Annotated in this window: 46 protein-coding genes and 1 tRNA gene (2 of these 47 only partly in view); 24 read left to right on the top strand and 23 right to left on the bottom strand. The window is 66.2% G+C overall.

The window, feature by feature from the left end; all coding sequences use genetic code 11:
• On the bottom strand, positions 1–1,279 hold the 5' portion of the coding sequence (locus LE190_RS16795; protein ID WP_225239773.1) for an aminotransferase-like domain-containing protein. It extends 215 nt beyond the left edge of the window; only the first 1,279 of its 1,494 coding nucleotides appear in the window; its start codon is at positions 1,277–1,279; its stop codon lies beyond the left edge, outside the window.
• 164 nt (positions 1,280–1,443) lie between these two features.
• Between LE190_RS16795 and aptA the strand changes: the two genes are divergently transcribed.
• The 8 genes from aptA to LE190_RS16755 all read left to right on the top strand — a co-directional run bounded on the left by aptA (position 1,444) and on the right by LE190_RS16755 (position 11,770).
• Positions 1,444–2,760: an omega-aminotransferase AptA gene (aptA, locus tag LE190_RS16790; RefSeq protein WP_225239772.1), complete on the top strand. Its 1,317-nt coding sequence runs from the start codon at positions 1,444–1,446 to the stop codon at positions 2,758–2,760.
• A gap of 4 nt (positions 2,761–2,764) precedes the next feature.
• Entirely contained in the window at positions 2,765–4,270 is a 1,506-nt protein-coding gene (locus LE190_RS16785; protein WP_225239771.1) for a CoA-acylating methylmalonate-semialdehyde dehydrogenase, read from the top strand.
• A 23-nt stretch (positions 4,271–4,293) separates the two neighbouring features.
• A complete protein-coding gene (locus LE190_RS16780) occupies positions 4,294–5,670 on the top strand; it encodes an NAD(P)-dependent oxidoreductase (RefSeq protein WP_225239770.1) in 1,377 nt (458 codons plus the stop codon).
• Positions 5,658–6,932 carry an NAD-dependent dihydropyrimidine dehydrogenase subunit PreA gene (gene preA / locus LE190_RS16775; protein ID WP_225239769.1) on the top strand — a complete coding sequence of 425 codons (1,275 nt, stop codon included), beginning with the start codon at positions 5,658–5,660 and terminating at the stop codon, positions 6,930–6,932. The genes LE190_RS16780 and preA overlap by 13 nt, the downstream gene beginning before the upstream one ends.
• Positions 6,933–7,056: 124 nt before the next feature.
• On the top strand, positions 7,057–8,571 hold the full coding sequence (locus LE190_RS16770) for an NCS1 family nucleobase:cation symporter-1 (RefSeq protein ID WP_225239768.1): 1,515 nt from the start codon (positions 7,057–7,059) through the stop codon (positions 8,569–8,571).
• A gap of 11 nt (positions 8,572–8,582) precedes the next feature.
• Positions 8,583–9,974, top strand: coding sequence for a dihydropyrimidinase (gene hydA / locus LE190_RS16765; RefSeq protein ID WP_225239767.1), 1,392 nt, complete (start codon positions 8,583–8,585; stop codon positions 9,972–9,974).
• A gap of 11 nt (positions 9,975–9,985) precedes the next feature.
• Positions 9,986–11,224 (top strand): Zn-dependent hydrolase, encoded by a 1,239-nt coding sequence (locus LE190_RS16760; protein WP_225239766.1) that lies wholly within the window; start codon positions 9,986–9,988, stop codon positions 11,222–11,224.
• A 75-nt stretch (positions 11,225–11,299) separates the two neighbouring features.
• Complete coding sequence (locus LE190_RS16755) at positions 11,300–11,770, top strand: MgtC/SapB family protein (protein ID WP_225239765.1); 471 nt, start codon at positions 11,300–11,302, stop codon at positions 11,768–11,770.
• A gap of 14 nt (positions 11,771–11,784) precedes the next feature.
• Here the strand turns inward: LE190_RS16755 and LE190_RS16750 are convergent, their stop codons facing one another.
• The 5 genes from LE190_RS16750 to LE190_RS16730 form a co-directional block, all read right to left on the bottom strand.
• Positions 11,785–12,429, bottom strand: a complete 645-nt coding sequence (locus LE190_RS16750) for a response regulator (RefSeq protein WP_225239764.1) — start codon at positions 12,427–12,429, stop codon at positions 11,785–11,787.
• Positions 12,426–13,682, bottom strand: coding sequence for a sensor histidine kinase (locus tag LE190_RS16745; protein WP_225239763.1), 1,257 nt, complete (start codon positions 13,680–13,682; stop codon positions 12,426–12,428). The genes LE190_RS16750 and LE190_RS16745 overlap by 4 nt, the downstream gene beginning before the upstream one ends.
• Positions 13,683–13,750: 68 nt before the next feature.
• The gene (locus LE190_RS16740) at positions 13,751–14,341 is read right to left on the bottom strand and encodes a porin family protein (protein ID WP_225239762.1); all 591 of its coding nucleotides are present in this window, start codon (positions 14,339–14,341) and stop codon (positions 13,751–13,753) included.
• A gap of 93 nt (positions 14,342–14,434) precedes the next feature.
• On the bottom strand, positions 14,435–16,186 hold the full coding sequence (locus LE190_RS16735) for an allantoate amidohydrolase (RefSeq protein ID WP_225239790.1): 1,752 nt from the start codon (positions 16,184–16,186) through the stop codon (positions 14,435–14,437).
• Positions 16,187–16,271: 85 nt separating this feature from the next.
• Positions 16,272–17,207 (bottom strand): LysR substrate-binding domain-containing protein, encoded by a 936-nt coding sequence (locus LE190_RS16730; protein ID WP_224945185.1) that lies wholly within the window; start codon positions 17,205–17,207, stop codon positions 16,272–16,274.
• Between the two features lie 110 nt (positions 17,208–17,317).
• Between LE190_RS16730 and LE190_RS16725 the strand changes: the two genes are divergently transcribed.
• Together LE190_RS16725 and LE190_RS16720 are read left to right on the top strand one after the other, a co-directional pair.
• Positions 17,318–18,571: a urate hydroxylase PuuD gene (locus LE190_RS16725; RefSeq protein WP_225239761.1), complete on the top strand. Its 1,254-nt coding sequence runs from the start codon at positions 17,318–17,320 to the stop codon at positions 18,569–18,571.
• On the top strand, positions 18,568–19,839 hold the full coding sequence (locus LE190_RS16720) for a M20/M25/M40 family metallo-hydrolase (RefSeq protein ID WP_225239760.1): 1,272 nt from the start codon (positions 18,568–18,570) through the stop codon (positions 19,837–19,839). Before LE190_RS16725 ends, LE190_RS16720 begins: the two co-directional genes overlap by 4 nt.
• On the opposite strand, the gene LE190_RS16715 is transcribed toward LE190_RS16720, so the two are convergent.
• The 4 genes from LE190_RS16715 to LE190_RS16700 all read right to left on the bottom strand — a co-directional run bounded on the left by LE190_RS16715 (position 19,836) and on the right by LE190_RS16700 (position 30,094).
• Positions 19,836–22,160, bottom strand: a complete 2,325-nt coding sequence (locus LE190_RS16715; protein ID WP_225239759.1) for an RIFT barrel domain-containing protein — start codon at positions 22,158–22,160, stop codon at positions 19,836–19,838. The genes LE190_RS16720 and LE190_RS16715 overlap by 4 nt on opposite strands.
• A gap of 108 nt (positions 22,161–22,268) precedes the next feature.
• Entirely contained in the window at positions 22,269–24,626 is a 2,358-nt protein-coding gene (locus tag LE190_RS16710) for a S9 family peptidase (RefSeq protein WP_225239758.1), read from the bottom strand.
• A 599-nt stretch (positions 24,627–25,225) separates the two neighbouring features.
• A complete protein-coding gene (locus tag LE190_RS16705) occupies positions 25,226–25,459 on the bottom strand; it encodes a hypothetical protein (RefSeq protein WP_225239757.1) in 234 nt (77 codons plus the stop codon).
• A gap of 9 nt (positions 25,460–25,468) precedes the next feature.
• The gene (locus tag LE190_RS16700) at positions 25,469–30,094 is read right to left on the bottom strand and encodes a DUF6861 domain-containing protein (protein WP_225239756.1); all 4,626 of its coding nucleotides are present in this window, start codon (positions 30,092–30,094) and stop codon (positions 25,469–25,471) included.
• A 201-nt stretch (positions 30,095–30,295) separates the two neighbouring features.
• Between LE190_RS16700 and LE190_RS16695 the strand changes: the two genes are divergently transcribed.
• From LE190_RS16695 to LE190_RS16680, 4 genes are all read left to right on the top strand, one after another.
• Positions 30,296–30,598, top strand: a complete 303-nt coding sequence (locus LE190_RS16695) for a hypothetical protein (protein WP_225239755.1) — start codon at positions 30,296–30,298, stop codon at positions 30,596–30,598.
• Between the two features lie 54 nt (positions 30,599–30,652).
• Positions 30,653–33,277, top strand: coding sequence for a type VI secretion system Vgr family protein (locus LE190_RS16690; RefSeq protein ID WP_225239754.1), 2,625 nt, complete (start codon positions 30,653–30,655; stop codon positions 33,275–33,277).
• Between the two features lie 227 nt (positions 33,278–33,504).
• The gene (locus LE190_RS16685) at positions 33,505–34,167 is read left to right on the top strand and encodes an ankyrin repeat domain-containing protein (protein ID WP_225239753.1); all 663 of its coding nucleotides are present in this window, start codon (positions 33,505–33,507) and stop codon (positions 34,165–34,167) included.
• A 1,142-nt stretch (positions 34,168–35,309) separates the two neighbouring features.
• Positions 35,310–37,589, top strand: coding sequence for an ATP-binding protein (locus LE190_RS16680; RefSeq protein ID WP_225239752.1), 2,280 nt, complete (start codon positions 35,310–35,312; stop codon positions 37,587–37,589).
• An 11-nt stretch (positions 37,590–37,600) separates the two neighbouring features.
• On the opposite strand, the gene LE190_RS16675 is transcribed toward LE190_RS16680, so the two are convergent.
• Genes LE190_RS16675 through LE190_RS16655 form a run of 5 tightly spaced genes read right to left on the bottom strand, consistent with a single transcriptional unit; the run spans position 37,601 to position 42,954 of the window.
• On the bottom strand, positions 37,601–39,313 hold the full coding sequence (locus tag LE190_RS16675) for a hypothetical protein (RefSeq protein WP_225239751.1): 1,713 nt from the start codon (positions 39,311–39,313) through the stop codon (positions 37,601–37,603).
• 36 nt (positions 39,314–39,349) lie between these two features.
• On the bottom strand, positions 39,350–40,768 hold the full coding sequence (locus tag LE190_RS16670; RefSeq protein ID WP_225239750.1) for a glycosyltransferase family 2 protein: 1,419 nt from the start codon (positions 40,766–40,768) through the stop codon (positions 39,350–39,352).
• Positions 40,765–41,787, bottom strand: a complete 1,023-nt coding sequence (locus tag LE190_RS16665; protein WP_225239749.1) for a HEAT repeat domain-containing protein — start codon at positions 41,785–41,787, stop codon at positions 40,765–40,767. Before LE190_RS16665 ends, LE190_RS16670 begins: the two co-directional genes overlap by 4 nt.
• A 19-nt stretch (positions 41,788–41,806) precedes the next feature.
• A complete protein-coding gene (locus tag LE190_RS16660) occupies positions 41,807–42,565 on the bottom strand; it encodes a YaiO family outer membrane beta-barrel protein (protein ID WP_225239748.1) in 759 nt (252 codons plus the stop codon).
• Positions 42,562–42,954 carry a response regulator transcription factor gene (locus tag LE190_RS16655; protein ID WP_225239747.1) on the bottom strand — a complete coding sequence of 131 codons (393 nt, stop codon included), beginning with the start codon at positions 42,952–42,954 and terminating at the stop codon, positions 42,562–42,564. Before LE190_RS16655 ends, LE190_RS16660 begins: the two co-directional genes overlap by 4 nt.
• A 192-nt stretch (positions 42,955–43,146) precedes the next feature.
• Between LE190_RS16655 and LE190_RS16650 the strand changes: the two genes are divergently transcribed.
• Together LE190_RS16650 and LE190_RS16645 are read left to right on the top strand one after the other, a co-directional pair.
• Entirely contained in the window at positions 43,147–43,728 is a 582-nt protein-coding gene (locus LE190_RS16650) for a hypothetical protein (protein ID WP_225239746.1), read from the top strand.
• A 58-nt stretch (positions 43,729–43,786) separates the two neighbouring features.
• A complete protein-coding gene (locus tag LE190_RS16645; RefSeq protein WP_224945158.1) occupies positions 43,787–44,155 on the top strand; it encodes a winged helix-turn-helix domain-containing protein in 369 nt (122 codons plus the stop codon).
• 96 nt (positions 44,156–44,251) lie between these two features.
• Here LE190_RS16645 and LE190_RS16640 read toward each other — a convergent pair.
• Both LE190_RS16640 and ispB read right to left on the bottom strand, forming a co-directional pair.
• A tRNA-Pro gene (locus LE190_RS16640) sits at positions 44,252–44,328 on the bottom strand.
• A 51-nt stretch (positions 44,329–44,379) separates the two neighbouring features.
• Positions 44,380–45,366, bottom strand: a complete 987-nt coding sequence (gene ispB, locus LE190_RS16635; protein WP_225239745.1) for an octaprenyl diphosphate synthase — start codon at positions 45,364–45,366, stop codon at positions 44,380–44,382.
• A gap of 280 nt (positions 45,367–45,646) precedes the next feature.
• Here ispB and rplU point away from each other — a divergent pair, with 280 nt between their 5' ends.
• The 7 genes from rplU to LE190_RS16600 all read left to right on the top strand — a co-directional run bounded on the left by rplU (position 45,647) and on the right by LE190_RS16600 (position 51,192).
• On the top strand, positions 45,647–45,958 hold the full coding sequence (rplU, locus tag LE190_RS16630; protein WP_027865917.1) for a 50S ribosomal protein L21: 312 nt from the start codon (positions 45,647–45,649) through the stop codon (positions 45,956–45,958).
• Positions 45,959–46,001: 43 nt separating this feature from the next.
• Positions 46,002–46,274, top strand: coding sequence for a 50S ribosomal protein L27 (gene rpmA / locus LE190_RS16625; RefSeq protein ID WP_027865916.1), 273 nt, complete (start codon positions 46,002–46,004; stop codon positions 46,272–46,274).
• Between the two features lie 115 nt (positions 46,275–46,389).
• A complete protein-coding gene (gene obgE, locus LE190_RS16620) occupies positions 46,390–47,502 on the top strand; it encodes an Obg family GTPase CgtA (RefSeq protein ID WP_225239744.1) in 1,113 nt (370 codons plus the stop codon).
• A gap of 1 nt (position 47,503) precedes the next feature.
• Entirely contained in the window at positions 47,504–47,914 is a 411-nt protein-coding gene (locus LE190_RS16615; RefSeq protein ID WP_225239743.1) for a hypothetical protein, read from the top strand.
• A complete protein-coding gene (gene proB, locus LE190_RS16610) occupies positions 47,911–49,041 on the top strand; it encodes a glutamate 5-kinase (protein ID WP_225239742.1) in 1,131 nt (376 codons plus the stop codon). The genes LE190_RS16615 and proB overlap by 4 nt, the downstream gene beginning before the upstream one ends.
• A 156-nt stretch (positions 49,042–49,197) precedes the next feature.
• A complete protein-coding gene (locus LE190_RS21940; RefSeq protein WP_307734718.1) occupies positions 49,198–50,775 on the top strand; it encodes a methyl-accepting chemotaxis protein in 1,578 nt (525 codons plus the stop codon).
• A 54-nt stretch (positions 50,776–50,829) separates the two neighbouring features.
• A complete protein-coding gene (locus tag LE190_RS16600; RefSeq protein WP_225239741.1) occupies positions 50,830–51,192 on the top strand; it encodes a nuclear transport factor 2 family protein in 363 nt (120 codons plus the stop codon).
• Here the strand turns inward: LE190_RS16600 and nth are convergent.
• Both nth and rsxB read right to left on the bottom strand, forming a co-directional pair.
• Positions 51,189–51,881, bottom strand: a complete 693-nt coding sequence (gene nth / locus LE190_RS16595) for an endonuclease III (RefSeq protein ID WP_225239740.1) — start codon at positions 51,879–51,881, stop codon at positions 51,189–51,191. The two genes, LE190_RS16600 and nth, sit on opposite strands and share 4 nt — an antisense overlap.
• Positions 51,881–52,621: an electron transport complex subunit RsxB gene (rsxB, locus tag LE190_RS16590; protein ID WP_225239739.1), complete on the bottom strand. Its 741-nt coding sequence runs from the start codon at positions 52,619–52,621 to the stop codon at positions 51,881–51,883. Before rsxB ends, nth begins: the two co-directional genes overlap by 1 nt.
• Positions 52,622–52,750: 129 nt before the next feature.
• On the opposite strand from rsxB, the gene LE190_RS16585 reads away from it, so the two are divergent.
• Positions 52,751–53,086: an RcnB family protein gene (locus tag LE190_RS16585; protein ID WP_225239738.1), complete on the top strand. Its 336-nt coding sequence runs from the start codon at positions 52,751–52,753 to the stop codon at positions 53,084–53,086.
• A 69-nt stretch (positions 53,087–53,155) separates the two neighbouring features.
• On the opposite strand, the gene LE190_RS16580 is transcribed toward LE190_RS16585, so the two are convergent.
• The 4 genes from LE190_RS16580 to LE190_RS16565 form a co-directional block, all read right to left on the bottom strand.
• Positions 53,156–54,391: a polyhydroxyalkanoate depolymerase gene (locus tag LE190_RS16580; RefSeq protein WP_225239737.1), complete on the bottom strand. Its 1,236-nt coding sequence runs from the start codon at positions 54,389–54,391 to the stop codon at positions 53,156–53,158.
• 255 nt (positions 54,392–54,646) lie between these two features.
• The gene (locus LE190_RS16575) at positions 54,647–55,744 is read right to left on the bottom strand and encodes an NAD(P)/FAD-dependent oxidoreductase (protein ID WP_224945141.1); all 1,098 of its coding nucleotides are present in this window, start codon (positions 55,742–55,744) and stop codon (positions 54,647–54,649) included.
• Positions 55,745–55,899: 155 nt separating this feature from the next.
• Positions 55,900–56,223, bottom strand: coding sequence for a ferredoxin FdxA (gene fdxA, locus LE190_RS16570; protein WP_224945139.1), 324 nt, complete (start codon positions 56,221–56,223; stop codon positions 55,900–55,902).
• Positions 56,224–56,456: 233 nt separating this feature from the next.
• Positions 56,457–57,671: the 3' portion of a gluzincin family metallopeptidase gene (locus LE190_RS16565; protein ID WP_225239736.1), read on the bottom strand. 231 nt of this gene lie beyond the right edge of the window; the window shows 1,215 of its 1,446 coding nt (coding positions 232–1,446); the start codon falls outside the window, past its right edge — the gene reads right to left on this strand; its stop codon occupies positions 56,457–56,459.

Genomic DNA, 57,671 nt, shown 5'->3' with positions numbered 1-57,671 from the left:
CGCCGCGCGGCGCCGCCAGCGGCCGCATGCCGACTTGGCGCAGGGCGTCCAGGGTGCGTTCGCGCGCGTCGTCCAGCTGCGCGGCGAGGCGCTCGACCATGCGCCGGTAGCCGCGCGTGCCGGTGGCGTGCAGCACCGCGCGCTCGTTGATCTCCGAAGTCGTCAGGCCGGTCAGCATCTTCACCCGCAGCAGTTCCGGCAACAGCGAGCGCGAGGCGCACAGCGAGCCCACGCGCAGCACCGGCGACAGGGTCTTGGAAAAGCTGCCGACCCGGATCACGCGCCGCAGCCCGTCCATCGCCGCCAGCGAGGCGTCGCCCGGCTGCGCCAGTTCGCGGTAGATGTCGTCCTCCACCAGCCAGAAGTCGAACTGCTCGGCCAGGGCCAGCAGCCGGTGCGCCTGCGCCTGCGACAGCGAGGTGCCCAGGGGATTCTGCAGCACCGTGTTGACGAACATGAGCTTGGGATGCAGCAGCGCGGCCTGGCGCGCCAGCTCCTCCATGTCCAGGCCCGCTTCGCCGCGCGCGATGCCGACCGGGATGCAGCCGTGGTGGCGCACCAGCGACAGCAAATTGCCGTAGCCGGGATCTTCGACCAGCACCACGTCGCCCGGCCGGGTCAGGGTGCGTAGTACCAGGTCGAAAGCATGGGTGGCGCCGTTGGTGAGCAGGAGCTGGTCCGGCTCGACCGCGAACAGCTCGCTGGTCAGGCTGGCGGCCAGCTGCTGGCGCAGCGCCGGAAAACCGAGCGGATGGCCGTAGCCGCGCAGCCGGCTGGCCGGGATCTTCATCGCATGCCGCACGGCGTCGAGGATCGTGCTTTCGCCATACCATTCCGGCGGCAGCCAGCCGGCGCCGACCGCCAGGGTGTCGCCCTGGCCGCTGTACAGGTCGGGCGCCAGGGCGTCGATCTCGGACTGCAGGCTGGGCTGGGAGGGCAGGGGGGAACAGGCCTGGGGCAGGCTGCGCGCAACGAAGAAGCCTGACCCACGGCGCGAGGACAGCAGGCCGAGCTGGTGCAGGCGCTCGTAGGCCTCGACCACCGTGAAGGTGCTCACGCCGTTGCATTTTGCGAATTGTCTAACCGATGGCATCCTGGTGCCGGCGCCGAGCTGGCGCTCGCTTACCATCGCCGAGATGGCCGCGACGATCTGGTCCACCAGGCTGCCGCGCTTGCTGCGCTCGATGGCGAGCAGCGGCCATGCCGCCGCCGGCGCTGGATCCGGCGCCGGCCGCAAGGAATCGGAAGGAAGGACCTCTGCAAGAACAGCTGCTTTCATCGCCACCACTCCACGCCTGGGTTGAAACTGTACAGGCAGGCTTGCCTGTACGGTTGGTCGCTTTTGCCCTTGGTGTATCTGTGCCAGTGTTGCCTTGCTGACTATTATTGATCAATATTTTGCCAACTGGTAAAAATTTTTCGCCTCCATGGCGGGGAGAAGTCATGAACGAATCCAGGCCCGCATCGATGTCGGCATTTTGGATGCCATTTACGAACAACCGCGATTTCAAGGCCAGCCCGCGCCTGCTCGTGTCCGCCGAAGGCATGTATTACCAGGATGTGGACGGCAACCGGGTGCTGGACGGCACCGCCGGCCTGTGGTGCGTCCCCTGTGGCCACGCCCAGCCGCGCATCACCCAGCGCGTCAGCGAGATGGTCGGCCAGCTCGACTTCGCCCCCACCTTCCAGATGGGCCACCCGGCCGCGTTCGACTTGGCGGAACAATTGATGGAGTACACCGGCCACAAGTTCGGCCACGTGTTCTATACCAATTCCGGCTCCGAGGCGGTGGACACGGCGCTGAAGATCGCGCTGGCCTACCACCGGGCGCGCGGGGAGGGCAGCCGCACCCGCCTGATCGGCCGCGAGCGCGGCTACCACGGGGTCGGCTTCGGCGGCCTGTCGGTGGGCGGCATCGGCAACAACCGCAAGAGCTTCGGCCCGCTGCTGCCGGGCGTGGACCACCTGCCGCACACGCACAACCTGCAGAAGAACGCTTTCTCGCGCGGCGAACCGGACTTCGGCGCCGAGCTGGCCGACGAACTCGAACGCCTCGTCACGCTGCACGACGCCTCCACCATCGCGGCGGTGATCATCGAACCGGTGTCCGGCTCCACCGGCGTGCTGGTGCCGCCCAAGGGCTACCTCAAGCGCCTGCGCGAGATCTGCGACCGGCACGGCATCCTGTTGATCTTCGACGAAGTGATCACCGGCTTCGGCCGCCTGTGCACGCCGTTTGCCAGCGACTACTTCGGCGTCGAGCCCGACATGATGACCACCGCCAAGGGTCTGACCAATGGCGTGGTGCCGATGGGCGCCGTGTTCTCCAAGCGCTTCATCCACGACGCCTTCATGGAAGCCCCGCCCGGCATCGAGCTGTTCCACGGCTACACCTATTCCGGCCACCCGCTGGCCTGCGCCGCCGGCCTGGCTACGCTGGAAGTGCTGCGCGAACAGGGCATCGTCGAGAACGCGGCCGCGCAGCAAGCCTATTTCGAGGATGCGCTGCACACGCTGCGCGGCCTGCCGCACGTGATCGACCTGCGCTCGATCGGCCTGGTGGCCGGCATCGAACTCGCGCCGATTCCCGGCAAGCCCGGCGCGCGCGCCTTCAGCGCCTTCAAGAAGGCTTTTGCTGATGGCATCCTGATCCGCGTGACGGGCGACATCATCGCGCTGTCGCCGCCGCTCATCCTGGACAAGCAGCACATCGACGAATTGTTCGGCAAACTGGCCAACGTACTCCAACACCTGGACTGAACCCATGAACCTGATTTCCCATTTCATCGACGGCCAGCTGACGCATGCGGAAGGCACGCGCCAGGCCGACGTCTTCAACCCGGCGCGCGGCGAGCCCTGCGCGCGCGTCGCTCTGGCCGAGCCGCGCGACGTCGATGCGGCCGTCGGCGCCGCCCTCAAGGCCTTCCCGGCCTGGGCCGCCACCCCGCCGCTGGCGCGTGCCCGCATTCTCTTCAAGTACCTGCAGCTGTGCCAGCAGCACGTCGACGAGTTCGCGGCCATGGTGGTGCGCGAGCATGGCAAGACCTTCGCCGATGCGCAGGGCGAGGTGGCGCGCGGCATCGAAGTGGTCGAGTTCGCGGTCGGCATTCCGCAACTGCTCAAGGGCGAATTCACCGACCAGGTGGCGCGCGGCATCGATGCCTGGTCGATGCGCCAGCCGCTGGGCGTGGTGGCAGGCATCACGCCCTTCAATTTTCCCGTGATGGTGCCGATGTGGATGTTCCCGGTCGCCCTCGCATGCGGCAATACCTTCGTGCTGAAACCCTCCGAGCGCGACCCGTCTGCTTCGCTGCTGCATGCGCGCCTGCTGAAGGAAGCGGGCTTGCCGGACGGCGTGTTCAACGTGGTGCAGGGCGACAAGGTGGCGGTCGATGCGCTGCTCGACCATCCGGACGTGCAGGCCATCAGCTTCGTCGGTTCGACCCCGATCGCCGAAACCATCTATGCGCGCGGCTCGGCCGCCGGCAAGCGGGTGCAGGCCCTGGGCGGCGCCAAGAACCACATGGTGGTGATGCCGGACGCCGACATGGCGATGGCGGTCGATGCCCTGGTCGGCGCCGCCTACGGCTCGGCCGGCGAGCGCTGCATGGCGATCTCGGTGGCGGTGGCGGTGGGCGACGCCGGCGACCGGCTGGTCGCCGCCCTGGCCGAGCGCACGGCAAGCCTCAAGATCGGCGACGGCATGGCCGAGGGCGCCGAAATGGGACCGGTGATCACGGCCGCCGCGAGGGAGCGCATCGAGCGCCTGATCGGCCAGGGCGTGGAGCAGGGCGCCACGCTGGTGGTGGACGGCCGCGGCCACCGGGTGGACGCCTGCCCGAACGGCTTCTTTGTCGGCGGCACCCTGTTCGACCAGGTCACGCCGGACATGACGATCTACCAGGAAGAAATCTTCGGTCCGGTGCTGTGCGTGGTGCGCCTGCCGGACGTGGGCAGCGCGGTGGAACTCATCAACGCCAACGAATACGGCAATGGCGTGGCCATCTTCACCCGCGACGGCGGCGTGGCGCGCGAATTCGTGCGCCAGATCGAGGTCGGCATGGTGGGCGTGAACGTGCCGCTGCCGGTGCCGATGGCCTTCAACAGCTTCGGCGGATGGAAGCGCAGCCTGTTCGGCGACCACCATGCCTACGGTCCCGAAGGGGTGCGCTTCTATACCCGCCACAAGGCGGTGATGGAGCGCTGGCCGGCGCCGGGCAACAGCGGTGCCGGCGGCGGAGCGCAGTTCGCCTTCCCGCAGATGAAGTAGGGCCTACCAGGAAAGGGATGTCCATGATCGACTCACTCCAGCACCTGCCGCCCGCTGCAGGCTCGAACGGCGAGCTGGCCGCGCAGTTCACCGACCTGGCGCCGCCGCTCACCGCGCGCCAGGCGGCTGTCGAGGCGGCGCGCTGCCTGTACTGCTACGACGCGCCCTGCATGAATGCCTGCCCGACCGGCATTGACGTCGCCGGGTTCATCAAGAACGTCCACGACGGGAACATCGATGGCGCCGCGTACGGCATCCTGCAGGCCAACATCTTCGGCGGCAGCTGCGCCCGGGTCTGCCCCACCGAGATCCTGTGCGAGGCTGCCTGCGTGCGCAACAACCCGGCCGAGCGCGAGCCGGTGCGCATCGGCCTGCTGCAGCGCCATGCGCTCGACAACGCGCGCTTTGCCGGCCATCCCTTCCAGCGCGCGCCGGCGACCGGCAAGGTGATCGCGGTTGTGGGCGCCGGCCCGGCCGGCCTGTCCTGCGCGCACCGCCTGGCCATGCTGGGCAACGAGGTGGTGGTCTACGAGGCGCGTCCGAAGGCGGGCGGCCTGAACGAATACGGCATCGCCAAGTACAAGCTGCCCGGCGACTTCGCCCAGCAGGAGGTGGACTTCCTGCTGGCGATCGGCGGCATCCGCATCGAGCATGGCCGGCGCCTGGGGGAGAACCTAGGTCTGGCCGAGCTGCACACCCGCTACGACGCGGTCTTCCTCGGCATCGGTTTGCAGGCCAGCCGCGCCCTTGGCCTGGCGGGAGAAGACGCGCCCGGCCTGCTGGCGGCGATCGACTACATCGCCGCGCTGCGCCAGGCCGGCGACCTGGCGCGGCTGCCGGTACCGCGGCGCGCGATCGTGATCGGGGCCGGCAACACGGCCATCGACATGGCGGTGCAGATCAAGCGCCTCGGCGCCGAAGACGTGACCCTGGTCTACCGCCGCGGCCTGGAATCGATGAGCGCCACCGGCCACGAGATCGAGATCGCCAAGGCGCACTACGTGCGCATCCGCACCTGGGCCGCACCGCTCGAGGTGCTGCTCGACGAGGCGGGGCGGGTGGCCGGCATGCGCTTCGAGCAGACCCGCATGGAAGAAGGACGGCTGGTGCGTACCGGAGGAATCATCGAGATCGCGGCGGACGCCGTGTTCAAGGCCATCGGCCAAGGCATGAGCGGGGAAGGCTTCCAGGAACCCTTGGCGCGTGAACTATCGCGTGAGGGCGAGCGGATCTGGGTGGACGAGCGCTTCCGCACCGCGCTGCCCGGCATCTACGCCGGCGGCGACTGCATCGCCCCGGGCCAGGACCTGACCGTGCAGGCGGTCCAGCACGGCAAGCTGGCCGCCATCAGCATCCACCAGGACATCCAGCAACGAGCGGAGGCAGCATGGCCGACCTGAGCATCGATTTCTGCGGCATCAAGAGCCCGAACCCCTTCTGGCTGGCGTCCGCGCCGCCGACCGACAAGGCCTACAACGTCGTGCGCGCCTTCGAGGCCGGCTGGGGCGGCGTGGTGTGGAAGACCCTGGGCGAGGATCCGCCGGCGGTCAACGTGTCTTCGCGCTACTCGGCCCACTACGGCAAGAACCGCGAGGTGATCGGCTTCAACAACATCGAACTGATCACCGACCGCAGCCTGGAGATCAACCTGCGCGAAATCACCGAGGTAAAAAAAGCCTGGCCCGACCGTGCCCTGGTCGTGTCCCTGATGCTGCCCTGCGAGGAGGCGCCCTGGGCCGCGATCCTGCCGCTGGTGGAAGCCACCGGGGCCGACGGCATCGAACTGAACTTCGGCTGCCCGCATGGCATGCCCGAGCGCGGCATGGGCGCGGCGGTGGGACAGGTGCCGGACTACGTGCGCATGGTCACCGCCTGGTGCAAGAAGCACACGCGCCTGCCGGTGATCGTCAAGCTCACGCCCAACATCACCGACGTGCGCCATCCGGCGCGGGCCGCCCTGGCCGGCGGCGCCGACGCGGTCTCGCTGATCAACACCATCAATTCGATCACCCACCTCGACCTCGAGCGCATGGTGGCGCATCCGGTCGTGGGCGGGGCCAGTACCCACGGCGGCTACTGCGGTTCGGCGGTGAAGCCGATCGCCCTGAACATGGTGGCCGAGATCGCGCGCGACCCGGCCACGCGCGGCCTACCGATTTCCGGCATCGGCGGCATCGGCAGCTGGCGCGACGCGGCCGAGTTCATCGCGCTCGGCGCCGGCAGCGTGCAGGTATGCACGGCGGCGATGCTGCATGGTTTCCGCATCGTCGAAGAGATGAAGGACGGCCTGTCGCGCTGGATGGACAGCCAGGGCTATGCCAACATCGCCGCCTTTTCGGGCCGGGCGGTTCAGAACACCACCGACTGGAAATACCTGGACATGAACTACCAGGTGGTTGCCCGGATCGACCAGGACACCTGCATCAAGTGCGGCAAGTGCTACGTGGCCTGCGAGGACACCTCGCACCAGGCGATCGCGCGCGCGGTGGACGCCGGAGGCACCCGCCGCTACGAGGTGATCGCATCCGAATGCGTGGGCTGCAACCTGTGCGAGATCACCTGTCCGGTACAGGACTGCATCAGCATGGTGCCGCAGGATACCGGCAAGCCCTACATGAACTGGACCCAGGATCCGCGCAATCCAAGGGCCGAGGTCGTGTAGGGTGGGCAGAGGATCTGCGCACCCTACCGCTTCCGACACCGCGGTAAAAGAAGCCCGCACCTCTGTACCGACGATTGCGCTACACTCGCTTGCCCACCCCGCAACCGACGAGGAGAGTCCGACCGTGACCACGCATCACAGCGCGCCCCCAGGCGCAAGCAGCGAACTCTGGAACCACGACCTGGCGCCGACCACGGCCGCTCAGCGCAGCTGGCGCTGGTATCACTTCGCGGCCCTGTGGGTCGGCATGGTGATCAGCATCCCGGCCTACATGCTGGCGGCCAGCCTGATCGAAAGCGGCATGTCGGCCTGGCAGGCGGTGGCCACGGTGTTCCTGGCGAACGTGATCGTGCTGCTGCCGATGCTCCTGATCGGCCACGCCGGCACCAAGTACGGCATCCCCTACGCGGTGCTGGCGCGCGCGTCCTTCGGCACCCGCGGCGCCCGCCTGCCGGCACTGATGCGGGCGGTGGTGGCCTGCGGCTGGTACGGCATCCAGACCTGGTTCGGCGGCAGCATGATCTACACCCTGCTCGGGGTCCTGACGGGCAGCCCGATCGGCGGCGAGAATCTTCCTGGCCTGGGCATCAACCTGGGCCAGCTGGCCTGCTTCCTCGGCTTCTGGGCGCTGCAGATGTACTTCATCGTGCACGGCATGGAATCGATCAGGAAGCTGGAAACCTATACCGCGCCGCTGAAGATCGCGATCTGCTTCCTGCTGCTGTGGTGGGTATACGACAAGGTGGGCGGCTTCGGTCCGCTGCTCGACCAGCCTTCGCAGTTCGTTGCGGGCGGCGCCAAGGCCGGCCTGTTCTGGAGCGTGTTCTGGCCCTCGCTGACGGCGATGATCGGCTACTGGGCCACGCTGGCCCTGAACATTCCCGACTTTACCCGCTTCGCCAAGACCCAGCGCGACCAGGTCGTCGGCCAGACGCTCGGCCTGCCGCTGCCGATGGCCCTGCTGGCGGCGCTGGCCGTCACCGTCACCTCGGCCACCATCGTCCTGTACGGCAAGGCCCTGTGGGACCCGGTGGACGTGGCCAGCCGGATGACCGGCGTGGCGGTGCTGGTGGCGCTGCTGATCCTGATGATCGACACCGCCAGCGTCAACCTGGCCGCCAACCTGGTCGGCCCCGCCTACGACTTCTCGGCGCTGGCGCCGCGCCGCATCTCCTACCGCACCGGCGGCTACATCACGGCCGGCATCGCGCTCGCCATGATGCCCTGGAAGATACTCGAGACCACGCAGAACTACATCTTCATCTGGCTCACCGGCTACTCGGCCCTGCTCGGGCCGATCGCCGGCATCATGATCGTTGACTACTACCTCATCCGCAAGACCGAGCTCGATGTCGAACGCCTGTACCGGGAAGGCGAGGTGTACTCGTACCGGGGCGGCTGGAACATCGCCGCGCTGCTGGCCTTCGCCGCCGGCGTGCTGCCGAACCTGCCGGGCTTCCTCAACGCGGCGCTGCCGAACGCCTTCCCCGACGTGGGCGAGGCCTTCAAGACCATCTACACCTACGCCTGGTTCGTCGGCGTGGTGATCGCGGCCCTGGTCTATGGGCTGATGATGAAGGGCCGCACCGTGCCGGCGCCGGCACGGGCGAGCGAAGCTGTCAATCACTCTCCAAGCTGAAGGGAACGGCCATGACGACAATGATCCGGGGCGGCACCGTGGTGAACGCCGACCGCGCATTCCGCGCGGACGTGCTGTGCGAAGGCGACAAGATCGTGGCGGTGGGCGAGCGTCTCGAGGCGCCGCCGGGGGCCACGATCGTCGATGCCGGCGGCCAGTACGTGATGCCGGGCGGGATCGACACCCATACCCACATGCAGCTGCCCTTCATGGGGACGGTCACCGCAGACGACTTCTACACCGGCACCGCGGCCGGGCTGGCGGGCGGCACCACCACCATCATGGACTTCGTGATTCCCGACCCGCAGCAGTCGCTGCTCGAGGCTTTCCACACCTGGCGCGGCTGGGCGGAAAAGTCGGCGGGCGACTACACCTTCCACGTGGCCGTCACCTGGTGGGACCGCTCCGTGCATGAAGAGATGGGCACGCTGGTGCGCGAGCATGGCGTGAACAGCTTCAAGCACTTCATGGCCTACAAGAACGCGATCATGGCCGACGACGAGACCCTGGTGAACAGCTTCCGGCGCGCGCTGGAACTGGGCGCGATTCCCACCGTGCACGCAGAGAACGGGGAACTGGTCTACCAGCTGCAGCAGGAGCTGCTGGCGCGCGGCATCCGTGGCACCGAGGCGCATCCGCTCTCGCGCCCGCCGGAAGTGGAAGCGGAAGCGGCCAACCGCGCGATCGCCATCGCGAACGTGCTGGGCACCCCGGTCTACATCGTCCATGTGTCCTGCGCCGAGTCGCTCGATGCGATCGCCCGCGCGCGCGCCAAGGGCCAGCGCGTGTATGGCGAAGCGCTGGCCGGCCACCTGGTGATCGATGACAGTGTGTACCGCCATCCGGACCCCGACTTCGCGCGCGGCCACGTGATGAGTCCACCGTTTCGCAGCCGCCATCACCAGGACGCGCTATGGCAGGGCCTACGCGGTGGCAACCTGCACACCACGGCCACCGACCACTGCACTTTCTGCGCCGAGCAGAAGGCAGCCGGCAAGGACGATTTCACGAAGATCCCGAACGGCTGCGGCGGCGTCGAGGAACGCATGGCCGTGGTGTGGGACGCGGGCGTCAACAGCGGCCTGCTCACGCCTTCCGAATTCGTGCGCGTGACCTCGACCAATGCGGCCCAGATCTTCAACATGTATCCGCGCAAAGGCATCGTCGCCCCTGGCGCGGATGCCGACCTGGTGGTGTGGGACCCGCAGGGCAGCCGCACCATCTCGGCCGCCACCCAGCATGCGAAGGGCGGCTTCAACGTGTTCGAAGGCCGCACGGTGCGCGGCGTGCCGACCCATACCATCGCCGCCGGCAAGCTGGTATTCGCGCGCGGCGAACTGCGCGCCGAGCGCGGAGCGGGGCGCTATGTCGCGCGGCCCGCCTTCACCTCCACCACGGCCTGAAGGAGCACGGCATGAACGAACTGCGCATCAATGGCGAGCGCCTGTGGCGGTCGCTGATGGACCTGGCCGCGATCGGCGCCACCGAGAAGGGCGGCGTCAAGCGCCTGGCCCTGACCGACCTCGATCGCCAGGGCCGCGACCTGGTAGTGGAATGGGCACGCGCGGCCGGACTGTCGATCACGGTCGACCAGATCGGCAACGTCTTCATGCGCCGCGAAGGGCGCAACGCCTCCTTGGCACCGATCGTCACCGGCAGCCATGTCGACACCCAGCCGACCGGCGGCAAGTTCGACGGCAACTATGGCGTGCTGGCCGGGCTCGAAGTGGTGCGTACCCTCAACGAGCGCAACATCCAGACCGACGCGCCGATCGAGGTCGCGTTCTGGACCAACGAGGAAGGCTCGCGCTTCGTGCCGGTGATGATGGGTTCCGGTGTGTTCTGCGGCGCCTTCAGCCTGGAGACCGCCTATGCGGCGCGCGACCTGGAGGGTCGTACCGTCCGCGAGGAGCTGGAACGCATCGGCTACCTGGGCGAGCAAGTGCCGGGCAAGCACCCGATCGGCGCCTATTTCGAGACCCACATCGAACAGGGCCCGGTACTGGAAGACGCGGACAAGGTGATCGGCGTGGTGCCGGCCGTGATGGGCCTGTCGTGGTACGACTGCGTGGTGACCGGGATGGAAGCGCATGCCGGTCCGACCCCGATGGGCCTGCGGCGCGACGCGCTCCAGGTGGCCACCACCATCATGCAGGAGACGGTGAACATCGCGCACCGCTATCCGCCCTATGGGCGCGGCACGGTGGGCATGGTGCAGGTGTACCCGAACAGCCGCAACGTGATCCCGGGCCAGGTCAAGTTCAGCATCGACCTGCGCAACGTGAACGACGAACTGCTGAACACCATGCACGAGGAGCTGCTGGCCTTCGTGGCCGCCACCCGCAAGGAAAGCGGCCTGGCGATCGAACTCGAACGGGTTTCCTACTATCCGCCTTGCCCCTTCCATCCCGACTGCGTGAACGCGGTGCGCGCCGCCACCGCGAAGCTGGGCTATTCCAGCATGGACGTGGTATCAGGTGCCGGCCACGATGCGATCTACGCGGCGCGCGTGGCGCCGGCCGGGATGATCTTCGTGCCCTGCAAGGACGGCATCAGCCATAACGAGATCGAGGACGCGCAGCCGGGGCACCTGGAGGCGGGCTGCAATGTGCTGCTGCACGCGATGCTGGAGCGGGCCGGGATCGCCGCTTGAGAAGCGCAGGCCGAACGTGGCGACGCGCTTCTTGCACAGATGGCATCATTCCCGGGTAACCTCGGGAGGAAGTGCATGGATTGGCTGGAGCGCAGCTGGCTGACGATACTGAAGGAATTCTCGGACCTGGGCAGCCCCGAGGACATCACCCGCATCGTGCTGCGGCTGATGGTGGCGGTGCTGCTGGGTGGTCTGCTCGGGTATGAACGCGAGACGGTCGGGGCCTCGGCCGGCCTGCGCACCCACATGCTGGTCTCGCTCGGCTCGGCCCTGTTCGTGCTGATTCCGCTGCAGGCGGGGATGGAGATCAGCGATATCTCGCGCGTCCTGCAAGGCATTACCGCCGGCATCGGCTTCATCGGCGCCGGCGCCATCCTCAAACACCACCAGAAGGACGACGTGAAGGGCGTCACCACGGCCGCCAGCGTCTGGCTGACCGCCGCCGTCGGGATCGCCGCCGGCATGGGGCGCGAGGCGACGGCAGTGCTCAGCGCGCTGTTCGCGCTGGTGATCCTGGGCCTGCTGCGGCTGACGCCGAAAAAATAGCGCGCTCCGGCGCACTAGATCAGGCTCAGCTCGATGCCACGCAGGACTGCGCGCACGCGGTCGCGCACCCCGAGCTTCGACAGGATGCTGGAGACGTGATTCTTGACCGTGCCTTCGCTCGCGCCCAGGTGCACGCCGATCTCGGCGTTGCTCAGGCCCGCGGCCATCAGCGCCAGCACGTCTGTCTCGCGCTGCGTCAGCGGGCCGGCGGGCGCGTAGCCCGGCGTGGCGCCTGGCGCCGCCGGGCCGCGCTCGAAGGAGGCGCGGATGCGCTCGGTGAGCGCAGGCCGGAACAGCGTGCCTCCCGCCGCAACGGCGCGGATGCCGTCGGCCAGGCGCTCGAGCGAGATGTCCTTCAACACGAAGCCGCGCGCACCGAGGCGCATCGCTTCGAACAGTGCATCCTCGTCGTCGAAGGTAGTCAGCACGATCGCTGGCGGCAGCGCGCAGCCGGGGGCGCGCAGCAGCTCTATGCCGCCACAGCCCGGCATGCGCACGTCGAGCAGCAGGACGTCGGCCCCGTGCTGCGCCAGGACCTGGCGTGCGCCGACGCCGTCTTCGGCCTCGGCGACCACGCGGATATCGTCGGTCAGGTCGAGCAGGCCGCGGATGCCGCTGCGCACCAGGGTTTGGTCGTCCACCAGCACCACGCGGATCATGCGGCCAGCTCCGCCGCTGGGACGTGCTGCGGCAGGCGCAGCTCGAGCAGGAAGCCGCCGTCCTCCGGGCTGGCGTAGCGCAGTTCTCCGCCCAGCTCGGCCAGGCGCTCGCGCATGCCGCGCAGGCCGTTACCCTCGTCCAGGCCCGGGCCGGACTTGGCCTGGCCGTCGTCGCGTACCCACACCTGGGTGGCGCCATCGCGCAGCAGAAGGCTGATCTCGAGGCGGCGCGCCTGTGCATGGCGCAGGGCATTGGTGACCGCCTCCTGGATGCAGCGGAACAGCGCATGCGCCACCGCCGCCTCGTGGCGCGCCGCGTCCGGGTCGATGTGCAGCGCGACGTCGAGTCCCGGGACGCCGTCGCACAGCAGGCGCAGCGCCTGCTCCAGGTCGATCCCCTGCTCCTGCCTGCTGCTGGAGACGACATTGCGCACCTGGGCCAGCAGCTGGCCGCTGGCATCGCGCGCGATGGACAGGGCGGGCAGCGGCGTGTCACGCGCCTGGCGCAGGGCCAGGTCCAGGTGCAGGTTCAACGCAGTGAGATGGTGGCCGACCGCGTCGTGCAGGTCGCGCGCGATGCGCAGCCGCTCGGCGCCGCGCACGGTGTCGGCCAGCAGCGACTGGGTGGCGACCACCTGCGCGTGCGCCGTGGCCAGCGACTGCCGCATCCGGTGTTCGCGCAGGACCAGGCGCGCGACCACGAAGCCCGCCACGATGACAGTGCGCTCCGCCACCAGGTAGGCCAGCAGCGGCCAGCGCGGTGCTTCGTGCAGCCGCGTGACCAGGTCCAGCACCAGCAGGGTGTCCACGCCGACGCCGGCCAGGTATTGCGCCAGCAGCAGCCATGCCCCGCGGCGCCAGGGCAGCAACATGCCCAGGTGGGCGGCGACCAGCACGTGCAGGGGCAGCGAGTCGAGCAGCACGGCGCACGCAGCCAGGAGGCCAAGCAGGACCGTGCGGCGGCGCAGCGTCCTGGCCACGCAGGCCATGCCCGAGAGTAGGGCAAACAGGCCGCAACCCACCGCCTTGCAGGCCACGAACAGCTGGATCGCGCGCGGCACCTCGCGCGGGTCGAGGCTGCCGCGCCAGTCGCCGGTCATGGCGGCCGACCACAGGCCCAGCGGATTGTGCAGCGAGATGCGCCAGTTGAACGCGGCCGCGACGTCCAGCCCGCCGAACAGCAGCGCCGCCGCGACGGCGATGGTCCAGGGCGGGATGGCTGACAGCTTGCCGGCAGTGGGTGGGTGCGTCATGGCGTGGTCGAAAGTGGGAAGGAAGCGCATTCTAGCGGAAGGCCGGGGGCTACCCGGCCGGGCGCTCGTCAGAAGCCTATTTTCAGGCCGGCCTGCAACTGGCGCTGGCTCAGCTTGTTGCCCTTCTCGCGCACCGTGCCGTAGTGCTCGAATTCGAGCGTGGCGGCAAGCTTCTCGGTGAAGCGGTAGGCCGCGCCGACGCCGAGCATGGGCTTGGCGCCGCTGAGCTTGCGGTCGGCAGCGCCGGCATTGCCGATCTCGAAGCGGCTGTGTGCGACGCCCAGCTTGGCGTGCAGGTCCAGCCTGTCGCTGACTGCGACCGTGCCCTTCGCGGCCAGGTACAGCGCGCGCGAGGACAGGCGCGGTGCGCTCGCCGTGCCATACAGGCGTGGGTCGAACTCGTACTTGCCGGTGGCGCCCGCGAACCCTGCCTCGAGTGCCAGGAAGTCGTTCAGTGCGACGCCGCCATACAGCTTGAGGGGCAGGGGATGGTTCTTGCTGCTGAAGCGCTCGCCGGCGCCGTTCTCGAGGATCGATTTGGACTGGCCGGTGGCCAGGCCGGCATAGAAACGGTTTTCATCCTGCCCGGCGGCGTGGACGGCGCAGGTGGACAGCGTGGCGAGCAGGAACAGGGGTGTGGCAAGGACGTGTTTGTGCATGTGGCTTTCCGATCAGGTTGTCCGCTGCATCACCGAGATGCAGCGTGTACAGCCATTGTCGGCATGCGGCGCGCGCGCCGCATGTGCCATTCGTCATGCATATGCCAGGTCTTTCAGGAAGCCGAGCAGCACCTCGCCTGCGATCTCGGCGTCGTCCGCCGTCATGGTCTCGAGCGGATTATGGCTGATGCCGCCGTTGCCGCAGCGGACGAACAGCATGGCGACCTCGGTGATGCGGGCCATCTCCATCGCGTCGTGCCCGGCGCCGGACAGCAGGTCGAAGCGCGGCAGTCCGGCCGCTTCGATGGCCGCGCCCAGCCTGTTCATCAGGGCCGGCGCGCAGGGCGCGGCATCGGCCTCCACCAGCTTCCACAATTTTTCCTCGATGCCGCGGCGCGCGCAGATGGCGGAGATGCCGGCCAGGATCTCGTCCACGGCCGCCAGACGTTCCTCGTCGCTGGCCGCGCGGATGTCGAGCGACAGGCGGCACGCGCCCGGGATCACGTTGACCGAGCCTTGCGGCACCTCGAGCTGGCCCACGGTGCCGACCAGCGCGCCGCGCCCGCTGCAGCGCGCTTCGACCAGCAGCACGATCTCGGCGGCGGCGGCGGCCGCGTCGCGCCGCATGCCCATCGGCGTGGTGCCCGCGTGGCTGGCCACCCCGGTCAGTTCCACCAGGTAGCGCGAGCTGCCGGCGATCGCCGTCACCACGCCCAGCGGCAGGCCGCGCTCCAGCAGCACCGGGCCCTGTTCGATGTGGACTTCGACAAAGCCCAGCAGCGACGCCGGGTCGCGCGCAATGGCCGGGATGTGCGCCGGATCGTGGCCGGCCGCGCTCAAGGCCTCGCGCATGCTGGTACCGTCGCCGTCGCGCTGCTCGAGCAGGCGCGGATCGAAGCGCCCCGTGATGGCGCTGCTGCCCAGGAAGGTGCTGCGAAAGCGCACGCCTTCTTCTTCCGCGAAGCCGATCACCTCGAGGTGGAAGGGCAGGCGCTCGCCGCGCGCGTGCAGGTGGCGTACCAGGGCGATCGGCAGCAGGATGCCGAGCCGGCCGTCGTACTTGCCGCCGTTGCGCACGGTATCGTAGTGCGAGCCGGTGAGCAGGGTCTTCGCATCGGCCTGCGCCGCCGCGTAGCGTCCGACCACGTTGCCGGCGGCGTCGATATGGGCCTCCATGCCGGCCTCGCGCATCCAGTCGCGCAGCTGGGCGGCGCTGCGCCGGTGCGCGTCCGTCATGTAGGCGCAGGTGAGCTGGCCCTCGGCATCGCTGATCGCGCCCAGGGTTTCGGCCCAGTCCATGACCTGCGCACCGAAGCGCTGTTCGACCTGCAGCAGCGCATTCAGGCGGATCTCGGCGATGCGATGCACCTGGCGCAGGCATTCGCGCATCTCGTCGCCATGGGTATTGCCGAGGCGGCGCGCAAAGGCGGCGATGATGGCGGCGCGGCTCAAGCCGCGCCCGGTCGGACCCTTCACGGCCAGGATGAAGGGAAAGCCGAATTTGTCGCGGTACCGCGCGTTCAGGTCCTGCAGCGTGGCGAATTCGGCGGGACTGCAGCGATCCAGGCCGGACGCCGCCTGCTCGCCGCTCGATTCGGCCGTGAGTGTTCCGGCGATCGCCGCCTTGCCGGCCAGCTCGGGGTGGGCGCGCAGCAGCGCCAGCTGTGCGTCCTCGCTTGCTTCCGTCACCACGGCCTGCAAGGCCTGCTTCAGGGCGGCCAGGCTGGCGAAGGGCCGCAGTGCGGCGGCGCGCGCCGCGATCCAGGGTGAGTGTTCGTAGATGCCCGCCAGGGCCTCGACGAAGGCATCAGGAGGGAAGCTGTTCAGCTGCGGCAGTGTGGTCATGGCGGGCGGCGTGGGCGTCGCTTGGTTGGAGTAGGACATGATAAATCCGGCCGGCCGTTCGCTTATATGCCTGTCCGCATAAGCGCTATTTCGCCAGGGCGCGCGCGGCCAGGCTGACCTGGTCGCGCAGCCACTTGTGTTCCGGCGACTGGTGTACGCGCTGGTGCCATAGCTGGTAGAAGCGCATCGGCGGAAACTTGACCGGTACCGTGAAGCTCTTGAGCGGCAAGGTGCGTTCGTAGAAGCGGATGAACTGGCGCCCGGTGGTCAGTACCAGGTCGCTCTGGGTCAGCATGTAGGGGATCACGCCGAAGTAGGGCGACTCGACCGCCACCTTGCGCCGCAGTCCCAGGCGGTCGAGGTGAGCGTCGATTACGCCATGGTAGCCGGGCAGCATCTGCGAGGGCGCCACGTGGGGCAGCGACAGGTAGTCCTCGAGCGTCATCGCGTCGCTTGCCGTGCGCCTGGCATAGGGGCTGTCGGCGCGCATGGTGCAGGTGATCGGGTCTTCGAACAGCTTGGACATGTGCAGGTGCGCGGGCGGTTCGTCCCAGTTGGCGATCACCAGGTCCATCTCGCCGTCGGACAGCATGCGCAGGTAGTCCAGGCCGGGGCCCAGGCTGTGGATCACCACCTTGCTGTTGGGCGAGCCGCGCCGCAAGGCCGCCACCACGCCGGGCAGGAACTGGGTGTCGAGATAGTCCGGCGCCGCGATATGGAAGGTGCGCGCCGCTTCCTCGGGCACGAAGGGCGACTTGCGCACGAACAGGCTCTCGGCTTCGTCCAGGATGCGCTTGGCGGGTTTGAGCAGGCTCTCGCCATGCTGGGTGGGCACCATGCCGCGCGCGCCGCGCACCAGCAGCGGGTCGCCGGTCAGCTCGCGCAACTTGCGCAGCGAGGCCGAGATCGAGGGCTGCGGCTGGTTCAGCTTGAGCGCCACGCGCGAGACGTTCTTCTCCATCAGCAGCAAGTACAGGATGCGGATCAGGTGCAGGTCGAGGTGCAGGGGCAGGCTGGCCATGAGGGTGTCGGCGCGTATATGGATTCACGTATGTCGAATATACGCTAGATTTCATGTTGCAGAAATTGAAATCACGTTATCGTCAAGGAAGACTCGACAAGGACGCCCCGATGGATGGTTTTGGATACCTGGGCCCGTATGCCCTGGAGTGGTTCAACATGCTGGTGCGCTGGCTGCACGTGATCACGGGCATCGCCTGGATCGGCGCGTCCTTCTACTTCGTCTGGCTCGACAACACGATCCGCCCGCCGGCGCCGGATTCCGACCTGGCGAAGAAGGGCGTGGCCGGTGAGCTGTGGGCCGTGCACGGCGGGGGCTTCTACAATCCGCAGAAATACCTGGTGGCGCCCGCCACGCTGCCGAAGGAACTGCACTGGTTCAAATGGGAAGCCTATTCCACCTGGCTGTCCGGCTTCGCGCTGCTGGTCATCGTGTATTACCTGAACGCCCAGGCGATGATGGTGGACCGCAGCGTGGCCGACCTGACGAGCTGGCAGGCGGTGGGCATCGGCCTCGGCAGCCTGGCGGTGGGCTGGATCGTCTACGACCTGCTGTGCCGCTCGCCGCTGGGCCGGCACGACCTGGCATTCGGCGTGACCGTGTTCGCCTTCCTGGTCGCCAGCAGTTACGTGCTCACCCACCTGCTCAGCGGCCGCGCCGCCTACCTGCACGTGGGCGCGATGATCGGCACCATGATGGTGGCCAACGTGGCGATGCTGATCATTCCGGGCCAGCGCAAGATGGTCAATGCCATGCTGGCCGGAGAGAAGCCCGATCCGGTCCACGGCATCAAGGCCAAGCAGCGCAGCGTCCACAACAACTATTTCACGCTGCCGGTGCTGTTCATCATGATCAGCAACCACTTCGCGATGACCTACCGCCACGAGCATGCCTGGGCGGTGCTGGCCGTGATCATGGCGGCGGGCGTGTTGATCCGCCACTTCTTCAACCTGCGCCACAAGGGCCGGGTCGAATGGAAGTATCCGGCGGCTGGCGTGGCGCTGCTGCTGGCGCTGGCCGTGGCGATCGCGCCAAGGGCGCCTGTGGTGGCGCCGGCGCGGCAGGCCAATGCCGCCCAGGATGCTGCCAATGACGCGGCGCAATTCGCCCAGGTGCGCGCCATCGTCGGGCAGCGCTGCGTCTCATGCCACGCGCAGCAGCCAACCCAGGCCGGCTTCGCCACCGCGCCCGCCGGCGTGATGCTGCATACCCCCGAACTCGTCAGCCAGAACGCGCAGCGCATCTACCAGCAGACGGTGCAACTGAAGGCCATGCCGCTGGCGAACCTCACCCACATGACCGAGGCCGAGCGGGCCCAGGTCGGCGCCTGGTTCGAAGCCGGCGCACGCACAGGACAACCATGATGGATACCCAAGCACAAGCACAAGGACACGACAGGGCCCGGGAGCGACTGGCCGCCTGGATCGACGCCCACTTCGACGAGCAGGTCGGCTTCCTGCAGGAAGTGATCCGCATCCCGACCGACACCCCGCCGGGCGACAACGCGCCGCATGCAGAGGCGGTGGCGCGGATGCTGGCGCAGCTTGGCTGGGAAGCCGAACGGCACGCGGTGCCGGAACAGGCGGTGCGCGACTACGGCATGCAAAGCATCACCAACCTGATCGTGCGCCGCCCCTACGGCGCCGGCGGCCCGACCCTGGCGCTGAACGCGCACGGCGACGTGGTGCCGCCGGGCGAAGGCTGGACCAGGCCGCCCTACGGCGCCGAGATCGAGGACGGCGTCATCTACGGCCGCGCGGCGGCCGTCTCGAAAAGCGATTTCGCGACCTATGTGTTCGCGGTGCGCGCGCTGGAGGCGCTCGGCCTGCCACTGAAGGGTGCGATCGAGCTGCACTTCACCTACGACGAGGAGTTCGGCGGCCTGCTGGGCCCCGGCTGGCTGCTGGAGCAGGGCTTGACCCGGCCCGACTACGTGATCGCGGCGGGCTTCGCCTACAACATCGTTACCGCCCACAATGCCTGCCTGCAGCTCGAGATCACGGTGCACGGCAAGGCAGGCCACGGCGCGATGCCGGAGACGGCGGTCGATGCGCTGCAGGCCGCCACCCGCATCCTGAATGCCATCTATGGCCAGCTGCCCGCGCTCAGGCAAATCAAGTCGAAGGTTCCCGGCATCGACTCGCCCACCATGCTGGTCGGCCGTATCGATGGCGGCACCAATACCAATGTGGTGCCGGGCAAGGTGGTCATGAAGATGGACCGCCGCATGATTCCCGAGGAAGACCCGGCGGCGGTGGAACGCCAGGTGCGCGCCCTCATCGAGGACGCCGTGGCCGGCATGCCCGGCATCCGGCTCGAGATCCGGCGCCTGCTGCTGTCGCATGCCCTGCGCCCGCTGCCGGGATCGGAGCGGCTGGTGGCGAGCCTGCAGCGCCACGGCCGCGCGGTGTTCGGCGAGGAAATCACGGCCCAGGGCACGCCGCTGTACGCCGATGCGCGCCTGTACGGCGAACGCGGCATTCCGGCGGTGATGTACGGCGCCGGGCCGCGCACGGTGCCGGAATCGAACGCCAAGAAGGCCGACGAGTGCCTGGTGCTGGAAGACCTGCGCAAGGCTACCCAGGTGGTGGCGCTGGCGCTGCTCGACTTCCTGGCGCCGCAGCCGGATTAGCGCGGCACGATCGCGAACTGCGGCGAACCGCTGTAGTCCGGCTGGACCGGGCGCGCCATGAAGCGCTCCCAGGCCTCGCGCCCGGCCTTGCCGGCGGCGCCGGCGGCATAGGCCAGGGCCGGCTGCAGGTTGGACGGGAAACCGGCGGAGGACTTGGAGTAGCCCGGCATCTCGCCCGGCGCGAGCTTCAGGGCGGCCGCCATTTCCGGACTGGCGCAGGCGGCGCCCAGGACCTCGGGCTTGCTGCTGGCCCGGTACACCTGTTCGATGCTGGCATAGAACGCACTGGCGGGCGTGTCGCGCACCTTCAGCGAATACTGCGAGGCCGCGATCCAGCAGGTGCCGCTGCCGGTCATGCGCTGGACCGGGAAGTTCGCCTTCCAGGCCAGCAGCGGCCGCGCCTTGTCGAAGCCGAGTTCCACCACATGGCCCACCGCCGAGGTGAAGAAGTCGTCCTGCCAGGGCGCCAGGCCGGTCTTGCCCAGGTAGACGATGGCATAGTTTTCCTCGACGAAGCCGAGCCGGTTGGCCTGGGCATTGGTGACGTAGCGCGTGTGGTACCAGTCCAGGTTGCTGTCCAGGATGCGCAGGAAATGGGACTTGAGCGGATGCGCGTCGGGCGTGATGTAGGCCGCGTGCGCGAGCGTGCGCAGGGCCCAGGCCTGGCCGCGCACCTGGTAGGGCTTGAGCAGCCCCTTGGCACCCTGGCGGTAGTGCGGGTTGGACGAGAAGGCATTGAACATCGCCCAGAACTGCAGCTCCTCGAGATAGTAGTAGTCGCCCGTGACCAGGTAGGGCACGTAGGCGAGCGAGGGCTGGTGCGCCACGTCATGGCGGTGCGGCGAGGCGCAGGCCTCGCGCGGTACGCAGGGCGGGAAGCCTTCGTTCTTGCCCGTGGCCGGGTTGCGCGCATGCTCGCGCTGCCCGAGGGTGGTCATGTAGGGATAGTCCAGCAGGCTGATCGGAAGCCCGGTGCGCTTGTCGCGGTAGTGCGCCGAGAAGCTGCCGGCCAGGTCGGCCGTGCCGAGCATGGCGCGCCGCGCGCGTGGATCGGTGCTGACGACATAGCTGGCCGTCCATCCCGGCAGCAGGCCGATGTCGGAGCGGCCGCCGGTGGTCGCCATCCGGTTCTCGGCCAGCCCGGTGCTCATCGGTTCCGTCACCGGCCCCTGCCAGCGGTCGCCCAGCCGGGAGAGGGCTTTCTCCGAGATCTGCAGCGCCGGATCGTAGTTCGGCACGGCGCGGCTGGCAATCAGGGCGGCGCCGTCGTGGCGCACCTCGACGCCGGGATCGCCGCCGGCCCAGAACAGCTTGCGCCAGCGCGCCATGCGGTAGTGGGGCAGGGCTGGGTGGCGCCACACGCTTTCCTTGCCGATCACGACCTCGGCATCGTAGGTGAAGGTGCGCGGATCCGGCTCGTAGGCCCAGCTGTTCTCGACCGTCACGTCGATCCGCGTGCGTTTGGCCCCGGGATAGCTGCGCAGGGCGAAGCGGGCCACGAGGTGCGGATGGGCCTGGCCCGCCGGACCGCGCAGCGGCACGGCCAGCTGCGATTCGCTGGCCACCGGCCCCGCCAGCCAGCGGCCGCCCGGCGCCGCCCTGGCGCCGTCGGTCGACGCGGTATAGCGCTTGCCGTCGATGAGGGCGATGACGCTGACCTCGGGCACGTCCAGTTCCGCGCCGGCTGCCGCTGGTGCCGCCGCTGCTGCGCGCTCGGCCGGCCATAGTCCGATCCTGAGCGGCGCGCCGGTGGCGGGGCGCGGCAGCAGCGCCGAGATCAGCGCATGGCGCAGCGAACCGTCCGGATGGCGGGCCTTGGCGTCGACCTGCAGCGCCACCGGCTTGCCGTCCGCGGTCTTGCCCGCCAGGCCCTGTCCGCGTGCCACGGCGCCCGGTGCGAAGACCTGGCCGAAGGTGACCGGGACCGGTTCGCCGGCCTGGGCGCCGCCGGTATTGTCGATCGCCACCGTGGCCAGGCTGCCTTCGATCCGCTTGAAGGCCCTGGGCAAGGCGAGTGGCGCCGGGGCGGAAGGGCCGTCCGGGTTGGCCGCGGGCCGCTTGCGCGCCTGCTTCTTGTCTTCGGGTTTCTCCTGCTCCCCATTGTCCTGTTTGTCCTGTTTGTCCTGCTTTTCCTTTCCTGCCGCCCCGATGAAGGCCCCGCTATCGTCCCTGGCCTCCTTGCCGTAGCGCGATTCGACCACCTTGCGCGGATCGAGGCCGCGGCCGGCGGGCAGGCTGGAAGCAGGCTGGGCCTGGACCAGGGAGGGCGCGGCAAGGACCAGCAGGGCAAGCAAGGTTAGCAGGGCGGATGAGCGGAACATCGGACACTCCGGAAACGAAGAAAGCGGCACATGGTAACGCGCATGGCGCCCGGGCGCCGCCGCGTTCGCCTGCGAAAAAGGCGCCCGGAGGCGCCTTCTGTCTGCAACTTACTGCTTGAGCGTGCGCTCGAACAGCTGGTAGATGCGGCGGTACTGGTCGTACCAGGCTTCCGGCTGCACGTAGGCGTGGCGTTCCAGCGGATAGCTGGCCAGCTCCCAGTTGTCCTTCTTCAGCTCGATCAGGCGCTGCGCCATGCGCACCGAGTCCTGGTAGAACACGTTATCGTCGATCATTCCATGGGCGATGAGCAGGTGTCCCTGCAGCTTGTCGGCGTACTCGATCGGCGACGAGATCCGGTAGGCCTCGGGGTCGATGTCCGGCGTGTTGAGGATGTTGGCGGTGTAGCCGTGGTTGTAGGTGACCCAGTCGGTGACCGGACGCAGCGCGGCGCCGGCCTTGAAGGTCTCGGGAGCGCGCATCAGGGCCATGAAGGTCATGAAGCCGCCGTAGCTGCCGCCGTATACGCCGACGTTCTTCGCGTCGCCCTGGTGCTGCGCCACCATGTAGTTCACGCCGTCGATATAGTCGACCAGTTCCGGGTGGCCCATCTGGCGGTAGATCGCGGTGCGCCACTTGCTGCCATAGCCCTTCGAAGCGCGGTAGTCCATGTCGAGCACGATGTAGCCCTTCTGGACCAGCAGGTTGTGGAACATCTGCTCGCGGAAGTAGTTCGGGTAGCGCTTGCTGACGTTCTGCAGGTAGCCGGCGCCGTGCACGAACATCACCACCGGGTACTTCCTGCCCGGCTCGAGCTGGGCCGGGCGGTACAGCTTGGCCCAGACCGGGTCGCCGCCGGCGCTGGACGGCACCGCCACGTACTGCGGCTCGATCCAGCTACGTGCCTTGTAGGCCTCGCTGCGGGTATCGGTCAGCTTGGCGGCGGCGCCGCCGCTGGCCGGGACGGTGGCCAGCTGCACCGGCGTGTAGCTGCCCGACCAGTGCACCAGCAGCTTCTTTTCGTCCGGCGACAGGCGGAAGCGCTCGACGCCGTCGAGGCTCGTCACCTCGCGCACCGTGCCATCCTTCGCGTTCACGGCGCACACTTCGTAGTCGCCAGGCGTGGCGCGGTTGCACATCACCCAGGCCACGCTGCCGTCATGGGACCAGCTCACGTCCGAGGCTTCCCACTTGCCCGAGGTGAGGGCGCGCGCCGGGCCGCCCGCCGCGGGCTGGGTGTACAGGTGCGAGTAGCCGCTTTCCTCGGACAGGTACCACAGGCTGCGGTTGTCCGGCAGCCAGCCGAATTCGCTGTTGTCGAAATTGACCCAGCCCGCGTCGCTCAGGCGGTGCAGCGGCTTCAGGCTGGCGCCGGCCGTGTCGACGGTGGCGATCCAGCGGTCCTTGTTGTCCACTGCGCGCAGCATGACGGCCACGTTGGCGCCGTTCGCGCTCCAGGCGATGCCGCCGAACACGCGCAGCGCGCGGTTGCCCTTGAGCGGCTCCTTCTTCGCCGCGGCGCGCAGCCCGGCCAGCGGGTCTTCCTTGATGCCGGGCAGGACGTCGAAGGACAGGTCCTGCACCTTGCTGGTGCGCAGGTCGACCAGCTTGAGCGTGTGCGGCGCCGGCATGTTGCGGCCGACGCGGGTACGCTGGTCGTCGAATTCCTCGTAGCCCGATTCGGTCACGTAGCGCGGCATCTTGCCGACGCGGCCCTTGTCGGCGCCCTTCGGGGCGGTGACCACCAGCAGCCAGCGGCCGTCGGGGGACAGCGCGCTGTCCTCGATCTCGACCTTGTCGCCCAGATAGATTGGCGCCGGGGGCAGGGTCGGGTCGACGCGGCGCTGTTCGTTCAGGCGCTCGCGCAGCGTGTCACGCTCGTCCTTCTGGCGCTTGAGGGTGGCGATCAGGCGCAGCTGCTGCTGGCGCAGCGGATCGTCCTCGGCGGCTGCCGGGTCCTTGGCGGCGCGCAGCAGCGCGGCCGGGCCCACCACCCGGGTGGCGCGGTCCCACAGGTACCAGTCGCTGCCGATGCGGTAGTGCACGCCGCGTTCGTCACTGGTGTATTGCGGCGCTTCCAGGCGGGTGGCGCCCCGCGTGATCTGTACCAGGGCCCCGCTCTTCAGGTCGCGCTCGAACAGGTCGCCGTTGCGCAGCATGAGGGCGCGCGTGCGGCCTGGGTTGTAGACCACATCGGCGCCATCGATCTTCGCGGCCTCGGCATCGCTCACCAGCCTCGGCTTGCCGCCCTGGGCCACCAGCCAGGTGTCGCGCACTGGCGACCCGTCGCGTTTCTGCTTGTAGTACACGCCCTTGCCGTCCCAGCTCCACCAGGCGGTGTCGACCGGCGTGCCGATCCAGTCGGGATGGGCCATGGCCTGGTCGAGGGTGATCGGAGTGGAGGCTGCCGCCGGCAGCGCAAGGAATGCCAGTTGTGCCGCGAAGATCGTAAGTGCTGGTATGCGCATCGTGTTCTCAGTGCCGAGTGAAAGGAAATAGCTTTCTTGCCAGAAAATGCGAATGCATTCTAGCTCAGCATGGACGGCTACGGGCGTGTACCGGAGGGACAGGTAGAAAACAAAGCGCCGGCGTACGAAATGTCGTACAGCCGGCGCAGGCGGGTCAATACTGCTGTTGCGTCGCAGCGTATCAGGTCGTCTCGGGCGGACGGCGCGCGGGGCGCAGGGACAGGGCCAGGCGGACGACCAGGGCCGCCAGTGCGCACAGGCTCAGGACAAAATCGAGTGCCGGCATGCTCAACCCCGTACCGCTGGGGCCCAGCCGCCGTGCGCGGCATACAGTTCGATCGAAAAGCCGCGCACTGCGGCGGCGGCACTGGCAAACAAGCGGCGGGCTAGGCTCATGATGGAATCCTTGGTAGAAACTGCGATGTTGCGGTGCAGTATAAGGAGCGCCAGGCCATAAATAAACTTTAGATTGGTGATTCCAGCGATGCAGGTGATGAATAATTGTTGAAGATGCCGCGCAAACGATATTTACAGTATGAATGTCTCTTTGTCGCGACTGTGAATATCAGCGGCACCGGCAGCGATTGCTGGCGCATGCTTCAGTCGAGGTTGGAGACGTGCGGATCGATGCCGGCCTTGATCAGCCGCTTTTCCAGCGCAAGCAGCATCTGGTTCGTCGCATCCTTGCCCTGGACTGCCAGCGCTACCTCGGCCTCGGAAAGCTCGTCCTCGCGCATGGTCACCTGGTGCGCGCCTGCATCGTAGCGAACAAAGTAGCGGTCGCCGCGTTTCCAGATCGTGAGATCCGCGAGTTCATACAGTTTTTGGTCCATCTTCCATCCTTATGGGAAAACCGGTTTCGTTGTGTAGGCGCCGGGAGGGACAGGGTCGATCACTGCCTCCGGCAAGCCTCCCGGATAGGTAAAACCGCCAGGCCGCCAGAAACCGTTGGCGCCGAATTCATTGCCCGTTGGAATACGATAGCCAATAGGGTTCGGGATTTCAACCAATACCGGGTTGGCGCCGAGATAACCCTTGTCCAGTCCCAGCAATTCCTCCAGCTTCGAGACGTCGTTGCCGGCGCGCGCGATCGCATCGCGCGTGGTTGACTGCGGGAAGACCCAGGTTTCGGTGCGCCCGATGGTTCCGGTGGGCGCGGAGGGCTGGATCCGCGCGGCGCCGCCGCGGAATATCTCCGCATGGGCGTCGCGGTAGGCTTGCGAAAGATAGCTGTCGGGGTTGGGACGCAATCCTTTCTCGGTATTCAGGACCGCTTCGCTCGTCGCCTTGTCAAGGGTCGATGCATTGATGGTCGCCGCCGTGCAGGCGCATGCGCTCAGCCCGAGCGGATCGGCCCAGGCGACCGGGTTCGGGGCGTACTGGTATGCATTGTTCCCGCCCGCCAGGCCGATGGGGTCGGGCGACACGAAGCGTCCGCAGTCGGGATCGTAGTAGCGGAACCGGTTGTAGTGCAGCCCGGTCTCGACATCGTGGTACTGGCCCTGGAAGCGAAGCGGCTGGAGCGCGGCGCGCGCCGCTTCCGGTGACAGGTGGGCGGTGACGGGATGCGTCTCGTCCTCGGGCAGCGGCGCTTCGATTTTCAGGACCTTGCCCCAGGCCTTGTAACTGGCGGCCCAGGTCAGCCGGCCATCGTGGTCGCTGACTTCGCGTGGCGTGCCGGTCAGGTCGGTATGAAGGTAATGCACCTGCGCCCGGATTGAATCTGCTGGCTGCCCGGACACGGACCCGTCGATCCGGGCCACCGGAACGAAGGAACCGGGCTCATACACGTAGGTCCGATGATCGCTGCCGCGCGCTTCCGACAGCAGGCGGTCGCCGTCCCAGATGAAGTGCGTCTCGCCGAAGCTGTCGCGCTTGCAGATGCGGCGACCGAAGGCGTCGTACACGTAGTGCACCGTCTGGACCAACGGCTGGTCCTGGCCGGCATGGCGCGCCACCGTTGCCATGACCATCTGGTGCGCGGCATTCCATTCGAACTGCATGCGCGTATGGCGCCCGATGCGCTTTTCCGTGAGCTTGCCGTGCGCGTCGTAGCCGTAGCGCTTGTCTTCGAACACGCGTACCCGGTTACCCTCGACCCGGCCGCCGGAGGCGGCGGCAGGATCGAGCAGGTTGTGGGCGGGGTCGAACGCGAAGCGCTCGCGCATGTCCGGCCGCAGCGCGGCGAGGACGCGGCCGATGGCATCGTAGTGATACTCGGTGCGTCCATGACGGAGATCGTCGATGGCACCGAGATTGCCCGCTTCGTCGTAGGCGTAGCTGCGTGCGACGACGGCGGTGTGCCCGTCATCGGCCACCTGTGACAGGAGCCGCCCCGCCTGGTCGTAGTCGAAGCGGCTGGTGAGCGCGCCCTGGCTGCGGCTGGTGGGGCGGTGCGCGCTGTCGCGTTCCATATCGGTGATGACCGCGCCGTCCAGGTTGATATGATGCAGGTGTCCGGAACCGTAGAACAGGCTGTTCAGTACCCGTCCGTCCGGGAGAATGGTCTGGATGCGGTTGCCCAGCTCGTCGTAGCTGTGCCGTAATACGCTGGTACGCTTGCCGGCGCGGGTCGTATCGCTGACCAGCCGCCCCAGCAGGTCGTACCCGAGCTCGATGTCGGCATCGGCATTGACCGCACGCGTCATGCGTCCGAGCGGGTCGTACGCGTAGCGCTGGCGCAGTTGTTCCGCCTGCGCCGGTCCCGTGACGCGCGAACTGATCTTCTCGACCAGCCGGCCCGCCTCATCGCGCAGGTAGTGCGTAAGGATCTGGTTTGCCTTGTCCTGGGCACCACTACCGCATTCTTCCCTGGCCACCACCAGGCCCGCCTGGTCGTAGCGATAGCGGGTCAGGCGGCCATCGAAACCGGTTTCCTCGACAAGACGGTCGAGTGCGTCGTAGACGAAGCGGCTGACATCGCCGTTCTCGTTGATCAGCTCGGCCAGGCGGCGCCCGGCATCGTAACGGTAAGCGAGTACCCCGCCGCGCGCATCGCGACGTTCCAGGGGCTTGCCATCGGCATCGAGCACGTAGCTGCTGTGGTTCCCGGCAATGTCGGTCCGCCCGGTCAGCCGTCCGAGCCCGTCATAGTCGTAGCGCTCGGTCTTGCCGTCCGGATGCACCGTCGCGAGGAGGCGGCCAAGCCCGTCATACGTGTAGGCGGTGGACATCCCGGCCGCATCGACGATGCGCACCAGCTTGCTGCCGTCGTAATGGAAATGCGTGGTGTTGCCGGAGCAGTCGGTATACGTGGTCAGCTGCCCGGTGCTGTCGTAAGCAAGCCGTTTGACGCCGCCCGCGGCATCGGTGACCTCGATCGGCAAGCCGTGCGCGTTGTAGGCATAGGAAGTGCGCTGTCCCAGCGCGTCGGTGATGCCGGCCAGGTTGCCACGCTCGTCATAGTGCAAGGCCGTGGTGGCGCCGAGCGCGTCCGTGATCAGCGCCGGTTTGTCGAAGCGCGCGTGATAGACGATGCCTGTGCCATGGCCGCCGCGCTCGACCCGGACGACCCGGCTCCGGTCGTCGTACCGGTAGCTGGTGCTGCGCCCGGCCGGGTCGGTGATGGAGACCAGGTTTCCGTGCTCGTCCAGGCGCCGCCTGGTGATGCCGCCGGCTGCGTCGACCATGCCGGTATAGCGCTGCCGCTGGTCGAACTGGTAGCGTTGCACGCGTCCGAGATGGTCGGTGACCACGGTCTCGCGCGCGAGGTACTGGAAGCGCCATGACAGCCCGTTGCTGGTCCAGTTGCGCAGCACCTTGCCTGTCGGCGCGTATTGGTCGTATTCATAGCGCGAGACGAGTCCGCCTGGCTGCGCATGCTCCACCATCAGGTGATTACGGTAGGCGAATTCCCGCGTCACCTGGCCGAGACAATTGCGCACCCGGACCAGGTCCCCGGCATCGTCGTAGTCGTATTGGACTAGCAGGTCAACTTCGTTTGCCGGCAGCGGCTCGTGAGCACTGGTTTCACGCAGCATGCCAACGTTCAGCAGGCGTGGCTGGCCGCGACAGGCGCCGAATGCGAGGATAAAAGTCCGGCCAGCGCTGTCGTGGATTCGCTCCGGCAGTTGCCGATGGTTGTAAAGAATGCGAATGGCGTTGCCATTGGCGTCGACGATGCCAACCAGGTGAGCGATTCCGCCGGCAGGACCGAGCATGGCGAACTGCCGGCGCTGCAAGTTCTCGTCGACCAGTTCGAAGCGGGAGGCCGCGGTGCGCACCAGGCTGATCTTCTCGGAAGGCGAGAAGATCGTCTGGCCAATTCCTGGCAGTGAAAATGTCACCTCGCGTTCGAAGGCGTCGAGAATGATGACTTCGTTGCCGCTGAGCGCCAGCGCCTCCGAGAGCGGGATCGACCAGCCCTGGCCAAGCCAGCCGGACCGCGATTGGGCTGAGCTGTAGCTTCGCTGCCAGACCAGGGGCAGGGGCGCTGCCAGGGAGAAGTCGAGGTCGGCGGTGCCCGAAAGAATCTTGTTGCCAGTAAGCGAATCGACAGGGTGGCCGACCGTCAGGCAAGCGGGGCACGAGGTTTTTCCGACGCCGTTCTTCTGCGCTGCAGGCGCGGGCGGTTTTTCCCTGGGCGACGGTGGCGGGGCCGTTTTCCTTGGCGCTGCCGCCCGGGCAGCCGGACCGGCGCCGTCGTCGGCTGCCGCGATCGCAGGACGCAGCGCGGCATGCGTCAGCAGCTTCTGCTCGTTGGCCTCGATCCATGCGCCGAAGCGCGGTCCCAGTTTGCTGCTGTTCAGTTGCTTGATCAGCTCGGAGCGCGCCAGCTGCCCGCGCGACAGGGCCACCACGATCGCGGCAAGCACCGCTTTCAGCAAGAGCAGCTTGCATTGGGCAAAGGATTCGGTCGCGGCATGGATCCGGGCTTGGTAGGCGCCATCGGCACTGGAGGGAAGCTGCCCGGCGCTCCAGGCGCTGGCAAAGCCTGTCGCTGCCGTCTGCATGATCCTCGGGACGCTACCCGCGATATAGACGGCCAGGCTGCCCAGGCCCATCACCGCGAGGATGTCACCGGCGATCTTCATCCCGAGCGAGGCACCTGCAACTGCCCCGGGCGCAGCGCCGACGCCGCCGAAGAAGAATCCTCCGGCCGCCCCGACCGCTCCGCCAATGACCGCGCCGCCCCCCAGGTAGAGCACGACCTCCTTCGCCGCCTCCGCCACAACAGACCAGATGTGCGAAAAATCGAGACCGCTCAGTTCGGTCTTGAGCAATTGGCGAAAACGGTTTTCGGCACCCTCGAGCGCCTGTGAGACCGCCACTGTGCAGCGCACCGCTTCGATCCCCATGGCGGCGTCGGCGAGCGGCGCAAGCTGCTCTTCCACCTGATGCGAAAACCGGCGTACACGTTGCGCGATATCGAGCCGCGCCTGCGCGCCAGCCTTGACATAGGCGTCGCCGATCTGACTGAGCGTGAGCGACAGATGGTGGGGACGGTTGAAAGATTCAGGTCTTGGCATCAGCGTTGTTAGGGAGAAGTTGCATGGAGAGACAGGGGGCTTTCGCGAAAATTGATTTGATCGCAATCCCAACAGGCATGCCTTGATATGGGTCGCATCCCGGTCCGGGCATCGCTGGCATGCTCATCCGGCAGCCGGATGGGCCGCTGCCGGCGGTCGATTGAACTGTCCGTCAATCGCTTACCCGTATGCAGGCGTGCAATGTCTTTTCAGCCTTTAGATAAAAGCACGACAGGGAAGCCGGCTGCATCTGACGAGGCCTCGGCAAGCTCGCCTTCAGCAGCGACGCTGGCAAAGAAGCTCGCTGGCGCTGTGGGTGTCGATCCCAAGGATCTAGCTGCCGCCAATCTCGCGCTCGATACGGTATCCGCCCTGCATGCAGGTGAAGGCGTCGGCGCCCTGGTCCAGGTGGCCGTTGGGGCAGCTCTACTGAACAACCCGGCCGCCGCTAAGGCGCTGCACGGCCTTGATCAGGCGAAATCCTTGCTGGAACAGGCAAGTTAACTGCCCGGCGCGCTGCCTTGGCGTATCCCGCCTTTCGTCGGCAGCAATCCGGGATTGGCGCCGACCGCGGTGCCCCTCATTGCGGAACACCCGCTGGCCGGATTGGCGGTCAAGGATTTTGCGCCGCCAGAACCGGTGTTCGTGCCGGCAGCGGCTGACCCTGCAGCTGCGCCTGCCGCTGGAGGCAGACTTGCCAGGTTCGCCGAGAGCACACGGCTGCTGCGTTTCTACTCTCCGCTACCTGCCAGCAAGACCTTGCTCATCGAGTCGATGAGCGGGATGTCCGCCCTGTCCGAGCAGTTTGTGTTCCAGCTCGCACTGATGGCGGAGGATGCCGCCATCGATCTCAAGGACATGATGGGCAAGAATGTTAGCGTCGGTATCCAGTTGGCCGATGGGAGCGAGCATTTCATCAACGCTTACGTCAACGCCTTTGGTTTCACCCATGCGGACGGCGGCTTTGCGTTCTACCACGCGGAAATCGTTCCATGGCTCACTTACCTGAAACTGCGCGTGAATTCGCGCATCTTCCAGGACGAAAACGTACTCGGCGTGCTCGACAAGATCTACAAGGGCGACTACGCCGGGCTTGCCTCCTACGAATTCCGCACCAGCCGCACGTATCCGCGCGAGAGCTACATCGTCCAGTACCAGGAAAGCGACGAGCACTTCACCAGCCGCCTGATGGAAAAGTACGGCTTGTTCTACTACTTCGAACACAGCGCGTCAGGCCACTTGATGGTCATCAGCGACGACTCGTGCAATAGCGGGTTTTGTCCACCCCAGGCAGCGCATGCGCAAATCGCGTTCAACGCTGGACACCGTGTACAGGATGCCGACTGTGTCAGCGCATTTGCCGCCCAGCGCGTACTGCAGCCGACCCGGGTTGCGATGAATACCTTCGACTTCAAAGCGCCCAGCAGCATGCAATACGTGGAACTGCCGACCATCGCGCAGCAGGGCCACGTGCCGTCGCTGGAGGTCTATGACGGCAACCCGGCTTATGCTTACAAAAGCAGGAGCGATGGCGACCAAGCTGCGCGTCAGCGGATGGAAGTGCTGGAATGGCAGGCCAAGGTTTTCATGGGCGCCTCCGACTGCCGCGGCCTGACTGCCGGCCGAACGTTCAAGCTGAACGGCCACCACTGGTTCGATGACGCAGGAGGCGACAACGGTTTTCTCGTGTTGTCGGTCCAGTACCACGCGCGCAATAACTATTTCGAGCAGGGTGGGCAGGCTGTGTATATGAATACGTTCAGTGCCATCCGCCGAAAGATCCCTTACCGCCCACGTCGCGCTCACGCGCCGCCACGGATGCCGGGGCCGCAGACGGCGACCGTGGTAGGCCCGAAAGGCATGGAAATCCATACCGACAAGCTGGGCCGCATCAAGGTGCAGTTTCCCTGGGACCGCTACGGCCGCCATGATGAACGCAGCTCCTGCTGGATCCGTGTAGCGCAGCCGTGGGCCGGGCAGAACTGGGGCACGATCTCGGTTCCGCGCGTTGGCCAAGAAGTGATCATCGATTACCTCGAGGGCGATCCGGATCGGCCGCTGTGTACCGGACGTGTGTACAACTCGGCGCAGCAGGTGCCGTACGGCCTGCCTGCGGCAGCACACATGATGGGCATCAAAAGCCGCTCCACGCCCGGTGGCGGAGGCTATTGCGAAATGGTGATCCACGATCAGAAGGGCAAGGAACTGATCAATATCCATTCGCAGAAGGATATGGTCACTACCGTTCAGAACAACCAGACCACGCTGGTCAACGGTCCGCACCAGACGAATACGGTGACGAATGGATTTCATATGGCGACAGTGAAAAAGTCGATCGACATCACGTCACAGACCCAGCATATCCACCTGACTGCCAGCACGGATATTACGCTTGGCGTGGGTTCAAGCAGGATCGTCATGAAGGCTGATGGCACAATCCAGATCCATGGAGTGAATGTGGATATTGCTGGCAGCAGTCGGATCGACTTGAATCGAAACATAGGCCTTTCCCCTGCAGGCCGAGTGAATTTGGGAGAACAGAAGAATGGCGGCGTCATTGTAAGTCCGCCTTCTCAGCAGGAGCTCAATACTGCGATCAAACACCAAAAACCGTTCGACATAACAGAGAGCATGCACAATACTAGGGCACTACATGAGGGAAAACTTCAGGTGTTGCGCGAAGGTAACATGGTAATTCTCAAAGGTAGATTTAGTGTGTTCTCAGCCGCAGGTCCCATTGCAGCGGAACAGCTAATTTCAGATATCGATTCGCGCTTTAAAGGATTGTCGTACATTAGTGATGGGTTAACCTACAAGACAGAATTTAGCTTTAATGTCGCAAAGGCCCGCACCGGATCCGATATTCGAGTTGACTATTTTGAATTGCCGGATGATAGAGGACAGGCCCAGTTCAATGGTCAGATTTTTCTTGATCGATCAGCTGATCTTCCGTATATCCGGGCAGGCGTTGGAGCACATGAGTTCTCGCATACCGTTCTCGGTTTACCAGATGGTTACCATGATATAACGCTGAAGCGGCCACAAGGTTTGTACTATGTACGCGGCGTTCCATACAAAGAACAGGAAAATAGTCTGATGAGCGATACCAGTAAGCGGATTCCCGGACCAGATCTAAAAAAAATCATTCTCAAAATTGAGTCTGATATCAAGGGTAAAAAATGATCAGGCCGTCTATATTCGGGTGGTTAGCGCTTATGTTGACGTTAGCATCGCCAGTTTTTGCAGGCTTGCCATCATTTGCAGAACCGTCGTGGGAGACTGTCGCGAAGACATTGAACGACCGAACCTTGCCTATGACCTGGCATGATGTCAACGGTAACTCAATAGTATTCTATCACCTACGTTTTGGAACCGAGAGGGCCGCGGTCAGGCTGCTTCAACAGGCGCGTGTGCAACATCTGCTGATCCATGACCGCGAATTGCTCGCTTATTTCAGCGCGACTAATGGCAAGGAATTCGCGCTAAAGGAGCTCATTGATAGCGGCGTCTCGCCAGACACTAAATATACAGGAGAGTCTCTGCTCATGGCAGCAGCGCGGGAAGAACAGCTGGGAATAATGCGCCTCCTCATTGAAGCAGGTGCAGATGTAAACTACAAATTTCGATCGAAAATCATTCGAGACCAGTTTGTAGATGCGTTGACTTCCGCGCTCAATGCAGGAAAATATAACGCTGCTCGCCTGCTGTTGGCTGCAGGTTACGACACGTTGAAGGATGGGCGAATGCAAGCCAGCACACTACTTTTCTCTGCTATTGCAGGTGGCTCCGCTCGCGCGGTTTCATATATTCTTAGCAACGTTAGCCCAGTAGATGTTTTTGATTCGGACGGGGAAACGCCGCTGACGTTTGCGATACGAACAGGAGCAACGGACTCTGTAATCTCCGAACTTCTGCTAAGAGGAGCGGACCCATGTAAACGTAACAAGTTCGGACAGTCAGTGGAGGATCTCCTAGACAGCGAAAGCCAGGACAAGAAACCGTGGGATGTGCGCTATACAAACTTGCGGCACCGCTTGGTTTGTATGCAAGAAAAACGGCGGCCTTCTAATTGAACCGCCCCGGGTTTTATAGAGGGCGGTCTCAAGCACCAACTGCAACACTGGGGTTAATGGATCGAGTCAGCCTGGTATGAAAAAAGGTCTTCCGCATCGAAAGTAGAAATGCAAGGCTATTTGTTGTAAGTATAATGTGCATATTTGTGCTTAAAAATTCTATGTCATCAAATAAAATGAACGAAAAAATGTCAGTAAGGATGGCATATGGAAATTTATCGAATCTTTCACGAGCTTGTCCCAGTCGAAAAAACATGATATTAAATCTTTTCCTGGATCATATGTTCTCGTTAAGCGTACCCAAAATACATCAATTTATGAGGCCCGTCGGCTTGTGCTTTGGAAAAATATGGTCGCAGAGCGAGTGGGAATTCGACTCCTGCAACATCCTGCGGGATAGGTTTTGTCCTTGTCGAGATAAGCGGGGCATGCGTTACAGTTTCTGACGTTGGAGAAAAAGTATGGTGAGCTTTTAATTGAGCCGCCTTCTCCTCATCATATTGACCAAGATCCGTCATTTAATGTGGACATAGAAAGTGGAAGTTTAATTTTGGATTTCAATCGAGAGATAATGGATGTTTGAAATGGATGGCATATACTTTTCAGGTTGAAAAATCATGGCGAAATATGGGCTTTAACAATGACCATCTGTTTTCCCGCGATGTGATAGAGACGGCGAGCATCCGACTGTCACTTCAGCATTATTGGGGTCGATTCTCATGCCATCGATTTCAAAGATGCCGCAAGGAAGCGCTGAACAAATAGGTTACACGGCCGTTCCTACGCGTCATAACTAGCATCGAACGGCACGATGGTCGAGATCGGTTATTTTTCGCGGTCCAGCGTGGGCGTCGGGCTCTTTTTTGCGTGCTGTGGAACGCATTTCAGCGCTCAGGACGGAGTTCGGGCGTGGGCGCTTTCGAAAGCTCGGCCGGCCAGCACCAAGTTTGCGAACGCGAACAAAGTGTGCAACCGTCCAGTGTTTTTCGCTGGCGCAGTACACGCCGTCACGCCGCAGAGCAACTCATAAGCGGCGTGTTGCTCAGAATCTTCAATTCCCCGGCAAACAGCGTGGGACTACATAGACCCGCAGCATGACTGTGTTACGCTGGCGCAACTGCTTTAGTTCGCTTTCTGATCCCATGCATGCATCCCCAAAGGCCCCGCCCCGCCGGCGTGGGCTCGGCGCCTGGCTGGCGCTGGCTTTTTCCCTGCTGACCGTCATCCTGACCCTGCTGCTGGTCGAGGTCGTGGAGCGCGCGTCGAACGCGCAGGCCCAGGACAGCATCGGCCACAGCCTCGGCGAACTGGCGTATCAAACCGCCGACAAGCTCGACCTCGGCATGGCCGAACGCTACCGCGAGGTCAGCCTCATGGTGCGCCGCCGGACCCTGCGCGATGCGGGCGCCGCCGCCGCCGAGCGGCGCCAGGTGCTGACCGACATCCAGCAAACCTATGGGTATTACGACTGGATCGGCCTGACCGCCCTGGATGGCCGGGTGATCGTCGAGGCGCGCGGTCTGCTGGAAGGGGTCGACGTGTCGGCGCGCCCCTGGTTCAAAAACGCCCTGGCCGGCATCCACGTCGGCGATGTGCACGAGGCGGTCAAGCTGGCCAAGCTGCTGCCCGGCGAGAACGGCGAGCCGCGCCGCTTCGTCGATGTCGCGTTTCCGTTCAACGGCCTCGACGGCAAGACCGCCGGCGTACTGGGCGTGCACCTGTCGTGGCAATGGGCGCGCGACGTCGAACGCTCGATCATCGCGCCGGTTCAGGAACGCGGCCGCGTGCAGGCGCTCATCGTGAGCCGCGACGGCGTGGTCCTGCTCGGTCCCCCCGGGCTGCAAGGCCAGAAAATTGCCACCCCCAGCCTGCGCCTGGCCCAGCAGAAGCGTAACGGTTTCCTGGTCGAGCGCTGGCCGGACGGCCAGTCCTACCTCGTGGGGCATGCCGCGACGGTCGGGCGGAGCGCTTACCCGGGCCTGGGCTGGTCGGTCCTGGTGCGCCAGGATGTCACCGACGCCTACGCGCCAGTCAAGCGGCTGCGCGAGCGGGCGCTCTGGAGCGGCGGCGCCCTGGCGGTGCTGTTCTCGCTCGCCGGCCTGCTGGTGGCGCGGCGCATCACGCGGCCGCTGGGTGCGCTGGCCGAGTCGGCCGAGCGCCTCGGGCGCGGCGAATCCGCGGAACTGGTGCCCAATGCCAAGGATTACTACGAAGTAGAGGCGCTGTCCGGCAGCATCAACAGGCTGGTGACGAACCTGGTCCAGCAGCGCGCCGCCCTGCGCGACCTGAACGCCACGCTCGAACGGCGCGTCGAACAGCGCACCGCCGAACTGGAAGGCGCGCTGGCCGCGGTGCGCGCCAACGAACAACGCATCAACGCCATTGTCGAAACGGCACAGGACGCCTATATCGCGGTCGACCAGCGCGGCATGGTCCTCGACTGGAACCATGCGGCCGAGGGCATGTTCGGCTGGTCCCGTGGTGAAGCGGTCGGCTGGCCGCTGGCCGAACTGGTGCTCCCCGAACGCTACCGCGCCAGCTTCGACAAGGCCTTGCACGGCTTCCGCCAGGGAGCCGGCACGACGGTGCTCCACGGCCGCATCGAGCGTACCGTGATCGACCGCGGCGGCCGCGAGTTCGTGATCGAGATGACCGCCGGCCTGGCCGGCGACGGTGCGGATGCCTTCTTCAGCGTCTTCCTGCACGACATCTCCGAACGCAAGAAGGTCGAACAGATGAAGAACGAGTTCGTGGCCACGGTGTCGCACGAGCTGCGTACCCCCCTGACCGCGATCCGGGCTTCGCTGGCGATGCTGTCCGACGGCATGGCTGGTGACTTGCCCCCCGATGCGGCGCACCTGACCGCGATCGCCAGCCAGAGCAGCGATCGCCTGGTACGCATGGTGAACGACCTGCTCGACATCCAGAAAATGGAGGCTGGACACATGGCCTTTGCCCACACGCCGCAAGCGCTGCTGCCGGTCGCCGAGCACGCGCTGGCGGCGATGCAGGCCCAGGCGGCCGGCAGTGGGGTGCTGCTGCGCCACGACTGGCAGGCCAGGGCCGGCGAGTGCGTGGCCAGCATCGACCCGGACCGCATGGAGCAGGTGCTGACCAACCTGCTGTCGAATGCGATCAAGTTTACGCCTGCCGGCAAGGCTGTCACCGTCGGTCTGGCCCAGGTGCCGGGCAAGGTGCGGCTGACCGTGACGGACGAGGGACCGGGCATCGACCCGGCCTTCCAGGCCCGCGTGTTCGAGCGCTTCGCGCAGGCCGACGGCGCCGATACCCGCACCCGCGGCGGCACCGGCCTCGGGCTGGCCATCAGCAAGGCGATCGTCGAGGAGCACGGCGGTACGATCTCCTTCGAAACCGCACCCGGCCGGGGCACCTGCTTCACGGTGGAGTTGCCAGCCGCCTGAGCCCGCAAGGCTCAGCGCAGCCCGTGCAGCGCGATGCCGGCAAACCCCGGCCAGGCGCTGAAATCGGCCTCCAGGCGCGGCAGCAGCGCGCGCAGTGCCGCCGTATTGCCGTGGAAGCTGGTGGCCGAACCATCGATCCGCCGGGTGGCGGCCAGCCGGAATGGCTGGGCGCCCCGGACGGCGCGCGGCTCGCGCAGCAGCGCCAGTACGGTTTGGCCGCCGAGCTCGAACAGCAGCATGTCGCCCGCGCTGCCGGGCTCGGCAGGGTGGTAGCGGCGCTCGGTCAGGGCCGCGACCGGCCCGGCCTCGAGGGCAATGCGCACCCGCTTGCCATGCGCGGCGCCCCAGTCGAGGAAAGGCATGGCGAATTCCACGATCTGGTCGGGCGCGGTGCGGTAGTCCATGACCGTGATGCTGTCGGCGCTGCGCGCCAGCGCGTCAAGCAGTCCGCGCTTGCCGGCCCACCAGAACGGCAGCACGAAGTCCAGCGGCAGTTCGCCGGCGGCGGAGCGCAGCGCCGCGGCGGTGGCCAGGTAGGCGCGCTCCAGCCGCGCCGGCGCCAGCACCTCCGGCCCAAGCAGGTAGGGCTCGATGTCGAACTGCAGGCTGGCCAGGCGCGCCCCCGGCGGCGCCTCCCTGTTGTAGCGCGCCAATGCCCGGGCGCGGGCGGCGCTGGCTGCGCGTTCGGGAGGAAGCACCATGTGCGGGTCGCCTTCGACCGCGCTGACGGCAATGCCGCGCGCGCGCGCGCCGCGCACGAACGCGGACAGCGCCGCGGGCTCGCGCACCCGGTCGCCGGCGATCGGCACCGTGACGAACAGTTCGCGGATGCCCTCGCCCACCGCCCAGTCGAGCAGGGCGGCGCCGCGCCCGCGCCAGTCGCGCGCTTCCCAGATCCAGGTCGCGCGTGGCGCCGGCCGCTGGTCCACCGCGCCGGGCGTGGGCGCGAGCGCCAGTTCGCGCAGCTCCAGGGTGGCGGGACCATCGGGACAGGCCAGCACGAAATGGCGCCAGCCGGTGCGATCGAGTCCGGATGGCAGCGCCAGGCGCAGCGGCGTTTCAGCCCCGGCCGCGTCGAGGAAGCCCATGTCGAGCGCGGTTTCGCGCGCCGCCTGCGCGGCGTCGGCGGCGCGCCACGCGAAACGCCCCTGGCCCGCGAAGCGCAGGCGCAGCGCGCCGCGCAGCAGCGGCAGCCGCCAGGGGCCGGAAAGCAGCACGCCGGCGGGACGGGTACCAGCCTCGCAGCGCAGGTGCAGCCGTCCATCCTCGAGGCGGGCCCGCACCCGCTCCTCGCTGCCGTAGGTCGTAACGCGCATGGCGTCCAGCAGGTTGCGGTGCAGCGGCATGGGCCCCGGGGGCGTGGGCGGTGCGGAACTGTCGGGTTGCACCAGGATCTGCTCGCTGACCGCGAAGCGGCCGTCCTGTTCTTCGCCGTGCAGCAGGATGGCGCGCGCGGTGCGCGCCTGCGGGCCGGGCGCGTGCAGCGTTTCGATGTGGGCATCGCCCAGCGCCAGCGAGCTGCACCCGGCTGGAGCCGGCCCTTCGGTCACGACGAAGCGCAGCTTGCTGCCGTCGGCGGCCGCTGCGCTGGCCAGCGCCGGACCGGGTAGCGCCGCCGCCGGGCACAGGTGCAGGTAGGCGCTGTAGGCGGGGCTCATGGGGATCAGCGCCAGCAGGCAAAGCAGGCGGGGAGGGCGCAGGCAGGAAGGGTGCAGGCAGGACATGGCGCTAGCCTAGCGCACATGCCGCAGGCCCCGCGCTCATTTCCCGGCGCCGCTTTGCCAGTTGCCCTTGCGCCGCATCGCTCCCCATGTCGATTCCTTCTGCATGGCCCAGCGGTACAGGCCGGTCAGGCGCCAGACCGTGTTGAGCTGGCGGTAGCCGAAGTTTTCCAGGATGACGATGCCTGCCAGCGCGAGCAGTTGCTTGTTGCGCGGATAAAGGTGAAATGACATTTCTTCCAGCAGCAGGCCGGAGGCCGACAACAGGATGCCCATGCCGATGGCGACGAACAGGAAGGCGCCGAAGGCCTGCCAGGAGATCGCGCCCGTGAAAAAGGCGATCAGCATGAAGACATAGCCACCCAGTTCGATCAACGGGCCGAGCCATTCGAAGGCAAGCATGAAGGGAAACGCCAGCCAGCCCGGCACGCCGCCGTTGCGCGACAGCGGCAGGCCCCAGTTGGCGTTGAGGCTTTCGGCCAGGCCGCGCTGCCAGCGGATGCGCTGGTTCTTCAGCGTGCGCATGTCTTCCGGGGCTTCGGTCCAGCATACCGGGTCGGGAACGAATTCGATCCGGTAGGGCTGGCGGCGCGCGCGCAGCTGGCGGTGCATGCGCACCACCAGTTCCATGTCTTCGCCGATGGTATCGACCCGGTAGCCGCCGGCCAGCACCACCGCGTCCTTGCGGAACACGCCGAAGGCACCGGAGATGATCAGCATGCCGTTGAGCGAGGACCAGCCCAGGCGCCCGAACAGGAAGGCGCGCAGGTATTCCACCACCTGGAACATCGCCCACAGATTGGAGGGCAGGCCGACCCGGGTCAGGAAGCCGCCGCTGACCTCGCAGCCGTTGGCGATGCGTACGGTGCCGCCAGTGGCGACCACGGTGGCGTCGCGCAGGAAAGGTTCGGTCACCTTGGCCAGGCTGTCGCGCTGCAGGATCGAATCGGCGTCGACTCCGCAGAACAGCGGGTAGCGCGAGGCGTTGATGCCGGCGTTGAGCGAGTCGGCCTTGCCGCCGTTGAACTTGTCGATCACGCGCAGGTTAGGGTAGCGCGTGGAGCGGTAGATCTGGCGCACTTCCTTGGTGGCGAGCTGGCGCCGGTAGGCTTCCGGAAAGGGCAGCAGGCCGAACTCGCGCTGCAGCACCTCCAGGGTAGCGTCCTTCGAACCGTCATTGATGACGATGATCTCGAACTCGGCATAACTCAGCTGCAGCATCGAGCGGATCGAGGCGGCGATGGTGGCTTCCTCGTTGTAGGCCGGGACCAGGATGCTGATCGGCGGCTCCAGCCCGGAGTAGGCGCGCGGCAGCTCGCTCAGGAACTGCTCCTCGCCCCGGCGGCGCAGGCTGCGCAGGGCGAACAGGTTGAGCAGCAGGTAGCCGCCGTTGAGGGCGATGAAGTAGGCCAGCACGAACCACGTGGCCCAGCTGACCAGGGTCTGGTAGACGCTCATGCGGGGCTCCCTTCGGCCATGACCTGGGCCAGCATGTCGGACGCGAAGCGGTCGCTCAGCGCAGCCTGCAGCGCGGCGAGCTCGGGACGGCGCAGGGCCGGCAGGTCGCGCAGCGCCTCGGCGGCCCGGTAGCGCACCCACCACTGCGGATCGCGCAGCAGCGCAGCCAGGCGTTCGGCATCTTCCCGTTCACCCACCCGCCCAAGGGCGCGGGCGGCCTGTACCCGCACCTGCCAATCCGGGTGTGCCAGCAGGCGGCGCACCTGCCCGACAGTTTCCGGCGTGAGCACGTTGCGTAGCGCCGCGAGGACCACCGGCACCGCGGGACTGTCCAGCGCCACCCCCAGCACGGCGGGCGGGAGCGTGAGGCGCAAGGCTTCGGCGATGCGAAGCGCGCGCGGCAGTTTTGTTTCGTCGAGCGTGGGCAGGAGCCGTGCCAGCACGCCGGCGGCCGGCGCACTGGCCTGCTGCAGGATACCGGCCACGTGCGACAGCGCCCAGTCCTCGCGTTCGATGAACAGGGGCGTCAGGTAGCCGGCCGCGGCCTCGGGATCGATCCGCACCAGCGCCCACAGCGCGGTCAGCGACAGCGTACTGTCGGCATCGGTGGCGAGCTCCAGCAACCCGGGCCAGGCGCGCCGCTCGCGCAGGTGACCCAGCACCAGTGCGCCGAGCAGGCGCGCGCTGCGCGGGCCGCGCGCCAGCATCGCCAGCGACTCGTCGTCCAGGCGCAGGCGCCGCGCCAGCGTGTTCAGGGTCTCGCCGGCCTCGCCGCGCACCGAGCCCTGCAGGTGCACCCACAGGCGCAGGAAGGGCTGGCGGTCGCCAGGCGGCAGGGGCGGGAGGCCGGCGCCGTCCTCGGCCGGCAGTTCGCCGACGACGGCGGCATTCAGGACCGGTCGCCAGCGCGCCAGCGCTTTCGCTTCGGCGGCCTGGCGGCGCCGCAGTCCAACCCGCATCAGGACGATCTGCAAGCTCAGCACCAAGGTGAGCCCGAAGGCACCCAGACCGGCCCACACGGCCGTTGCGATGAATGGATCAGAAAGCGTATTCGATACCGGCATTGATGCCCTTGCGTGTGTACAGGCTGCCCTGGCGCGTATAGCTGGCACCCCAGCTGAGCGCCCAACGCTGATCGAACCAGTGGCGCCCGAGCACCGCCAGCGAGCGTACTTCGGTGAGCACCACGCCGCCCGGCACGCTGGCCGCTTCCTTGCCGGCGGCGGCGATCAGGCCCACCGAGTCGCGCTCGCCATAGTAGCGGTTGGCGCGCAGCTCGACGCCATGCGCGGTGGACCCAAAGGCGCGCGTCGGCCGCCATCCCAGCATGACGCTGTAGCGGTCGATGTAGTGCTCCAGTGCGAATTGGTAGCCGTTGACGGTGGCGCTGTCGTAGCTGCTGCTGCGGGCGCCGCCGTGCACCAGCCAGCGCGGCGCGAATTCGTACTGCAGCGCCGCGCCGGCGAAACGGCGCGCCAGTACCCGGTGGGTAGGGCTGGCGCCGGCGTCAAAGGTCGCGGTCAGCGCGCTTGACACCGGCAGCGTGAGGCTGGCGGCAAGCTGGCTGTCATGCAGGCCGAAGCGGTGCACGTCGGCCACCGACAGGTCGAGCAGCTGGCGCGGCGCGAAACGCAGCTGCAGGGCAGCCGTGCTTTCGCGCCAGTCGGGGCTGTCGTTGCTGAGCCGCTCGGTGGCGCCCGACAGGCGCAGGCTGGTGTCGGCGCCGAAGGCGGGCGCGGCCAGCGCGGACAGCAGGGCCAGCGCCAGCGGCGCGCCCAGGGACAAGACGCGCCTCATGCCGGCACCGGAAGACAGCGCCGCACCCGCGCCAGCAGTTCGTTCGGCTGGAACGGCTTGATGACGTAGTCGTTGGCGCCGGCATCGAGGGCGCGCACGGTATCGCGTTCGGTATTCTTGGCCGTCAGCATCAAGACCGGGACGGCGGACCAGGCGGCCTGCTCGCGGATGAGGCGCACCAGTTCGAAGCCGTCGACGAAGGGCAGCATCACGTCGAGCAGCACCAGGCCTGGCGGGGCGGCGCTGGTGATATGGGCGGCGGCGGCGCGGCCATCGGCCAGGTGGGTCACGCTATAGCCCTGGCGTTCGAGCATGAAGGTCAGTACCTGGGAAATATTCTCGTCGTCTTCCACGACCAGCACGCTTGCCGAAACTTTATCGCTATTCATTGAAATCAAGAAACAGTGTGAGAGTTACAGTATAACGTCCACCGCGCCGCATTTGCGTGTGCGCGTCCGTGACGTGACGTCATTGACGCTGCCTGCGGATGCGTCATCGGCGTGCCAGCCTCCGGACAAGGATGTGTTACTGTCTCGCAACTTATTTGCCATCCGGCTTTTTGACGCCTTTGTTTTTCCAACATGAACCAGCCCGTCACCGCGTTCCGACTGAATCTCTACATGGTGCTGGGCACGATGTTCCTGCATGGCCTGGTCATGCTGGCCAACGAACTCTTTTTCCAGCGGGCGGAATTCGTGCAGGGTATCGGCTGGATCTATCTTCCTGCCGGTACCAGGTTGCTGTGCACACTGCTGTTCGGGCGGGCCGGCGCACTGGGTTTGCTGATCGTGGGCTGGTTCGCCTGTTACTGGTACTACTTTCCGGGCGATGCGGTACGCGCCACGACCGGCGCCATGGCCGGCGCCATCGGTCCCTACCTGATCTACCTCATTGCGCGGGAGCGCTATGGTTTGCAGGCTTCCTTGACCAACCTGACTCCCCGCCGGCTGTTGCTGTGCGCCCTTGGATGCGCGCTTGCCAGTCCGCTGCTGCATCACATCTGGTTTTTCGTCCATGACGACGCACTCCACTTGCCTGGTTTCCTTGTCATGTTCGTCGGCGACCTGGCCGGTGCGCTGATTGTCCTGTACACGGCCAAGTGGCTGCTTGCGCTCGTGCGCCGGCAGGCCACGTCTCGGCGAGAGGATCGGACGGTGTGTTAACATTCTCTATCATGATTGCCAGTTGGCCTGGCAACATCGGGATAATCCGCATCCGCCCATGACGACTCCGAAACGACCTGCCGATATCTACCTGCGTTTCCTGCAGTTGGCCGAAGCCCTGAGAGGTTTGCCGTCCCTGCCGCCACTCGATCCCCTCGAGGAACGCATATTGGCCATCGTCGCGCGCGCGCGCCAGGAGGAAGGACGCCTGTCGGTGCGCGACATGATGGCAAAGCACGAACTGGGGGCGCCGGCCACCGTGCATTCGCGCCTGAAGTCGATGCGCGAGAAAGGCTGGCTGATGCTTACCGACACTGAAGACGCACGCCGCAAGCAGATCGAGCTGACGCAGGCTGCGCTGCTCCACTTCGACAAGCTGTCGACTTGCCTGGTGCAGGCAGCCGCGCAATCCGACCGGGTCGCCTGATCGATCAAGAAACTTGCCGTGAAGAAGGGCAGGAAGCACCCCGGCGGGCAACAAAAAAGCCAGAGCAACACAGGGTTGGTCTGGCTTCTGAATTCGTGGTCGGGGTGAGAGGATTCGAACCTCCGGCCTCTACGTCCCGAACGTAGCGCTCTACCGGGCTAAGCTACACCCCGACTGTTTGAGATTCGTTTCCGAAATCTCGGGAAGGCATTACTATAGTTGGCTCAATGGTTCCTGTCAACAGCGAAACTGCAGAGCTGCAGCAGGCTCGCCTTGTAGGGGCTGTCCGGCAAGCCGCTAATGGCCTCGGCCGCGCGCGCCGCGGCCTGCTCGGCCTGCTGGCGGGTATAGGCCAGCGCCCCGCTCGCGCTGACGGCCGCCAGCACCGCTTCGAACTGCTCGCCGTCGCCCTGTTCGATGCAGTTGCGCACCAGCTGGCGCTGCGCCAAGCTACCGTTTTCCATCAGCCAGATCAGGGGCAGGGTGGGCTTGCCTTCGCGCAGGTCGTCGCCCAGGTTCTTGCCGATCTCGGCGGCATCGCCGGCGTAGTCCAGCACATCGTCGATCAGCTGGAACGCGGTGCCCAGCGAGCGGCCGTATTCACCGGCTGCTTCGATCTGCGCGTCGTCGGCACCGCCCACCAGTGCGCCCAGCTCGGCAGCGGCCTCGAACAGCTTGGCGGTCTTCGAGCGGATCACCTTCAGGTAGCTCTCGTGGGTGACGTCCGGGTCGTGCATGTTCAGCAACTGCAGCACCTCGCCTTCGGCGATCACGGTGGTGGCGCGCGACAGGATGCTCATCACGCGCATGTTGTCGAGGCTGGTCATCATCTCGAACGAACGCGAGTAGAGGTAGTCGCCCACCAGCACCGAGGCGGCATTGCCGAACAGGGCATTGGCCGTCTGGCGTCCGCGCCGCATCGAGGATTCGTCGACCACGTCATCGTGCAGCAGGGTCGCCGTGTGGATGAACTCGACCACCGCCGCCAGTTCGTGATGGGCCGTGCCCTTGTAGCCATAGGCATTGGCCAGCAGCAGCACCAGCACCGGCCGGATCCGCTTGCCGCCGGCGCTGATGATGTACTCGGCGATCTGGTTGACCAGGCTTACTTCAGATTGCAGTCGCTGCCGGATCACCGTGTTCACGGCCTCCATGTCGGTGGCGATCGATTGGGCGATGGTGTTCTGGGCGTGTTGGGTAGCGGCTGACAAGGCGAACCTGCAATATAAACAGTGGTGTTGGTAAGTGCGGCGATTATACGACATGCAAGGAAAGGGCGCCCCAATGATGACTTTCAGGCAGGGAAATGGACGCGCCCCATGGCCTGCGCGGCTTTTCATGCGTGCAGCATGCAACACCGGGGGGAGAAATCGCAGGGTGCTTTTGACGCACTGCAGCGGCTTATGTATAATCCCCTGTTCCCCGGCATCCGAACAGCTCAGCGTCTCTGGCGCCGGCGGGATTTTTTTAACATTTGATGAGGTTTCAATCATGTACGCGGTCATAAAAACCGGTGGCAAGCAATACAAAGTTGTCGCTGGCGAAAAACTCAAAGTAGAACAGATACCTGCTGACATTGGTTCCGAACTCACCATCGATCAAGTTCTCGCGCTCGGCGCGGGCGACAGCATCAAGTTTGGTGCTCCGCTGGTCGAAGGTGCCTCGGTCCTGGTGAAAGTTGTTTCCCACGGTCGCCACGACAAGGTCCGCATCTTCAAGATGCGCCGTCGTAAGCACTACCAGAAGCGTCAGGGCCATCGCCAGAACTTCACCGAAATCCAGGTGGTGTCGATCAACGGCTAATCGCCGTTCGATTCACCAAGTTCATTCATCAAGGAGCAAATAAATGGCACACAAAAAAGGTGGCGGTACTACCCGCAACGGCCGTGACTCAGAAAGCAAACGCCTTGGCGTGAAAGTCTACGGCGGCCAGGCGATCAACGCCGGCGGCATCATCATCCGTCAACGCGGCACCCCGGTGCGCGCTGGCACCAACGTCGGCACCGGCAAGGATCACACCCTGTTCGCGCTGGTCGACGGTACCGTCAAGTTCGTCAAGCAAGGCGTGGGCTCGAAGCAGTTCGTGACCGTCGTTGCCAACGAAGCAGTCGCTGCTTAATCACGCAACTGAGTAGCTACTCGCGCCGCTCACGCGGCGCTTCTTTGCAAGGCGCAAGCCTTCCATCGAAAGGCTCTGCCCACGGTAGAGCCTTTTCTTTTTATCGGTCACCATCATGAAGTTTATCGACGAAGCAAGAATTGAAGTCATCGCCGGCGACGGCGGCAACGGGTGCGCCTCGTTCCGCCGCGAGAAGTTCCGCCCCTTCGGCGGCCCGGACGGCGGCGACGGCGGCAAGGGCGGCTCGATCTACGTGGTGGCCGACCGTAACATCAATACCCTGGTGGACTTCCGCTACTCGAAGACCCACCACGCCCGCAACGGCGAACCGGGCCGCGGCTCGGACTGCTACGGCAAGGGCGCCGAGGACGTCACCCTGCGCATGCCGGTGGGCACCCTGATCATCGACGACGTCAGCGGCGAGATCATCGCCGACCTCACCGAGCACGGCCAGACCGAACTGCTGGCCAAGGGCGGCGAGGGCGGCTGGGGCAACATCCACTTCAAGACCTCGACCAACCGCGCGCCGCGCCAGAAGACCGAGGGCAAGGAAGGCGAGCGCCGCACCCTGCGCCTGGAACTGAAGGTGCTGGCCGACGTGGGCCTCTTGGGCATGCCGAACGCCGGCAAGTCGACCTTCATTACCGCCGTGTCGAACGCCAAGCCGAAGATCGCCGACTACCCGTTCACCACCCTGCACCCGAACCTGGGCGTGGTGCGCGTCTCGCACGAGAAGAGCTTTGTCATCGCCGACATCCCGGGCCTGATCGAAGGCGCGGCCGAAGGCGCGGGCCTGGGACACCAGTTCCTGCGCCACCTGGCGCGCACCGGCCTGCTGCTGCACATCGTCGACCTGTCCGGCTTCGATGCCAAGGCCGACCCGGTCAAGGAAGCCAAGGCCCTGATCAAGGAACTCGAGAAGTACGACGAAGAGCTGCTGAACAAGCCGCGCTGGCTGGTGCTGAACAAGCTCGACGTGGTCGATGAAGCCGAGCGCAAGAAGATCGTCAAGGACTTCGTCAAGCGCATGGCCTGGAAGGGCCCGGTGTTCGAGATCTCGGCCCTGAACCGCGAAGGCTGCGAGGACCTGGTCAACGCGATCTACCTGCACCTCGAAGAAAAGCGCACGAGCGAGCAGCGCGCCGAGGAAACCTCGATGACCGAGGAAGCGCGCGGCATCAACTCGATCGATCCCGACGATCCCCGTTTCAAGATCCTCGAAGACTGAGTTGGCCGCATTGTCAGTCAGTCGCAGCTGGCTGCGCGGCCAGCTGCTGCAAGTGCTCGCCACCGCCAGCTCGCTGGCGGCGCTGGCGGCCATGCTCGATCCCGACCGCATCGCCTCGGCGATGGGCATCTTTCTCGTCGGCGTGAATGGCTACAGCCAGTTCTACGCCGTCTACGTGGGCATGCGCCTCGCTATCGCGATGCTGGCGCTGCTGGCAGCAAGAAGCGGCGACCAGCCACTTCTCGTCGACCTCACCGCATTGTTCCTCCTGGCCCAGCCGGCCGGGCGCCTCGTCGCCGCTTTCGCGATCGGGCTGCCAAAGGGGGTATTATTAGCAGTCTGCGCGGTCGAGTTGTTGGCAGGACTTTCCCTGCTGGCCTTACGGCCGCGAGGAAAATTCCTGTCGCCATGAACTCAGTCCCCCACGCCGCACTCCAGCAAGCTTCCCGCATCATCGTCAAGGTCGGTTCCTCCCTCGTCACGGACGAGGGCAGGGGCCTGGACCATGCCGCCATCGCCCGCTGGGCAGCCCAGATCGCCGCGCTGCGCGCCATGCGCAAGGAGGTGGTGCTGGTCTCGTCCGGCGCGATCGCCGAAGGCATGCTGCGCCTCGGCTTTACCAGGCGTCCCACCGACATCCATGAACTGCAGGCCTGTGCGGCGGTGGGCCAGATGGGCCTGGCGCAGATCTACGAGACCAGCTTCCACGGCCACGGCGTCAAGACCGCCCAGGTGCTGCTGACCCACGCCGACCTGGCCGACCGCGAGCGCTACCTGAACGCGCGCTCCACCCTCACCACGCTGCTGCGCCTGGGCGTGGTCCCGATCATCAACGAGAACGACACGGTGGTCACCGACGAGATCAAGTTCGGCGACAACGACACCCTGGGCGCGCTGGTGGCCAACCTGATCGAGGCCGATGCGCTGGTGATCCTGACCGACCAGCGCGGCCTGTTTTCAAGCGACCCGCGCAAGGATCCGTCCGCGCGCCTGGTCGCGCAAGCCCAGGCGGGCGACCCGCAACTCGAAGCGATGGCCGGCGGGGCGGGATCGAGCATCGGGCGCGGCGGCATGCTGACCAAGGTGCTGGCCGCCAAGCGCGCGGCGCGCTCGGGCGCCCATACCATCATCGCCTGGGGCCGCGAGGAAGACGTGCTGCTGCGCCTGGCGGGCGGCGAAGCCATCGGCACCCAGCTGAGCGCCCCGACCGGCCGCCTGACCGCACGCCGGCAGTGGATGATCGACCACCTGCATACCACCGGCGAAGTCGTGATCGACGCCGGCGCGGCGCAGAAGCTGACCCGGGAGGGCAAGTCGCTGCTGCCGATCGGGGTGGTGGCGGTGCGCGGCGAGTTCGGACGCGGACAGGTCATCACCTGCCTCGACGAAGCGGGCCAGCCGCTGGCGCGCGGGCTGACCAACTACACCAGCAGCGAAGTACGGCGCATCATGCGCCATTCGTCGGCGGAGATCGAACGCATCCTCGGGTATGTCGAGGGACCCGAACTGGTGCATCGCGACAATTTGGTGCTTCTATAAGAGAACGTGCACCACCATGGGGCGCACGCTGTTGATGAGCTACACGGAATCCCGGTCAATGGTTGGACAGTGACATGTAGTTTTGCCTGGTGGTTACAAAATACGTAGACTACCGGGCAGCTATTGTTTGTCATCCTGTCTATACGAAAGCCGTCCATGAAACTCAGTCGTAAACTTCCCCTCGGTTTTGCCGCCGTCACCCTGGTTGTCGCCTGTGCAGGATTCTTCGGCATGAGCCAGATGAACCATGCGCTGGATACCTATAACGCCGCCGTGCGCCAGTCCACCCACGCCGAGCGCGTGGAAAGCCTGCTCGCGCATTTCCGCCTGCAGACCCAGGAATGGAAGAACACCCTGTTGCGCGGCAAGGATGAAGAGCAGCGCGCCAAGTACTGGAAGGCCTTCCAGACGAGTGAAGCCGACGTGGCCAAGGCGGTGCAGGAGCTGAGCGCCGCGATCCCGGCCGGGGAGGTGCGCGAGCTGCTGGCGCAGTTCGGCCAGGCCCATGCGAAGATGGGCGAAGGCTACCGCCGCGGCTTCGCCGCCTTTACCGCTGCCGACTTCGATGCGGCGGCCGGCGACCAGGCGGTCAAGGGCATGGACCGGGCGCCTGCCGAGCTCCTGGTGAAGGCCCAGCAGGCGATGAGCAAGCAGACCGTCGCCACCGCCCGCGACGCCGATGCGGTCGGCAAGCGTGCCACCCTGGTCAGCTATTTCCTGATGCTGCTCGGCGCCGTCGCCGCCGTCGTAGCTGGCATCTTCATTTCGCGTTCGATCACGCGTCCGCTCGGGGCAGCCGTCGAAGCGGCGCAGAGCGTCGCCTCGGGTGACCTGCGCACCACGATCGCGGTGCGCGGCGACGACGAAACCGGCCAGCCGCTGCAGGCCCTGAACGACATGACCGGCAGCCTGCAGGCCATCGTCGCGCAGGTGCGCAGCGGTACCGAGACGATTGCCGTCGCCTCCGACCAGATCGCACGCGGCAACCAGGACCTGTCGAGCCGCACGGAGCAGCAGGCCGGCGCGATCGAGGAAACCGCGTCGTCGATGGAAGAAATCACCTCGACCGTCCAGCAGAACGCCGACAATGCGCGCCAGGCCAACCAGCTTGCCATCTCGGCCTGCGAGGTCGCGGCCAGGGGCGGGCAGATGGTGGACCAGGTGGTCGGCACCATGGCCTCGATCAGCGACTCCTCGCGCAGGATCGTCGAGATCATCAGCGTTATCGACGGCATCGCCTTCCAGACCAATATCCTGGCGCTGAATGCGGCGGTGGAAGCGGCGCGTGCCGGCGAGCAGGGCCGCGGTTTCGCGGTGGTCGCGGGCGAGGTGCGCAACCTGGCGCAGCGCTCGGCGACAGCGGCCAGGGAGATCAAGGAGCTGATCAACGATTCGGTGGCGCGCGTCGACGCCGGCAACCGGCTTGCGGCCGAGACCGGCGCCACCATGGAGGACGTTGTCGCCAGCGTGCGCCGCGTGATGGACATCATCGCCGAGATCAGCACCGCCAGCGCGGAGCAGGGTGCCGGCATCGCCCAGGTCAACGTCGCCGTCGGCGAGATGGATACCGTGACGCAGCAGAACGCGGCGCTGGTGGAAGAGGCCGCGGCCGCTGCGCAGGAGCTGCACGACCAGTCGCAGGCGCTGAACGAGGTCGTTGCGGTGTTCAAGCTCGAGGACGGGCGGCCGCGCAAGGCGCTTCCCGGCCGCGCGCCTGCAAGGCTGAGCGCTTGACGCTAAGATGCACGATGCGCCAGGCCTGGCGCGTTCTTATCGACCCCGGAGACCATGAACCCGACTTCCCCCCTCGCTGTCGTCCAGGCGCAGCTCGACGCCTACAATGCCAAGGACCTCGACGCCCTGATGGCCACCTATGCGCCCGACGCGCAGCAGTTCGCGCTGCATGGCGCGTTGCTGGCGCAGGGCATTGACCAGATTCGCCCGCGCTACCAGGAGCGCTTCCTCGAGCCCGACCTGCATGCGCGCCTGTTGACGCGCTCGGTGGTCGGGAACTTCGTCACCGATCTCGAGATCGTGACCCGCAACTTCCCGGAAGGCCGCGGCACGGTGGAGATGCTGTGCGTCTATGAAGTAGTCGGCGGGCGCATTGTGCGCGCCTCGTTCGCCACCGGGGAACAGCGCCCCGGCTAGCCGAGTTCGGCCGCCTGGCTGGCCAGGTCGGCCGCCGGATCCATCACCCCGCTTGGTGCCGGCGTCTTGTCCTTGAACTCGCACAGGTCGTTGATCAGGCAGTTCCAGCAGCGCGGCTTGCGTGCCACGCAGGTATAGCGCCCGTGCAGGATCAGCCAGTGGTGGGCATCGATCAGGAATTCCCTGGGCACGAACTTGAGCAACTTCTGCTCGACGATGTCGACGTTCTTGCCCGGCGCGATCTTCGTGCGATTCGACACCCGGAAGATGTGGGTGTCGACCGCCATGGTCGGTTCCCCGAAGGCGGTATTGAGCACCACGTTGGCGGTCTTGCGGCCCACGCCGGGCAGGGCTTCCAGCGCCTCGCGCGAACGCGGCACTTCGCCGCCATGCTGCTCCACCAGGATCCGGCAGGTCGCCATGACATTCGCGGCCTTGGTGTTGTACAGGCCGATCGTCGAGATAGTGGACTTGAGTTCGTCCAGGCCCAAGTCGAGGATGGCTTGCGGGGTATTCGCCACCGGATACAGGCGGCGCGTGGCCTTGTTCACGCCGACGTCGGTCGACTGCGCCGACAGCAGCACCGCGATCAGGAGTTCGAAGGGGGTGGTGAATGCCAGTTCGGTGGTCGGCTTCGGGTTGGCGGCGCGAAAGCGCGTAAATATTTCTAAACGTTTGGCGGAATTCATCAGTTTTGCTCAGGTTCGCCCGGCAGCGTCCCGGATGCCGTCGCCGGCGCATTCGCGGCCGCCTTCTGGCGCGCCCTTTCCATCGCGGCCGCGATGATCGCGCGCTTGCGCTCCTTCTCCGCCAGTTCTTCCGGCGTATTGGCCGCCTCCGCCGTCACCGCGCGCATTTTTTCCAGCGCCTTGGCGGCCAGGCGCGCATCGTTCTCTTCCTTCTCGCGGCGCAGCCGCTCGCTGCGGAAGTCGTGGCGCTCGCGCGCCGCGTCGGCCGCCTCCTGTGACCAGGCCTCCCAGCCGGTGCGCTCGCCCGTCACCGGGACCATGGCGATGCAGTCGACCGGGCAGGGCGCCACGCACAGGTCGCAGCCGGTGCACAGGCTGGGCAGGATGGTGTGCATCTGCTTGGCCGCGCCCAGGATCGCGTCCACCGGGCAGGCCTGGATGCACAGCGTGCAGCCGATGCACAGCGACTCGTCGATGAAGGCGACCGGACGGGGGCGCTCGATGCCGTTGGCCGGATTGATCGGGATGACCGGGCGCCCGGTTACGCTCGACAGGCGCCGCACGCCTTCGAGGCCGCCCGGCGGACACTGGTTGATCTCCGCTTCGCCGCGCGCGATCGCTTCCGCATACGGACGGCACGCGGGATAGCCGCACTTGGTGCATTGCGTCTGCGGCAGTACGTCTTCGATCAGGTCGGCGAGGGTCTTGGTCACGGTGCGGGGCAGCGGTAAAAACGCCATTATCCGCCAAATCCGCGGGCGGCGCGACCAGGCCGCGGCGGATGGAGGAAGGCGGTCTCCGTGCTGGAGCGAACAGACAGCCCCGCCGGCGCGTGGTGTACTGGTGGCTCGACGCTGAGAGGAGCTCACATGAACAGACTCATTGCAACGGCGCTGGCCGCTGCCGTGCTGGCCGGTGGCGCCGCGGCCCATGTCTACCCGCGCGCCGACCAGGAAGCCCGCGCCCAGCAGCAGGCCACGATGGCCAGGACCGGACCTTACCGCAGCGTGTCTGCCAGCGGCCAGCTGCGCAAGGGCGAACAGCTGCCGTCGCGCTACCGCACGCATCATTACGTGGTGGAGAACTGGAAGACGCATCGCCTGAGCGAGCCGCCGCCGGGGCACCAATGGGTGCAGGCCGGGAAGGATTATGCGCTGGTGGCGATCGCCACCGGGGTGGTGCAGCAGGTGCTGGTCGGGCGCTGAACCGGCCCGCGTCCAAAACAATACCGGAGCCATGGCTCCGGTATTGTTTCGTCATGATCGCCGCATCACTTATGCATGCTTGCGGATGAACTCGCCGATCTTCGGACAGATGATCTCGCGCCAGCGGCGGCCCGAGAAGATGCCGTAGTGGCCGCACTTGGGCGCCACGAACTCCTGGTGCATCTCGGGCGGGATGCCGGTGCACAGGTCGTGCGCGGCGCGGGTCTGGCCCAGGCCCGAGATGTCGTCCAGCTCGCCCTCGACGGTGAACAGGGCCACCGTCTTGATGTCCTGCGGACGCACCAGCTGGCCGCCGACTTCCCAGGTGCCCTTCGGCAGGCGGTGTTCCTGGAACACGGTCTTGATGGTCTCGAGGTAGTACTCGGCCGGCATGTCGAGCACGGCATTGTATTCGTCGTAGAACTGGCGGTGCGCCTCGGCCGAATCGTCGTCGCCGCGCACCAGGTGCTGGTAGAACTCGCGGTGGCTCTGGGCATGGCGGCCCGGGTTCATGGCGATGAAGCCGGCGTGCTGCAGGAAGCCCGGATACACCTTGCGTCCGAAGCCCGGGTAGTTGCCCGGCACCGAATAGATCACGGTGTTCTCGAACCAGGAGAAGGGCTTCTCGACGGCCAGGTCGTTGACCGCGGTGGGCGATTTGCGCGGGTCGATCGGGCCGCCCATCATGGTCATGGTCTTCGGCAGCTTCGGGTCATTGTTGGTCGCCATCAGCGCGATCGCGGCCAGCACCGGCACCGTCGGCTGGCACACGGAAATCACGTGCACGTCCGGGCCCAGGTGGCGGATGAAGTCCTGCACGTAGTAGATGTAGTCGTCGAGGTGGAACGGACCCTGCGACAGCGGCACCATGCGCGCGTCGATCCAGTCGGTGATGTAGACGTCGTGTTCGACCAGCAGGGCGCGCACGGTGTCGCGCAGCAGGGTGGCATGGTGGCCGGACAGCGGCGCCACCACCAGCACGCTCGGCTGCTGCAGCGCGGCGAAGGCCTGGTCGCTCAGGTCCTTCTTGAAATGGAGCAGCTTGCAGAACGGCTTTTCGACGACCGTGCGTTCCATGATGCCGACCTCGGCATCGTTGATGCGCACGCTCTTGATGCCGAAAGCCGGCTTTTCGTAGTCCTTGCCGAGCCGGTACATCAGTTCGTAGCCGGCGGCGATGCGCTGCGCGAAAGGCGTGTGCGCAAAGGGGGAAACGGGATTCGAGAACAGTTTCGAGGACGCATCGGCCCACTGCATGAGCGGGTTCAGGAAGGAGCGTTGCATCTCGTGCAGTTGGTAAAGCATAAATATTCCTTCGTGGGGAAAGGCGCGTCGCACTGGTTGCGCGGGGCTGCGTTCGATTATAGGGGATAGTGATTTACTTGTGGAAACAGTCGTTTTCACTTCCCCCGTATACAGCTCACTTGTAGCATATTTGTGCAGTGCGGCTCGGTGAGGCGGCCCACATAAACAGGTAGGCCCTGTCCGACACGGCAGCGCGCCAAAGAAAAATGCCGCCGGGCTTGCGCCGGGCGGCATTTTTTACCAAGCGGTAAAAAATCAGTCGAAGACCGGGGTCTCGACGCCGAGGATCTTGTGCAGCTTCGGCGAGGTCGTCGTGTACTGCATGTGGATCTTCTTGTCCGGGAAGATGTAAGGCGCGGCGCCGAAGGCGGCCAGCGCGGCTTCATGGAAGCCCGACAGGATCAGCTTCTTCTTGCCCGGATAGGTGTTGATGTCGCCCACCGCGAAGATGCCCGGGACATTGGTCTCGAACTTCTCGGTATCGACCACCTTGAGCTGCTTGCGCTCGATGTCCAGGCCCCATTCGGCGATCGGACCGAGCTTGGGCGACAGGCCGAAGAACACCAGCAGCATGTCCAGCGGCACGCGGCGGGTGACGCCGTCGGCGCCGGTGACCTTCACTTCGGTCAGCTGGCCTGCCTTTTCTTCGAAGCCGGTGACCTGGCCGATGATCAGCTGCATCTCGTACTCGTCGCACAGGGCCTTCATCTTGGCGACCGAGGCCGGGGCGGCGCGGAAGTCCTCGCGGCGGTGCAGCAGCACGACCGACTCGGCCTTGCCGACGAAGTTCAGGGCCCAGTCCAGGGCCGAGTCGCCGCCGCCGCAGATGACCAGGTTCTTGCCCTCGAACAGGACCGGGTCCTTGACGCGGTAGAACAGCTGGGTGTTCTCGAACTTCTCGATACCGTCCACCTTCATGGTGCGCGCCTGGAACGAGCCGACGCCGGCCGCGATGAAGATGGTCTTGGTGATGAACCGGGTGCCCGTCGAGGTCTCGACGTTGAAGCGGCCGTCTTCGCGGCGCTGGACGGTGGTCACTTCCTGGCCCAGGTGGAAGGTCGGCTCGAACGGCTCTATCTGCTTGAGCAGGTTGTCGGTCAACTCCTGGCCGGTGCACACCGGCACGGCCGGGATGTCGTAGATCGGCTTGTCCGGATACAGTTCCACGCACTGGCCGCCAACGGCCGGCAGCGAATCGATGACGTGGGCCTTGATCTCGAGCAGGCCGAGTTCGAAGACCTGGAACAGGCCGACCGGACCGGCGCCGATGATCACGGCATCGGCATCGATCGCGCCGGCGAACGAGCTGTTGGGAGCGATGCTGCCCGCTTCGTGGGAGGCACTGATAGTCATGCGCTTGTCTTTCTGTTGAATTGGGTAGGGGCGGTAAGGATGGGTAAAGGATGGGTCAGAAGCGGACGATGGCCGCTAGTGTGCCATGATCGGGGAAGCTGCGCAGGAAGCGAGCCCGGGTAGGCAAGGCCGCGCGGGCGCGGCCCTGATCATGGTCAGCGCGCCAGCTGATCCAGCTTGTCCTTGACGTCTTTCCACTCGTCGGCGTCGGGCAGCGCCGGCTTGGTCTTGGTGATCGACGGCCAGAAACGGGCGAGGTCCGCGTTGAGCTTGATGAACTGCTGCTGGTCCGACGGCACGTCTTCTTCCGCGTAGATCGCGTTCACCGGGCACTCGGCCACGCAGACGGCGCAGTCGATGCACTCGTCGGGGTCGATGGCGAGGAAATTCGGGCCTTCCCGGAAACAATCTACCGGGCATACATCGACGCAGTCGGTATAGCGACAACGGATGCACGATTCGGTGACAACGTGGGTCATAACAGTCCTATCAGTTGGTGTAAGTGTCGCGGCACCGGGCGCAACAAGGGCCGGCGGGACTTGCAAAGCACTGTATTTTAGGGCAATTCGGGCTTTCCTACAAATCAGTCTTATACACAATATATATAAGCAAATGTAGGCGATGGTGGCGCGCCGCTGGACGCCGCGGCGCGTGGCGGGATCGGGCGCAGGCGCGCCCGGCACCTCAGGCGGGGGCGGCGGCGGGCGGCACCTCAGGCGGGGGCGGCGACGGGCGGCACCGCCAGTTGCAGCGGCGCGGCCGCCGCCACGGAGGACGAGGCATCCTGCGGCAATGCGCAGGCACCGGGACGGCCATTCGCGGCGCACCAGCTGGCCAGCTCGCGCTCCTCGAGGGCGAGCACGCGCTCGACCCGGCGGTATTCGGGCAGGTTCATGGTGCCGCAGCAGGCATGCCGGTCCTGGCGCGCGCCGGGCGCATCGCAGACCTTCGGCGCCACCGGCGTGCCCGGTACCCACGGTGCCATGGCGGCTGCGGCGTCGATGACCTCGCGCCGCGCGAACTGGGCCCGGATGAAGGCGCCATAGATGGCCGGCTTGCCGTCTTCCTGCACCAGGCGCAGCATGGCGTTGACCACGTCGACGTAGGCGGCGGCGCGCTCCGGTGCGGCGATCAGGGCGCGCAGCAGCAGCCCGCGCAGGTAGGCCGCGACCCGGTGCAGCACGGCGGCATCGTCGTCCACGGCCGGATTGCGCTCGTGCTCGAACATGTCGGCCAGCACGTCGTACACGGCGCCCGTGAACACCTGCGAGATCGCGTGCACCTCGGTACCGGCCTCGGCCAGGGTGAGGTCCTGGTCGGCATTGCGCAGTCCGCCGCCTTCGCCCAGCACCGCGCCGAACTGCTCGGCGATGTCGGCCAGGTAGCTGCGGTCGTGCAGGCGGGCCTTGGTCTGGGCGACGATGGCCTCGCACTGGTCGAGCTGGGACAGGGCCAGGAAGATCGCGGTCAGGTCGCCGAAGGCTTCGTGCAGGCCGCCGGTCTGGGGCGGCGCGTCGGCCAGCAGCCACTGCGGCTTGAGGCCGTCGAGCACCGCGTGCGCCGTCTCGTGGGCCACGATGTCGAACGAGCGGCAGGTGTAGACGCGGGCGGCGGCGTCCGGCGCCGCACCGCGCTCCCGGCTGTCGGGCAGGAAGTGGCCGAACTTCAGGCAGGCCTGGTGCCGGCTGTAGTAGGCGTTCATCACGTTCGGCAGGCCGTGCGGATAGACCGCCAGAGGACGCGTGTCGCTGCCGCTGTTCCACTGCCAGGGCAGGGGCATGGCCAGGCCGGCGGCCAGCAGGGCGCGCTGGTACATGGTGAGGGTCTGGCGCACCACGGCGAAGGTGTGCACGGCGTCGAACTGCGCGGTGTCGGGGCGCGGCAAGAAGTCGCCACGCGCATCCGGCTCGACCGCGGCGATGCCGGG

The organism is Massilia hydrophila, assembly GCF_020208145.1.
In the GTDB taxonomy this organism is placed as follows: domain Bacteria; phylum Pseudomonadota; class Gammaproteobacteria; order Burkholderiales; family Burkholderiaceae_D; genus Telluria; species Telluria hydrophila.
The sequence above is the reverse complement of the archived record's forward strand: the minus strand, read 5'-3'. Positions and strand labels throughout refer to the sequence as shown.

Excerpts from the sequence above, each read along its gene's own strand:
- aptA (WP_225239772.1), top strand. The coding sequence starts at position 1,444 with ATGAACGAATCCAGGCCCGCATCGATGTCGGCATTTTGGATGCCATTT.
- LE190_RS16785 (WP_225239771.1), top strand. The coding sequence starts at position 2,765 with ATGAACCTGATTTCCCATTTCATCGACGGCCAGCTGACGCATGCGGAA.
- LE190_RS16780 (WP_225239770.1), top strand. The coding sequence starts at position 4,294 with ATGATCGACTCACTCCAGCACCTGCCGCCCGCTGCAGGCTCGAACGGC.
- preA (WP_225239769.1), top strand. The coding sequence starts at position 5,658 with ATGGCCGACCTGAGCATCGATTTCTGCGGCATCAAGAGCCCGAACCCC.
- hydA (WP_225239767.1), top strand. The coding sequence starts at position 8,583 with ATGACGACAATGATCCGGGGCGGCACCGTGGTGAACGCCGACCGCGCA.
- LE190_RS16760 (WP_225239766.1), top strand. The coding sequence starts at position 9,986 with ATGAACGAACTGCGCATCAATGGCGAGCGCCTGTGGCGGTCGCTGATG.
- LE190_RS16755 (WP_225239765.1), top strand. The coding sequence starts at position 11,300 with ATGGATTGGCTGGAGCGCAGCTGGCTGACGATACTGAAGGAATTCTCG.
- LE190_RS16750 (WP_225239764.1), bottom strand. The coding sequence starts at position 12,429 with ATGATCCGCGTGGTGCTGGTGGACGACCAAACCCTGGTGCGCAGCGGC.
- LE190_RS16745 (WP_225239763.1), bottom strand. The coding sequence starts at position 13,682 with ATGACGCACCCACCCACTGCCGGCAAGCTGTCAGCCATCCCGCCCTGG.
- LE190_RS16740 (WP_225239762.1), bottom strand. The coding sequence starts at position 14,341 with ATGCACAAACACGTCCTTGCCACACCCCTGTTCCTGCTCGCCACGCTG.
- LE190_RS16735 (WP_225239790.1), bottom strand. The coding sequence starts at position 16,186 with ATGACCACACTGCCGCAGCTGAACAGCTTCCCTCCTGATGCCTTCGTC.
- LE190_RS16730 (WP_224945185.1), bottom strand. The coding sequence starts at position 17,207 with ATGGCCAGCCTGCCCCTGCACCTCGACCTGCACCTGATCCGCATCCTG.
- LE190_RS16725 (WP_225239761.1), top strand. The coding sequence starts at position 17,318 with ATGGATGGTTTTGGATACCTGGGCCCGTATGCCCTGGAGTGGTTCAAC.
- LE190_RS16720 (WP_225239760.1), top strand. The coding sequence starts at position 18,568 with ATGATGGATACCCAAGCACAAGCACAAGGACACGACAGGGCCCGGGAG.
- LE190_RS16715 (WP_225239759.1), bottom strand. The coding sequence starts at position 22,160 with ATGTTCCGCTCATCCGCCCTGCTAACCTTGCTTGCCCTGCTGGTCCTT.
- LE190_RS16710 (WP_225239758.1), bottom strand. The coding sequence starts at position 24,626 with ATGCGCATACCAGCACTTACGATCTTCGCGGCACAACTGGCATTCCTT.
- LE190_RS16705 (WP_225239757.1), bottom strand. The coding sequence starts at position 25,459 with ATGGACCAAAAACTGTATGAACTCGCGGATCTCACGATCTGGAAACGC.
- LE190_RS16700 (WP_225239756.1), bottom strand. The coding sequence starts at position 30,094 with ATGCCAAGACCTGAATCTTTCAACCGTCCCCACCATCTGTCGCTCACG.
- LE190_RS16695 (WP_225239755.1), top strand. The coding sequence starts at position 30,296 with ATGTCTTTTCAGCCTTTAGATAAAAGCACGACAGGGAAGCCGGCTGCA.
- LE190_RS16680 (WP_225239752.1), top strand. The coding sequence starts at position 35,310 with ATGCATGCATCCCCAAAGGCCCCGCCCCGCCGGCGTGGGCTCGGCGCC.
- LE190_RS16675 (WP_225239751.1), bottom strand. The coding sequence starts at position 39,313 with ATGTCCTGCCTGCACCCTTCCTGCCTGCGCCCTCCCCGCCTGCTTTGC.
- LE190_RS16670 (WP_225239750.1), bottom strand. The coding sequence starts at position 40,768 with ATGAGCGTCTACCAGACCCTGGTCAGCTGGGCCACGTGGTTCGTGCTG.
- LE190_RS16660 (WP_225239748.1), bottom strand. The coding sequence starts at position 42,565 with ATGAGGCGCGTCTTGTCCCTGGGCGCGCCGCTGGCGCTGGCCCTGCTG.
- LE190_RS16655 (WP_225239747.1), bottom strand. The coding sequence starts at position 42,954 with ATGAATAGCGATAAAGTTTCGGCAAGCGTGCTGGTCGTGGAAGACGAC.
- LE190_RS16650 (WP_225239746.1), top strand. The coding sequence starts at position 43,147 with ATGAACCAGCCCGTCACCGCGTTCCGACTGAATCTCTACATGGTGCTG.
- LE190_RS16645 (WP_224945158.1), top strand. The coding sequence starts at position 43,787 with ATGACGACTCCGAAACGACCTGCCGATATCTACCTGCGTTTCCTGCAG.
- rplU (WP_027865917.1), top strand. The coding sequence starts at position 45,647 with ATGTACGCGGTCATAAAAACCGGTGGCAAGCAATACAAAGTTGTCGCT.
- rpmA (WP_027865916.1), top strand. The coding sequence starts at position 46,002 with ATGGCACACAAAAAAGGTGGCGGTACTACCCGCAACGGCCGTGACTCA.
- obgE (WP_225239744.1), top strand. The coding sequence starts at position 46,390 with ATGAAGTTTATCGACGAAGCAAGAATTGAAGTCATCGCCGGCGACGGC.
- proB (WP_225239742.1), top strand. The coding sequence starts at position 47,911 with ATGAACTCAGTCCCCCACGCCGCACTCCAGCAAGCTTCCCGCATCATC.
- LE190_RS21940 (WP_307734718.1), top strand. The coding sequence starts at position 49,198 with ATGAAACTCAGTCGTAAACTTCCCCTCGGTTTTGCCGCCGTCACCCTG.
- LE190_RS16600 (WP_225239741.1), top strand. The coding sequence starts at position 50,830 with ATGAACCCGACTTCCCCCCTCGCTGTCGTCCAGGCGCAGCTCGACGCC.
- nth (WP_225239740.1), bottom strand. The coding sequence starts at position 51,881 with ATGAATTCCGCCAAACGTTTAGAAATATTTACGCGCTTTCGCGCCGCC.
- rsxB (WP_225239739.1), bottom strand. The coding sequence starts at position 52,621 with ATGGCGTTTTTACCGCTGCCCCGCACCGTGACCAAGACCCTCGCCGAC.
- LE190_RS16585 (WP_225239738.1), top strand. The coding sequence starts at position 52,751 with ATGAACAGACTCATTGCAACGGCGCTGGCCGCTGCCGTGCTGGCCGGT.
- LE190_RS16580 (WP_225239737.1), bottom strand. The coding sequence starts at position 54,391 with ATGCTTTACCAACTGCACGAGATGCAACGCTCCTTCCTGAACCCGCTC.
- LE190_RS16575 (WP_224945141.1), bottom strand. The coding sequence starts at position 55,744 with ATGACTATCAGTGCCTCCCACGAAGCGGGCAGCATCGCTCCCAACAGC.
- fdxA (WP_224945139.1), bottom strand. The coding sequence starts at position 56,223 with ATGACCCACGTTGTCACCGAATCGTGCATCCGTTGTCGCTATACCGAC.